Genomic DNA, 55103 nt, shown 5'->3' on the forward strand with positions numbered 1-55103 from the left:
ACCCTTTAGGGTTTGGTCAGTAACAAAGGCTTTCAGCCGCAGAGAAAACCACCCGTTAGCACGGGTGGTTATTATTTTTTCGTTCAAAAAAACTCCACATTTTTCAGATCGCCCGGCACGGCTAAACAGACTTGCTCTATATTTCACACAATTCAAATTTTTTATGTATAACCGGAACCTTTTATGATAGGATTGTTTTATATTTTTATACATGAACAGGGAGCGATTGTGATGATACGTACAACGAACTTTAACGCAGGACCGGCAGCACTGCCTTTAGAAGTACTGCAAAAGGCGAAAGACGAATTTCTTGATTTCAACGGTGCGGGGATGTCCGTGATGGAGCTGTCCCATCGCAGCAAAGAGTATGACGCCGTTCATCAAAAAGCGAAAGCTCTGTTAAAGGAACTGATGGACATACCTGATGATTATGAAATCATGTTTTTGCAAGGCGGAGCAAGCCTTCAGTTCTCAATGATTCCGATGAACTTCCTCTCCGAAGACAAAACGGCCCACTTCATGATGACAGGCGCCTGGTCTGAAAAAGCGCTGGCCGAAGCGAAGCTCTTCGGAAACACATCGATCATCGCGTCCAGTAAAGAAGATACGTACAGCTATATTCCCGAAGTACCGGAGATTCCGGCAGACGGGGCTTACCTCCACCTGACTTCCAACAACACGATCTTCGGAACGCAGTGGCAAAAGTTCCCTGACGCTCCGATTCCGGTTGTCGCTGATATGTCCAGCGATATTTTAAGCAGAAAAATCGATGTTTCCCAATTTGACATCATCTATGCCGGCGCGCAGAAAAACCTCGGACCGTCAGGGGTGACCGTTGTCATCATGAAAAAAGACTGGCTCGGCAAAGAAAACGAGCAAGTTGCCAAAATCCTGAAATACTCAACACATGCCAAAGCGGATTCTCTCTACAATACCCCGCCGACTTTTGCGATTTATATGCTCTCTCTCGTGCTGGAGTGGCTCAAGGAAAAAGGCGGCCTCGATGCCATTGAGAAACGCAATCGCGAAAAGGCCGGTATTTTATACAACGCGATCGACGAAAGCGGCGGATTCTACCGCGGCCATGCGAGAGAAGACAGCCGCTCAAACATGAACGTCACCTTTACGCTTAAAAATGATGAGCTGACAGCATCATTCATCGCAAAGGCAAAGGAAGAAAAAATGTCAGGGCTTGGCGGACACCGTTCGGTCGGAGGCTGCCGCGCTTCGATTTACAATGCCGTATCGGTTGAAGACTGCGAAAAGCTGGCGGCCTTTATGAAGAAATTCCGCGAAGAAAACTGATGGTTATCCTGATGATGGAAAATGGCGAAAAAGGCTTCCCCATTCCTTCGAAAGTTTGATATACTACTAGAAAGCTTTCGCAATAAATGACGAGCATATTATTGGAAAGCGTAAAAAGAGCCTAGATGAGGAGAGAATAGATATGAAAACAAAAGAATTAGTCGCTATGGCCCTGTTTGTCGCCATTGGAGCGGCGCTTCACGCTGTGATTCCGCCTTTTTTCTACGGAATGAAGCCGGATATGATGCTGATCATGATGTTTATGGGAATCCTTTTGTTCCCTAGATTGCAAAATGTTCTCGTCATCGGAATCGTGACAGGCGTCATTTCCGCGTTGACGACGGCTTTTCCGGGAGGACAGCTGCCCAACATCATCGACAAACCGCTAACAGCCTTGATGTTCTTCGGCGTATTTCTGCTTGTGAAAAAGCTGAACAGCAAAACGCTTGCCGCCGCCGGATTAACTGCTGCAGGAACGGTTCTTTCCGGAACCATTTTCCTTACGGCTGCGCTGTTCATCGTCGGCCTGCCTGGAAACCAGGGGTTCATCACTCTGTTTTCTGTTGTCGTTTTACCTGCTGCCTTGATCAATACGATCGCCATGGCGGTCATCTTCCCGATCGTGCAGTCGATCATGAAGCGCTCAAGGCTGATTGAACAAGTCAAATAAAACCAGAACCTCTTCTTGAAAAGGGATATCCTTTTTTTGAAGAGTTTTTTTTCGTTTTGATGGTCAAAAAAAGGGGAATCCGCCCGATATTTTATATAAGAAGCTGAATAAAAAAAAGGAGCAGGAGCGCCAATCCTGCACTTCCCGTGCAAAAAAGCGCTTTTTGTTTAAGAATGCGTTTCGGCGGGTAAGATGCAGAATATCCGAGAAGCCTTAAATAATAAAAGGAGCCGGCGGTAAATACAGCACTTAAAATTGTCAAAACAATGATAATGACAGACAACCCTCTCCCTCCTTTTTAAAAAAGTATGCTAAAATAAAGCAAGCTATGCAGAAGTTTCTAAGAAGAAAAACGGATGGCCGGCTCGGACGCCAATATCTAATCATGAGAAGACGGGCGCCTGCCAAGCCTGATCTTTAAAAATATAACCGGGGTGATGTACATGTCAAAAGGCCGATCTTTAGCAGCGGGACTGATTGTAGGCGGTGTTATCGGCGGTGTTGCAGCATTGCTGACCGCACCGACTTCAGGAAAAAACTTGAGAGGACAGCTTAAAGCCAACTGCGGTAAATGGGAAGACACCGTCAAAAGGCTGAAAAACGACGGAATCGCATTAAAAGAGCAATTCGTCAAAACCGCCATAGAAGGCGCGGAAATCATCAAAGACGTCGGCAGCGAACTGCAAACGTCCATTCAGGAATGGCGCGCGGAAATCAAACCTCATCAGCAGGACTTAAAAAAGGAAATCGCTGAGATTGAAGAAAAGATAAAACAGCTGGAGAAAACCTTACAAAACTAATATACTCAGCGAAAAAAATGAACCTTAAAAAAGGGGTGTGAATGGAAAATTTTCACGCTCTTTTTTTGGGTAAAATCCTGATTTCACACCGTAAAGCTGGATTTTTTAAAAATTTCGTAAATTTACATCTTTATTAATCTTTATTTTATTGGCATAATAGAAATTATAAGATAAAGAGAAGCAGGTGAAGTGAATGAATCGAGCGGAAGAGCCCTATACGGTGAAAGAAGCCCTTTTATTCAGTCAAAGAATGGCACAGCTTAGCAAGGCGCTTTGGAAGTCAATAGAAAAGGATTGGCAGCAGTGGATTAAACCTTATGATCTGAACATTAACGAGCATCATATTTTGTGGATCGCCTACCAGCTGAACGGTGCATCCATTTCGGAAATCGCCAAGTTCGGCGTCATGCACGTATCCACAGCGTTTAATTTTTCAAAAAAACTTGAGGAAAGAGGTTACCTGGAGTTTTCTAAAAAATTGAATGACAAACGAAACACTTACATTCAGCTGACTCCGAAAGGTGAAGACGTTTTCCTTAAAATCCTCGAGTCTTACGATCCGACCCGGAATGCCGTCTTAAAAGGCGCTCAGCCCCTTCATCAGCTGTACGGGAAGTTTCCAGAAATCGTCGAGATGATGTCGATCATCCGCCATATTTACGGCGATGATTTCATGGAAATTTTCGAAAAATCGTTTTCAAACATCGAAAGTGAATTTACGAGCGAAGAGGGCAAAATGAAGAAAAAACAAGAAGCAAAAGAAGCCGGGGAATCGATAGAGATGGACAAACCGCTTGAGCCTCTTAAAAACTAAGCCAGATCGTATTGCCTGATTATGCTGACGAATTCGCTCATCAGCGGTTTGTACAGACCTTGTCTGTGAAGGGCGAAAATCGTTTCGTGCACTTCAAGTTTTTCATTTAACTGTCCCGCAAAAAGCGTGAGGAGATGATCGAACATCACATATCCTTGCGCTTTTTGTGCTTCAAGCTCCTTTGAGAGCTCTTCGCACAGCTTTTCCGTTTCCTTTGCTTCTTCCTCTGATAAGCCCTTTTCGATCAACATTTTATAATACGGATACTCTTCCATATCCGAATTGTTCAATAACAGTTTGATGTAATATTCCAGCCGCTCAAGGCGTTGCTCGATAGAGTTCATATTTGTCCCTTCTCTCCCTTTCTCTTATTTTAGCCGATATTCCCTTTTGATGAAAGTTCAACACGGGAGATTTCTGTTCCTTTTACACCCTTCTAAATTCTTTGGAAAATGACGAAATTTTTTTCGGAAAAGGGATTGATTTTTCTCATCCAGAGGAGTAAATTATTCTGAGGATTTCATATAAAGTTTGTTGAAACGGAAGGATGTCATTTATGAGTTGCTGGAAAACCATCAATCTCGTTAAAGATTATGGAGGCATGCGCATCGTGCTCACTGCCGTCAGTTTAATGATTTTATTTTTTATTCCCGAATATTTAGCGATGCAGCTGATTCATCCGCAAACTGTTCAGAGAGGCGATCATGCCCTTTTGTTTGCAGGACTTTTGGTTGCGGCTATAATTGCCCATAAAATTCTTCATATCTTGCCGGTGATCAGCAAGAAAAAATTAGAAAAAAAGATTTATTGGTTGAAAATGAGAACATGGAGAGAAGTTCCAAAAAACACGATGCTTGTCTCTCTTCTCTGCCCTTTTTTCGTCATCACGCCTGCTTTATTTTACGCGGGGGCTGTGATGCCGAGCTTTGCTCATTATTTCTGCATCATTTCAAGCATTCATTTCGGCTATTGTCTGCCTGATTTTCTGTTCGCCTGGAAACTGATCAAAGCGCCTAAAAACTGTTATGTCGATCAGGAAGCCGACGATTTTGATATTTTAATACAAAAATAATCCAGCCGCTCGGCACTTGGAAAATCCTTTTTTTCAGTCTATTTTCTATCTTTTTTAATAAATATTTGGTAATGTAGTATGGAGCAGAAACAGAGAGGGGGATCTCCTATCATCCTTTTTTATTTCATCTTGTTTGCGGTTTTTACTGTCTTCAACATAAACAAGCTTACAAACTCTTTATGCCTTGTCAGAGAGATTCCTGAAGAACGGCAGGATAAGGTGTTTAGAATGATTAATGTGCTGATCTTAATTTTATTGATCTCATCATTCATTGAGATTTCCTTTACGGTGTAAAGAAAAAAAGGATAGCTGCCGATCGTATTGATCCGGCAGCTATCCTTTTGTTGATTAGCATATCCAAGAAGCACCAATAATAATTAATAAGATGAACAGTACCACAAGCAGCGCAAAGCCGCCAGCGAAACCTCCTGCATAACCGTCGCCCATATTGACACCTCCTCTGCCCCAGTCGTTACATTAGTGTATGCACGAATGTCATGAAACGCTTAGGCTATCGTCCAAAAGAAAAGAACCGCCTGAAAAAATAACGGTTCTTTTCTCATTTTCTAAGGTTTTAGTACAGATAAGCTGCACCAACGATGATTAATAAAATGAACAACACGACCAATAAAGCAAAACCGCTTGAGTATCCTCCGCTCATGTTATTGACCTCCTTTTCTTGATCAATATATTTGTATGAGCGGAAAGAAAATTTGACTAGACGGATGCCCCTCTGTTGAAAATCTTTTTACAGCATGTCAGAATATGATATGATACAATTCAAAGGAAAGTTTAAACTGTTATGATTAGGAGTGTTTGCATTTATGAAGAAGATTGCAATTGCGGCGATTACAGCGACAAGTGTGCTGGCTCTCAGCGCATGCAGCGGGGGAGACTCTGAGGTTGTTGCAGAAACAAAAGCTGGGAATATTACAAAAGAAGACCTTTATCAAACATTAAAAGACAATGCCGGAGCTGACGCACTGAACATGCTTGTTCAGCAAAAAGTACTCGACGATAAATACGATGTCTCCGACAAAGAAGTCGACAAAAAGCTGAACGAGTACAAAAAATCGATGGGAGACCAGCTCAACCAGCTCATTGACCAGAAAGGCGAAGACTTCGTCAAAGAACAGATCAAATACGAACTTCTCATGCAAAAAGCCGCAAAGGATAACATAAAAGTAACCGATGATGACGTAAAAGAATATTATGACGGCCTGAAAGGCAAAATCCACTTAAGCCACATTCTTGTGAAGGAAAAGAAAACGGCTGAAGAAGTTGAGAAAAAGCTGAAAAAAGGCGAAAAATTCGAAGACCTTGCAAAAGAGTATTCAACTGACGGAACAGCCGAAAAAGGCGGCGACCTCGGATGGGTCGGCAAGGACGATAACATGGACAAGGATTTCGTCAAAGCGGCATTTGCTTTGAAAACCGGCGAAATCAGCGGCCCTGTGAAATCGCAATTCGGCTATCACATCATTAAGAAAGACGAAGAGCGCGGCAAATATGAAGACATGAAAAAAGAGCTCAAAAAAGAGGTCCAAGAACAAAAGCAAAACGATCAAACTGAACTGCAATCTGTCATTGACAAACTTGTCAAAGATGCTGATTTAAAAGTAAAAGACAAAGAGTTGAAAAAACAAGTCGACCAGCGCCAAGCTCAGACAAGCAGCAGCAGCTGACGCCAAAAAAGCTGTCCTCCCCTCGCGGGGCCGGACAGCTTTTTTTATGCGATGGAATGACTGTCAGCCGATTTTTCATGCTGTTCTTGATCTTCATCCAATGAACGCTTCATGCGCTGTGCTTTTTCTTTTTCCATCCGTTCGATATAAATGCGGCCTTCTTTTTCGATAAAAGCCTGATCGATCTTTTCCTCTTCCTTTGCCGTCGTCATCAGCTTATAGGCGCTGAAAATAATGCCGACGATGCAAAGGTACACCCACCACGGAAACAGCAGCACGGCTTTTCCCCCTTTTTTGAATAAACTGTATATCAGACATTATGCAAAAGGGAGACAAGTTATGACGCTTATTTGTGAAAAACGGGTTTATAAAAGGAACGATTATCCAATGCAAAGACGCGTTCGGTATATTCTCCAGGCTTGACCCGTTCGAGCGCTCTGTCCATCATATTGATCTTCGCGTCAAGGTTGTCGATATAGTGAAGAATTTCCGCTTCCTTGACCATCGGCGGCTTCGGACTGCCCCATTCGGGTTTGCCGTGATGGCTTAAAATCAAATGCTGGAGAATCAGCACTTCTTCTGAATCAATTTGAAGCTCTTCGGCTGCTTTTGCAATTTCTGTCACCATAATCGAAATGTGCCCCAGCAGATTCCCTTCGACAGTATAGGTCGTGGACACCGGTCCGGATAGTTCTTTTACTTTTCCAAGGTCATGCAGAATAACGCCTGCGTACAATAGGTCGCGATCGAGCGACGGATACAGGTCTGCAACCGATTTGGCCAGGTTCAGCATGGAGACAACATGGTATGCGAGACCTGATACGAACTCGTGGTGATTTTTCGTCGCAGCCGGATAATCAATGAATTCCTTGCCGTATTTTTTGACGAGGTGCCTCGTGATTCGCTGAATACTCGGGTTTTTCATTTCAAAAATATATTGAGTGACCGCATCCATCATTTCGTTTTTGGGAATCGGTGCAGTCTCAAGAAAGTCATCGATTTTGACATTTTCATTCTCGCCCGCAGGTCTGATGTTTCTCAGCTTCAGCTGGTTCCGCCCGCGGTAATGATGAATGTCGCCGACCACTTTTACGATCGTCTGCGGGCCATAGGTCACTTCGTCCTGCTGTTTGGCGTCCCAAAGCTTCGCTTCTATATCTCCAGACTGATCCTGGAGCATCAGCGTTAAAAACGGTTTCCCGTTGCTCGCGATTCCTTTCGTTGACGATTTAATGAGCAAATACAAATCCACCTGCTCGCCAACTTCGTGCAGCATGATACCTTTTGCCATGATAAAGCTCCCTCCGTTTTCCTACATAAAATCATTATAGCACACACTTTTATTTGTTAGTTATACCCTTCACTTCCACCTTTTTCATGACGGAAGGCAGCAGAATCACATCTTCGTCGTGAAAAGCTTCTCTTACATGTTCATGACACGTAAAATACAAGATTTGCTGATCTTCGCCTGAAAGCTTTTTTAAGATGTTCAGCACTTGTTTAAACCTCTCCCGGTCAAAGTGGACAAAGCTGTCATCCAACTGGAACGGCAATTTGACTTCCTTTTGATGGGAGAGGGCCAGAGCGAATCGGATCGCTAAATAGAGCTGTTCACAAGTTGCCTGGGACAGTTCGTGGGCGTAAAAAACAGCCCCGTCTTTCCGCATGACCATCATGGAATCATCTGTTTCAGAAAAATAAATTTTTTCGTATTGCCCGGCAGTCAATGGGTTCAGTAATGATTCAGCCGTCTGTAACAGCTTCGGAAGCCGAACCTTCTTATGTTCATCGATCTTGTTTTTGACCGCCTGCCTGATCAGCTTGACGGCGGCCCACTTTTTGGCCAGTTCGGCGACCCGCTCTTTTTGCATTCCGGTCTGATAGGCGAGCTCGGATACCGCTCCCGATTCCTCAAGTCTGACCAGTTCCGCATGGACATTCGCCGCCTTTTGTCTTTCTTCTGCAAGCTTATTTTCTATACGGGCCCTTTTTTCCTGCGTCTCGGCCAGCTTTCCTTTCAGTTCTGCAAGAGAGTGTTCTGATGCGAGCATGACGGCCTTCTCGTCCTGCCTGCCGAGCTCTCTTTTAAGCTGCCCGAGCCTTGCTGTTAATTCTTTTTTGGCTTGGTCGCGCTTCGCCAGACCGATGAACATCTCACGGCCGTCCGCCCCTGCTTTTTGAAAGAGTTCGCCAATTTGGGATTGGAAGTATTCCGTCTCTTTTGTCAGCTCTTTGATTTGTTCGGCGGTATGCTTTAAAGACACGTCCGCTTCCTGTTTTTGCCGAAGTTTTTCTTTTTGGGAATCAAGCGCGCTTTTCAGCTGAAACACCTGCTCTTGGACGCTTTCGCCAGCGCGGCCGAGAGATGAGACAAGCTTTCTCAATTCCGCTTCAAAAGATGCTTTTTTAGACTGAAGGCGGCTCAGCTCTTTCTCGATATCCCGCTTTTTCAACATTTCCTCTCGGAGTTCCTTGATCAAAGCGTACGCATCGGCTAAAAATGACGGGTCGATTGACAGGTTCAACTCTTTCAAATAGCGTTCGGTCTTCTCCTGATACGGACGGATATCCTTTTCCCACGCTTCGAACTTCTGAATCGCTCTTTCATATTCCGCTTCTCTCTGTTTAAGCTCAGCTTGTTTTGCGATGAGGAGCTGCCGGGTTTGGTCGTCCTTCCACAGCTCTTCCCTCAAAGCGTTGTCACTCACTCCGCTTTTTGAACCGCTGCGTTCAATGTCGTCCAGCTGTTTTTGAATAAAAGCCGCTGCGGCGGAAGGCTCGGGCTTTTTTAGAACAACAGCGGCAACTATGAGCAAGATCGGCACGAGTAAAGCGCCCGGGAACCACTCCTTGAAAAAGAGCGCCGCACAAGCTGCTGCAAAAGCAGCACAAAGCGCTGCCGCAAAAGCGGTCTTTCTTCTTTTCATCCGAACCTTTTGTTCTTGCTTCAGATAGGACAGCTGAAGGAGCAGCTCTTCCCGCCTTCCGGCATGGCCGCCGGCGGACGCAAGGCGGCTGAGGGTTTCTTCCTTTTGCTTGCGGATATCTTCCGGCATCACTTCATTGCTGAGAGCGGCGTGGGCCTGTTCAGCTTCCTCCAGATCAGCCCTCGCCTGCTCAAACCGCTCGTCAAGCGACCGCTTCAGTTCACGCAGCTCGATGTATGCCTGAGCGGTTTCTTGCAGCTTCCACTCGTATTCATATGCGGTGTCCGCGTTGAGGATATCGCATTCCTCGATTTGCAGGCGCTCAAGTCCCGCTTGAACGCGTCCGTTTATCTGGTGAAGCTGATCAGTCAAAGACGCGATTTTTTCGGAATACGACTGGTAAAACGGATATGCTTTTAAAAGCTCTTCCGCTTCGTGCTCGAGAAAGTCTTCAGCCGGTGCAAGAGCGGCGGCGCGCTGTTCCAAACGGCGCTTTTTTTCTTCCAGCGCCTTCAGCTGAGCCGCTTTTGGATGCAGGTGGGATTCGAGCTTTTCGAGCTCAAAAAGTCCGCCTTCGGGGAAACGGCTTTCTCCTGAGCCGCCGAAAGAAGCGAGCTGCTCTTCCAGCTGGCGTTTTTCGGCGGCCGCCGGCAGAATCTCAATGGCCTGCTCGATTTGTGAGACGAGGTGCTCAAGATCTTTCAGCAGTTGCTCGCTTTCCTTTATTGACGCCTCAGCGCCTTTTTTTTCGTTTAACAGCCGGTGGTAGTCGCCTTCCCGCGCTTTCGCCTTTTTCAAATCTTCGGAAAGCCTTTTTAACCGGTCGAGCTCCTGATTCAGCTCAGGCTTCCGTCCGTTCGGTTTAAACAGCTCTTCCTGCTTTTTCACGAGGCTGGCATCCATCTTGGAAATCGCATCAGAGCCGAACAGACTCGAAAACAGCAGAAAACGGCCGATTTTGTCGCGGTTGAATTTATGAATTTCCTGAAGGCCGAACACGTCAAATGAGTAGATCGCTTTATACAGCTGTCTGTCGACGCCTGACAGCAGCTCATTTAAAAAACCTTCCGGCTTCGTGCTGCCGTCTTCCAGATAAACGGTGACCCGCTCAGGCTTTCCGGCCGTCCGTTCGATTCGGATCCGCCCCAAATCAGGGTGCCCGACCTCAAGCATCCCCCCGTAAATGACGCCCGTTTTCGGCTCGTACCGTTTCGTCTTCGGAAAACCGAACAGCACGCTTTCAATAAACGACATGAGCGTCGTTTTCCCTGCTTCATTGAGCCCGTAGACCAAATGCAGATTTGAAGGAGACAGGCGAAATGTCTGATTGGCAAATTTACCGTATCCGTATATATGTATCGCATGTATATTCACCCTGCATCCTCCTTTATCTTTTCAATGTCTTCAGTTCATGAAGCAGCAGTTTTTCCGCCTGCGCGCGAATGTCCCGAAAGTCTTCTTCATTAAACCGGTCTCCGTGCCTTCTAAAAACCGGATGCCGCTCCAAATCGTCAAAAATCAGGCTGAAATCCTGAAATTCCTGCATTTCTTGTAAAAGCTCCTGGAAAAAAGCGTCCCGTTCGATTCCAGACAAGGCGGCATCTGTTTGATCCTCGATCGCGGTAAGCCAGATGAACGCGTCTTCTTCCCGCTCTTCTTCATGGAAGATGTCAAGGATCTCGTCCGCAATGCCGGCCTGTCCTTCCGCCAAATAAGAGGGTGTTTCTCCTTTCAATACCATCTTGACGCATGCGGGCTTGCCTCTGTTTCTGAAAGATTGCAGGGCATCCCGCATCAGGCTGATCAGCTCTGTCATCTGCTTTGTCCCGGAGATATCGATGCTGGCCGTTTCCCACAGAACATCCGATAAGGCTTTAAATTCGAAAGACAGTTCTCCGCCGCAAACATTGACGAGATAGCAGCCTTTCTCCCCCGTTTCCTTCATGTGCCGTGATTGCGTGTTTCCCGGATAAATCACCGCCGGGTCGGAGGCTGAAATGACCTGTCTTTTATGTATATGGCCAAGCGCCCAGTAATCCATCCGGCCGTTTTTTAAATCTTGAAGGGAAAAAGGACAGTACGGATCATGGCCGCTCTCCCCGGAAAGCGTCCCGTGAATCATGCCGATATGCAAGGGCGCGTCGGTCGTTTTTTTGATTTCGGCAGCCTTATTGGCAAAAACAGAGCGCTCGGGATAGCTGTACCCGTAGATGCTTGCGGCGAGCCGGCCGTCTTTGTAAAACGATTTTTCTTCAATGTCTTCCGACGAGAAAATGTGGACGTTGTCCGGCCATTCAATCGGCGTCCAATCGCCGCCCAGATGATCGTGATTGCCAAAAATCACATAGACTTGGATGTTGTTCTCTTTCAGCTTTAAAAATTGCTTTCTCAAAAACATCTGTGCTTTTAAACTGCGGTTTGCTTCGTCGAAAAGATCGCCGGCAAGCAAAATGAAGTCGGCCTGTTCATCAATCGCAAGCTTAAACACATTTTCAGCGCTTTTAAATGTGCTGTTTTTGATCCGCCGGTAAACCTCTTCGGGTAGCCGGCTGATGCCGTGAAACGGACTGTCCAGGTGCAGATCGGCCGCATGAATGAAAGTGATGTTTGTCAATCTTCTGCTCCTTTTCATAGAATATTCTGCTCCCATTCTATCACGGGTTGAAAGCGAATGCACGTTCTACTCTTTGCGCGAAAAAAGCAGCTTTTCTTTCAAGCTGCTTTTCTCTTTCATTATCGATCTTTTGACAGACGAAGCGCCTGTTTAATATTTTTCAATCCGCCGCCGCTCGTGTACATGAGCACGCCGCCTTTATACACCCTCGCCCCGATGACGGCGAGAATCACAATAGTGAGTGCGGTAATGCCGATGCCGAGCGCCGCTTCCCAAAACGGAATATCAAGCACGCCGACTCTGAGGAACATGATCATCGGCGCAAAGAACGGAATGAATGAAGTGACGGTAATAAACGTCGAATCCGGAGCATTCAGTCCGAACATGGCAATCATGAATCCAGCGACGACCAACAGAATCATCGGCGAAATCATTTGCTGAACATCTTCAATCCGGCTGACGACGCTTCCGAGAAATGCCGCAAGAGTTGCGTAGAGGAAGTAGCCGAGCATCAAGAAAATGACCGCGTACACAAGCGTTGCAGTAGGTACGCCGGAAACGTCAAAAAATCCTTTAATCAGCTGAGCCGCATCCCCTCCGCTTTCCTGGCTGGACTGAAGCGACAGGTAGCCGGCAAGAAGGAGTGCGGCAAGCTGTGTCAGGCCCAACAGGGCGACGCCGAACAGTTTGGCGAACATTTGCTGGACAGGCGGCACGCTGGAAATTAAAATTTCCATTACGCGGGAAGACTTTTCCGTCGCAACTTCTGTCGCGATCATTGACGCGTACATCAAAACGGAAAAATAGATGACAAACAGCACAACATAGACAAGCCCTGTCGCCTTTTGAAGCTCTTCCTCGGTTTTCGCGCCTTCTTTCAAGGCGACACTGTTGACTTTTACCGGTGTAAACAGTTCACTCAGCTTTTCCTGAGGTACGTTCAATTCAGCCGTTCCAACGGCGATCTTTGCTTGTGAGAGCGCCTGTTCAATCGTGGATACAGCTGTGGAATCAGCGATATCGAGCGCTTTATATGTTCCCTTCAGCACGCCTTTTTTATCTCTGTCCAGGATTAAAATGCCTTCGAGCTTTTCGTCTCTGACGTCTTTTTCAAGCTCTTTTTCCGGCTTATCCGCTTTCTCGACTTCCAGCGCTTCATCAGTGTCGAGTGCTTTCACTTGCTGGGCAAACGTGTCGTACAGCTGATTTGAGCGGTCAATGACGGCGATTTTATCACCCTCTCCGCCGTCATCAAACATGGAAATAATCGATCCCAGATTTGTGACGAGCACGACAAGCGCAAGCGTGATCGCCGTTGAAATGATGAACGACTTCGTTTTCAGCTTGCTGAGATATGTATGGAAAAGAACAATCCAAAACTTATTCATAACGGGCACCTACCTTTTCGACGAAAATATCATGCAAAGAAGGCTCTTCAAGTTCAAACTTTCTGATAAACCCGCGTCCTTGAAGCATTGTAAACAGCTCTTGAGAGACTTCTTCATTCTCGACCTGCAGGCGGACTCCTTCGGAATGATCCCGCCATTTGACGATGCCGTCCGCCTCTTTCAAGAAACTCAAGTCGCCGTCTGCGTGAATCGTGACATTCTTTCTGCCAAAAGAACGTTTGATTTCTTTTAATTTCCCTTGAACGACAGGCGTCCCGCGCTGCAAGATGCAGACGTGTTCGCACAGCTCTTCGACATGCTCCATCCTGTGACTTGAAAATACAATCGAGGTGCCGCCGTCTTTCAAAGAAATGACCGCATCTTTTAAAAGCTCGACATTCACCGGATCGAGCCCGCTGAACGGCTCGTCAAGAATCAAAAGCTCCGGCTTGTGCAGCACGGCGGTGATGAATTGAATTTTTTGCTGGTTCCCTTTGGATAGCTCCTCAACCTTTTTGTCGGCGTATTCCGTAATGTGGAACCGTTCGAGCCACTTCTCCATTTCCTTGAGCGCATTTTGCTTTGTCATGCCTTTCAGGCGGCCGAGATATATGAGCTGATCTTTCACCTTCAGCTTCGGATACAGTCCGCGCTCTTCGGGCAAATAGCCGATGCTGTTTGTGACACCGTAGTTAATCGGCTGTCCTTTCCATGTGACAGTACCCTCTGTCGCATTCAAAAGGCCTAATATCATTCGGAATGTCGTCGTTTTCCCTGCTCCGTTGGCGCCGAGCAGACCGAACATTTGCTTGTCTGGTATCTCCAGCGTCAGATCGTTTACAGCTGTAAATGAACCGAATCTTTTCGTGACGTGATCGATTTTGAGCATAATAACTCCTCCTTCCAATTTACAATCATACGTTAGTCATACCATTTTAAAAAGGATTTTTTTGATTTTTATATAATTTTAAACAAATAGATCATATTTTGAGAAAGGGGAAGAGAAATGGAAAATTATTATGTAACCGTTTTCGACACTAGTGGAGAAACGCTTTTGAATGAGCGATTTGAAGCGGCCGATCATGAAGAAGCGAAAGAGAAAGGAAGAGGAATCCTGAAGGAAAAGCAATTTTTGGAGCATACACACCGGGTAGTCCATTCGTCCGGTAAAATCATTGTTTTCCGCAGCTGAATAAAATACGGGGTAAGGCGGCGCTGTTGGGGGAGGTCTCCCGCTGCCGCCTGCCCTTTAATCCGCCAAACACTAGTGGATCATCATAACAATGAGCAGTCCCACGTTGATGAAACAGAGTAAAAACGATAAGCAAGCGACGCCTTTATTTTTTCGCAGAAAATAAAGGCCATTGACCGCCAGCACACAGATGATGACGGCATCAAACAGTCGAAACAGCAGATCCTGCAAGCTGTAGGCCGGAGCGAAAAAAACAATCACAGAGACGATCAAGATGAAAAGGCAAGAAACTGTAATATACATCGTCCATTCTTTCACTGCGTCAGCCCGCTTATTCTCAGATGAAATCATGTCCTTGAACTCGAGCCTCCTTGTCAGTCGTAATCATTTTGTCCGCATACAAGGAAGGGGCTTTCCCCGCATCTGCCAAAAAGCTTGAAGACGTTAACACAACAGCCAGCGACACCATGGCGAACAACAGTTTAGCTTTCATACAACGCATCTCCCCTTTTGGTTTTTCGTCTTGCCTGAGCGCACTTCTCATAGTAAAAAATGGCATCTTCAAGCCGCTCCACTTGATTATAATACTGGGCTGCGTCTAAAGCCAGCTCTTCAACAGCGGCATATAATCCCGGTTAAAAATGTCGGAAGCGAGCATCGCATAGTTGATCGATAAATATCTCTGGCTGATATAATAGTAGATTTCCGCCAGCTTATCATAAAATTCCGCTTTTTCAACATCGTCTTCCAAGGCGCTGACTTTTTGTTCAGCCGTTTTATAGCAGCCGATTGCTTTGACAAACCGCTTTTGTTTGAACTTATACATCCCTTTAAAAAACCAGTAATAAAAGTTTGGGTAAACCTCATTTGGTCCTTTTTTTCTTCTAAGTCGCGGAGGTATTTTTTTCAATATCTTCGGTCTTTTGCGGTATCAAATAGCTGAGCATCAGCTTATGCCTGAATTCAAGCAGCGAATAGCAGAGCAGGACGTCCTGATTTTCCTTCCGCTTTCTATGATTCACTGGCGGCGATCTGATGTTTCCGAATGGCGTTGTACCAATCATTCAGCTTACTAGCAACTTATTCAGATGGAATCTTCTGTTTCAATTTCCCCGCCTTCCAAGACTTCGTACAGACCTGTGTCTTATGAATCATTTTATAGAAACTTATTTTTTTCAATTGCTTCTGCATATCATTTCCCAAGGTCAATTCCCTGCCGACTGCGCTTGTTATACTTGCTGACGGTTAAATTGCGGCTGGCGCTTTTCTAAAAATGCGCGGATCCCTTCCTGATGGTCGCTTGTCAGCCTCATTTTCATCTGGGCCGTTTTCTCGAGTTCAAGCGTTTTCTGCAGCCTGCCGCCATTCAGCGCCTGATAGATCTTTTTTGTCTCAATCATCGCTGCCAGCGGAGCGTGCAGAAGCTTTTCAAAATAGATGCGCGCAAAACGGCCGGAGTCCCCGCTGAATACGGCGTCTGCGATCCGAAGCTCGTGCGCTTCGGCCCCCGTCAATTTTTTCCCGCTCCAAATCAATTCTTTGGCCGCAGTTTCACCGATTCTCCGCTCTAAAAAGAAGTGTCCGCCTCCGTCGGGAACAAGCCCGATGCCGATAAAATTCATCGCCAGCTTCGCTTCTTTTTCGACCAGTACATGGTCGCAGCTGAGCGCGAGGCTCAATCCCAGACCCGCGGCCGCCCCGTGGACAGCCGCTGTCGTCATCTTCGGCATGCTGTAAAGCTTCACCGCAATTTCAGAAATTGTGTCAATGACGCGGGCCGAGCTGTCTTGATCTCCGGAAGACAGCATCATCTTAATGTCTCCGCCTGCCGAAAATCCTTTGCCGCTGCCTCTCACAAGAAGAAGCAGCGATTCGCTTTCCTCTGCAACACGCAAAGCTTCATTCAGTTCTTCAAGCATTTTTTCATTCAAGGCATTGTACGCCTCAGAGCGATTCAGCACAATTTCAAAAATCCCGTCTTCATCTTTCCATTTGATATACTCCATCTTGCACCTCCGTGAATACGTTTACAATTGATACTGTTTAAACTATTCCACCTTCGCCCTTCAAAACCTTTTTTTGTTGCCGATTCCGGCTTGATTCCGCAATAAAAAAACTGCCGGCGATACCGGCAGCAGCTTCTATTCTTGTTGAGAACCGCTTTTTGCCTCCTTCTGAAAAAGCTCAGACAAGTAGCGGATTTTTTCGTTTGTATAGTGTTCAAATCTGTCATTGTACGTTTTCGGGTCTTTCGGGTTGGAGAAATGCGTGATTTTTCCCGTTCCCGGATCGACGAATTTGCTCGCAGCTCCGCAGCCGATCCCGATAATCGTCTGTTTTTCCTCCATAATCATGATGTTATAGATGCTTTCCTGGCCGGGAAGGGAATAGCCGATATTCTCCAGGTTGCCGAGAATGTTTTTCTGCCTGTACAAATAGTAGGGATGGTAGCCGTGCTGTTTCGTCCACGAGACAGCGTCATCCATCATCGCGACAATTTCCTCGCGGTCAGCCACCTTATACTTATGTTTGTTTTTCGTCATTTCAGACGCGCGCTTAAATGACAGCGTGTGGACGGTCAATGATTCAGGCATTAATTTTTCGGTTTCGGAAAGAGAGTGTCTGAATTCTTTTACCCCTTCTCCCGGAAGGCCGATGATCAAATCCATATTGATGTTTGACATGCCGGCATTTCGCGACAGATGATACTTTTCGATCGTTTCTTCGACGGTATGGTGGCGTCCGATCGCTTTCAGCGTTTCATTCTCGTAAGACTGCGGATTAATGCTGATTCGGTCGATGTTCCATTTTTTTAAGACCGCGAGCTTTTCCTCTGTGATCGTATCGGGCCGTCCAGCCTCAACTGTGACCTCGCGGATTTTTTTCACATCGGGAAATGAACGGTACATTTCTTCATACAATAGATCCATTTCTTCAGCGGTAATGCTTGTCGGCGTTCCGCCGCCGAAATACACGGTCGTTATTCTGACATCGTTTTCCTTGAGCCATTCGCCGATTTTTTGCATTTCATAATGAAGCCCCCACAAAAATGAGCCGACCCGTCCGGCTTGTCCTCTGATCGCATACGCCGGAAACGTACAGTAAGCGCACTTCGTCGGGCAGAACGGGATGCCGATGTAAATGCTGACCTCTTGACTCAGCTCATACAAATCGGGTACCGCTTTCAGCTGACGGTCAATGATGTTTTGCATCAGTTCGATTTTTTCGTCGTGAATTAAATAATCCCGTTTCAGCTCGGCATGTGCCTCTTCCTTTGGCATGCCGCTCTCCAATTTTTTATGAAGCAGCTTTGTCGGGCGAACACCGGTGAGAATCCCCCACTTCTGAATGATTCCGGTATGCTCCTGAAGCATGCTCAAAAAAACGTAGGAAACGGTATTCTTCACCTGCTTAAACGCTTCCTTTTCCGTCAGTTTGGGGTCAATGTTTTTCGCATATTCCGCTCTAATGTCCGTATCTTTTATCATACCCGAAGCCTTGACGCCGTTCTCTTCCCGGTCGTAGCCGAGAACGATCGCAAGGTCTGCCGGCGCTTCTTCGCCAAAAGCGACTTCGCTTTCTTCAAAGAATAAGTTGGCTATATGCTCCAGCGGTCTCTGGAACCTTTCATCTTGGAGCCCTTCTATATAAATGCGCAATGTCATCACCTTTTTCGTTTCAAAACTTTCTTTAGTGTACAAAAATAAATGGGCAAAATCAATATTCCTACAGGACAGCGATGAATGAATAATCCCCGCATTCAAGTTGAAAGCGGGGATTCTATAAGAATCAGACTTTTTTAATATGGAATTTTTTAAGAAACCCTTTGCTTTGCTGCATTCTGAAGTATTCTTTAATCATATAAGCGACGCCCTGTTCATCATTGGAGCGCGTCACCCAATCCGCTTTTTGTTTGACCTCCTGAGGAGCATTGCCCATTGCGACTCCGAGTCCGGCAAGTTCGATCATCGGAAGGTCGTCGATTTCATGGCCGATCGCAACGACATCTTCCATTTTTAGACCGAGGTCGGCGGCGAGCATCGTCAAACCCGCTTCTTTCGAAATCCCATTATGGACAATCAGCATTTTTTCCCCCGCTTCAATGATGTCGACGAGAGGAAACGCATTTGTGATCGTCTGCCTGATTTCGTCGGACTGTCCTGTTGAGCAATAAACCTCGATCACCGGTGCGCTGACCGGTTCATCCATCAGCATGTCGCTCAGCGAATCGACAAACTGGACGGGATAAAAAATCGGGTCAGACGGGTGAATCATCGTTTTCCCCAACAGGTTTGAATTCGTTTTTTTCCGGTTTCCAATCGAATATTTTTCATGGAGGATTCTAATATTGCAATCATAGCTTTCCAGTATTTGAACAAGGTTAAATGTCTGTTCTTCGGAAATCCTTTTTTCTAATAAAGGATCGTCGATTTTGTCCGCTATAATCGCTCCGCTGTGCGTAATCAGCTTCGTATCCAGCTTTAAAGATTTGGCGATTTTTTGAGCGGAGCGGAAATGTCTGTTCGTCACAAGCGTCACATATACACCTTTCTTCTTTGCATATTCGATCGCTTCCTTCGTTGCGGGATGAAGCCGTCCGTTTGTCCGAAGCAGCGTTCCGTCTATATTCAGCGCAAGCATTTGTTTTGACACCAGGAGGTCCCCCTTCTTTGATGACTGAATCTGTTATAGAGGATATGTCCCGGTCCCTTTTTTTAGAACAGCCCTCTTGATGCACATACTAAAAAAAGCCTGTGTTCACAGACTTTTTACTTCGCATCTTGTGGATACGATCATGATTCTCCCTCATATTCAAAACAGTGAATTCAACGCCCCTTTCGTTCAATTCACCGTATATTGACAACCCCTTTATTTGACCAGCAGACGTGCTTTCAGTCTGTCAATTTCCTCTATACCCCTTATCATTTTGCCGCCAGTCCGTTTTTCATGATCGTATCCCGGCAAAAAATGAAAGCACTTACATTTAGTATTATCGCAACTATTTCACGAATTGACAAGTCTTTTTTTAAATCTTTATGAACGTTATTTGTTCACTTAGTGAAAAAATCCCCTCTTGCCTTGACAAGAGGGGATTTTTTATCAGCTCTCTGGATTTCCGTAAAGCTCTTCCAAAGGCTTCATGATGATTTTGTTTAATTCAGCAATCAGCATGCTCATCCGCTGTTCCGCTTCCATCAGCTGCGAGATTTTATCATGCTGCTGGACGAGCGCCACGGATTTTTGCGCTTGTTCGACCTCTTCCTGAGTGATGTCTTCGCCGTTCATCTGTTTTTGCTGAAGGTTCATTTGAATATCGCGAAAGTTATCAAACATCTTTTTAGCAGATGGGTCGCCATTCACCTCATCATAAAGATTTTTCAATCGGGAATATTCATCGCTTTGTCGCAAGGCTTGCCCCAAGTCATAAGCCGAGTCATGTAAATTGACCGTCATCCTGATCCGCTCCTTTCCTGCCTGTATTCTTCTTATGGAATCGGCACCACTCCACTATAACAAACTATGGAGCGTTTTTCACAGTTATACGATAATTCAGTTTGAACAGGCCGTCTTCAGCCTCAGATCAAAATCACAAAGATGGCTTGCACGGCTCCGATCATTCCGCCAAGCAGGCCGCCTAAATACGTGATCATTTTGAACTCCCGCCTGGAAATGGACAGCACCATTTCTTCAAGACGTTCAACGGGGAAGTTGTCCACCTGTTCCTTGACGATTTGCTCGAGCTCCAGCTGCTTGAGCACTTGATCCAGGCGGCGGCCCGCCTCTTCGAGAAGCCGGTCGGCGATCTGCGGCAGGCGCAAAGCGATATCCCGCTCAACACTGGAAATAGAGGAGCCGATCGTTTTTTCGAAAAACGGCTGAAGCGAGAATCGTTTCAAAAGCTTTTCCTTCAAATCAAAAATGAGAGGTTTGACATTCCATTTGTCATCCGCTTCCTTGAACGTATATTCTTTCAGCTTGTCCCATTCGTTTTCAAGAAGATCCGTTAAAAGCCGCGCGGTCTCGCCGTTCTTTAAAAACTTCACAATCTCCGGCTGAACGCGGTCAACCAGACTGCTGTTGCCTAAAAACATCTGCACCATGCTGCCGAGCATGCCCCGTTCTTTCAAAAAATCGTCAATCATATGTCCGAGGCGTTCCTTTCCTTCGCCGCTTTCAAAGTAGCTGACAGCCCGGCTTAAAATATAACCGGACACCATTGGAATTTTCTCTTTCAGCTTTTCCTGGGCCTCAAGAGGGATAAGCTCTTTCAGCGGTTCATTTTCATGCGCCTCTAACAATGCGGACAGCTTCTCATCCGTCCATCTGGATACCGCCCGATCCGCTTTTTGGGCGGGATTTGACATTCCGATGCTTTCCAATGCTTCTTCAACGGTGGCCGTTGATTGCGAGAGGTGCGCCAAGATCCGCTCCCCAACCTGCACCGCCTGGCTTTTAACCGCATCGGATGCAAGCCTTTTTTTGATCCCTTCTGTTGTCAGCAGATGGCCTGTGACCATCTGTCCCATCTGTCTCGCCAATTCATCGCGCCTTTTCGGAATTAATCCGGGTGTAAAAGGAACCCGCTTTCCAAATATGTAGATCGCTTTATATGGGCGAAAAAGCATTTTAATCGCAAAATGGTTCGTTACAGCGCCGATAAGTGCACCGACTGCAATCATAACGGCAAAAACCCCAAATACATACATGTTCTTTTCAACTGCCTTCCTTTTTACCTGACATCTTAGCTGCACAGCGTGGGCCTTACGGTCGATCATTACCGTCTTGCCTAACGTTATTATAGTAGCTGAATAAAAGACGGGCAAATAACGGAATGGAGCAAGCCGCTTCAAAATACAATGGGTCAGATGGCAATTGTATGAAGGGCGCTCTAAAATTTTTAATCATTTCCAATTTACAAAAGCCTATTTCTGCAATCTCAAGCGTATCATGAAACAGAAGTCTATATATTAAAGTTTGCCCGAAGTTTGACAGTCTCAGCCTGTTAAGCCTTGTTTTTCATGAAGGAGGTATAATCATGATGACGCTTGGATTTATGTCGCTGTCGCACGAACATGAAAAAGCCTATGCCGAAGAACTGGCCAAAATGGCTTCGGACTATGGAATCCGGTTTATCCGGTTCACACCCCTGGATATTTCCCCCGGTTCCATGCTTGTGAAAGGGCTCTCCTTTCATCCGAAGTCAGGACAGTGGAATGAAATTGAAAGAGAAATCCCGGAATTGATCTATGACCGCTGCTTTTACGGCAGAGATCAGCAATCGAAAAAAGCAAAACCGATTGTCGAATGGCTCAAAAAGTATCCTAAAACGACATTTTTAGGACTCGGACTTCCTGACAAATGGACGGTTTACAAAGCATTGAAAGCCGATCCCGTCATCAAGTCCTACCTTCCTGCCACAACGATTGCAGAAAACGCCCAGGATATCCTGCGCAAGCTTGCAAAAGAAAAAGCGTGCATTTTGAAGCCTGCATCCGGATCAGGAGGCCGCGGCATCATTCACCTCGAGCTTACGGGAAAAACGGTGAAGGCCGCCTACCAAACCGGAAAACACAAACAGCTGAAGTCATTTTCGAAACAGGCTTCATTTGAAACGTGGTGCCAAAAAGTTCTTCAGCACCGCTATTTGCTGCAATCGTTCCTCGATATTCAAGACAAAGACGGTTTTCCGTGCGATATCAGGCTGCTGCTTCAGAAAAACGGCAATGGAGAATGGGAAACAGCCGGTAAAACGGTAAGGCGGAGCTATCAGCACGGACTGCTGGCAAACCTGGCCGGGGGCTCTGAGGCGGTGAGCTTTGACAGCTGGCTGTTATCCGTGCCGAAAAAGCGCCAGGCCGTCCTTCTCGATGATTTAGAGACAATGGCGCAGGCCGTGCCCCTGGTGCTTGAATCAAATCACGGGCCATTATTCGAGCTCGGCCTCGATATCTGCCTGACGAAAGACGGAAAAGTCTGGCTTCTGGATGTCAATTCAAAGCCCGGAAAGCACGCTTTTATTAAGCACTCTCCTGAAAAAAGGGAGCTTTTGTATAAAGGTCCTTTGGAGTACTGCTCATTCTTAACGGCTTCAGCCGGCGCGAAAGGGGCTGAGAAAAGATGACCGGTCAACCGCTGACCGTCGGCATCCACCAGACGAGCGAAAATACAATGCTCCTGCCCGCTTCTTTCAAACAGGACGGTTTGTTATTCGCGGCTTTCGGTACAAGTGTTGAACGATGCCACGTCTCATTTGACAGCCATTTGAAGCGCACTGTTTTATTATCTGAAAATCTGTACAAAAACCTGCGGATTCCGTACCGCGGCAAAGCCTCCCTGATTTTTCGCGACAATACCGTCTATATCGGACCTTTAATCGGAATTTTCACGGCCGGTTTCATAAAATCGCAGCTGGATCCTGTCAGAGGGAGGTCTTTATTTTTTTCGAAGCTTTTGACGATGGATCTCCCGGCAGGAGGCTACAGCTATCTGTTCGGAGCGCACCAGATAAATTGGGAAGAAGGCACGGTGCAGGCTCTCATTTTCAGGGAAAACGGCTGGGAGGAGGCCACAGTCCCCCTTCCCAATGTCGTTTACGACAGACTGCCGAACCGCAAAGCCGAAGAATCCGCCGCTCTGCGGGAAACAAAAACCCGCCTTATGGATGAATATCGCATTCCCTGGTTCAATCCGGGCTTCTTTAACAAATGGGAGATCTATGAATGTCTGCAGCAAGATGAGAGGACAGCGGAATTGCTTCCATTTTCGGCATTGGAGCCCGATGCCGATAAAATCGAAGACATGATCGGTCAATACGGCTTCATTTATGTAAAGCCCGCCGGCGGCAGTCTGGGCAAAGGCATATTCCAGCTTTCAAAACGGGAAGAAAACGGCATTCTCGCCAGACATGCCGAAGGCGTCACATCTTATTCGTCTGCTGCTGAATGTTTAGATGAATGGCAGAGACTGCACAAACATACTTCTTATCTCGCCCAGCAGGGCATCGAACGGATCGAAGTGGATCATCACCCGGCAGACTTCAGGGTTCATACAAACAAAAACGGAAAAGGCCACTGGACCGTCACAGCCATCGCGGCCAAAATCGCTGGAAAGGACGGAATTACAACCCACGTGTCGAGCGGCGGCGTCATCAAAACGCTCGCAGAGATTTATGATGATCCTCAGGAAAGGCTTCACATTCTGCAAAAGCTGACAAAAGCGGCGCTCCTCCTCAGCCGGGTCCTTGACGAAAAGCTTGACGGTTTCATCGGGGAAATCGGCTTTGACCTCGGATTGGACCGTTCGGGAAAGGTGTGGCTGTTTGAAGCCAACTCCCGGCCCGGCAGGGGGATCTTCTCCCATCCCCGTCTGGCATCTGTCAGCCGCTTAACGAAGAAAAGAAGCTTCGAATATGCTTCTTATTTAACTGAACAGTCCATCCTTAATCCGGAGGACATGTGGCATGACCTCAAGCCGTGAAGAACCCGCTTCTTCACGGTATTTTTTTGAAAAGCTCCATTTGAAAAGAATCTATGATCTTTTCTGTGAATGAGATACAATGATAACAAATCAACGTGTAGTCAGCTCGCTGGATTTTGCCCACCTGAAATCAATGAAGGAGCGTGGCGTTTATGATTTCTCATTTTCAATGGAAGCCGCTGTTTAAAAAAGAAAGGCTTCCCGGCTGGAAAATATCGTTTTATCATAAAGGGATTCACTATGAAGGAATCTATCATAAATCAGGGGAAATCGAGTGGGGCAGCACCTATCCCCCGCACGATGACGAACCTTCCCTGAAAAGCGAAATTCACGAATTAATGCTCTTTCATATTTACGAATAAAGAAAAGGACGTTGTCGTATGCTGGAGAAATTAAAGACGCTTTACGGTGAACGAATGGTTGTATCGGAGGCTGTTTCAAAACACGATGCAATATGGTTTCAAACCGACGAAGGCGAAACCTTCGGCGTTTTGAAAAGCGCGGTCACCGACCGGGAAAAAGAGCTGCTCCATTGCCTGTTCCGGCCTTTTTCAGAACCGCATCCCGCACAGCAGCTGACAAAGCGGGAGACAGAATGGCATGAATATTTCTTTCGCGATGTCCCCCTTCAAAACCCGGGGAACATTCAGCTGATGCAAGGCCATTTTTTTAAAATGGAGCATGTCCCTGAAGAAAGACAGGCGATCAAAGAAGCGGTCAGCGGCTTTTTTAAAGACCCGCTTGTTGTGTGGTACGACCGGCATGAAGCCGTTATCGTCCACGAAAATCCCTCGCCGTTTCTCGCAAAAAAAGAGCTGTCCGAGCTTGCGCATGCACTGACAAGCGATTTCATGGCAAACCCCGTGTTTTTCAGCGGCCAGCTTCATCCAGTCAACGGATCGCTTCAAGGTAAAATCCGCTTTGAAAAACAAATGTTTCATTATATGCTGGAAGCGGGTGACATCGGAAACGTCGCCACGTTTTGCCAGTGCCTCCCGTCTTTTTTGACGGCAAAACCGGAGCGGGTTCATGCTTCTTCGTTTTCGGACGCCGTAAGAGAGGCGCTGTCTGATCCTGAGACATCCCTGACCATCAAAACGTATATGAGATGCAACCTGAATGCCTCTCTCACAGCGAAACGTTTGTTTATCCATCGAAACAGCCTGCAGTACAGAATTGATAAATTCATCGAACGGACGGCGATCGACATCAGACAGTTTGAAGAAGCAGCCGCTGTTTATTTGATGATGCATCTCCTTTAGCGGCTTTAGCAACTTGCACGAAAAGAAATTGTGCACCATGTCCATTTACACCGCCCTGCCGTTTTTTATAAACTAAAATCAGATAAAGCGTTTACATAAAAGAGGGGGAGAAAAAATGGCGGAACTCGTGCTCGATCAGATATACAAAGTGTATGACAATAAAGTCACGGCTGTGGACAATTTTAATCTTCATATCGATGATAAGGAATTTATCGTCTTTGTCGGACCTTCAGGCTGCGGCAAGTCGACAACGCTCAGAATGATCGCAGGCCTTGAGGAAATTACGGATGGCGAATTCACAATCGACGGCAAACGGATGAATGATGTCGCTCCCAAGGACCGCGACATTGCGATGGTATTCCAAAACTATGCCCTTTATCCGCACATGAATGTCTATGACAATATGGCTTTCGGCTTAAAGCTGAGGAAGTTTCCGAAGGATGAAATTAAACGGCGCGTCCATGAAGCGGCCAAAATTTTGGGCCTTGAACAATATTTGGACAGAAAGCCAAAAGCGCTTTCCGGCGGACAGCGCCAGCGCGTCGCCTTAGGCCGGGCAATCGTTCGGGACGCAAAGGTGTTTCTGATGGATGAGCCGTTATCAAACCTTGACGCCAAATTGCGCGTACAAATGCGCGCCGAAATCACAAAGCTTCATCAGCGCCTGCAGACGACGACCATCTATGTCACCCACGACCAGACTGAAGCGATGACGATGGCTACGCGGCTCGTCGTCATGAAAGACGGAATCATCCAGCAGGTCGGCGCGCCGAAGGAAGTCTATGAAAATCCGGAAAATGTCTTTGTCGGCGGCTTTATCGGGTCTCCTGCAATGAACTTTTTTACCGGCACTCTGAAAGAAGACATGTTTACATTTGACGGCATTTCGATTCGCGTGCCGGAAGGAAAAATGAAAGTTCTGCGCAACCAGGGCTATGCCGGCAAGGAAATCATCATGGGAATCAGGCCTGAGGATATCCATGACGAGCCTGTTTTCATTGATGCGTCAAAAGACTCAAAAATCGATGCGAAAATTGAGGTAGCCGAGCTGATGGGCGCGGAAACAATGCTTTATTCGCAGGCCGGCACTCAGCCGTTCATCGCCAGAGTCGATTCAAGGACCGACGTCCAGGCCGGCGATACACTTCCTCTTGCGCTTGACATGAATAAAGCCCACTTCTTTGATAAAGAAACGGAGCTTCGCATCCGCTCTGAAGAATAACCGGATTCAAACAATCTCCATGACCGAAGCATGCTACGACTATGCTTCGGTCGTTTCAATTTCGACGGTTTCTTCATAAGTACAATCCTGGCAAGTATATAAATGAACGCATACGGTTTGCGTTTGTTTAAATGAATCGAACTCCATATACGGACTGTACGGACCGAAAAAATCGGTAGCTCTCCCCGCGTCCGCCATTTCCCCGCCGCACTTCGGACAATGCCTTGGCTGGACGAGAATGCCATTGCACACTGGACACATCATCTGCTCCATCCTCCTGCTTTTTTCCTTAGCTTGCCCCATTCCCGGCCTTTTCGCCTTTCAACATTTACCAGATTGAAACATGCATTTATTTTATCGAATCCACCATAATACGTAGTACAAACCAACATTGGGCTTTAGCCGAGAAGGCAGCGGTTTTCTTTTGGTGAAAGCCGGCAGCTGGTGCAATTCCAGTCAGCCCAACCATACCATTTTTATAAAGGAGTTTGATACAAATGGCTAATCAAAATTCTTCGAATCAACTGGTTGTCCCAGGAGCAGCTCAAGCGATCGAACAAATGAAATTCGAAATCGCTTCTGAGTTCGGCGTAAACCTTGGCGCTGACACGACTTCCCGTGCAAACGGTTCTGTCGGCGGAGAAATTACAAAACGTTTAGTTTCCCAAGCTCAAGCATCTATGGGCGGTCAACAATTTTAAACAACTTCATATTCATGGATAACAGAAGGTGCATATCCTGCACCTTCTTTAACGTGTCATTCATTCTCGCGAATAAAATGATGAGCGGCTGCCCGCGCATGAAAGCCCGCACCCGCTTCTCCTTTTTTCATATGCTGATATAAAGGAGGAGTCGGCATGCAGCTGATGTTGAGCATCAATTGGGAATTGATTCAATTTGTCGGGATTTCTCTATTGAATGAGTATGTCTCAAATGTACGCCCTTATCATGGAACTTTTTGTTTTCGCGGGGCTTTTTCTTCCGGACGATCTGACGTATGATAGATCCGATGGGAGTGATCATGTTGAAAATTGCACTTTTTGGAGGTACAGGCCGTGTCGGACAGGCCTTTCTTAATTTTGTTGAAGAGGATGGGCGTCATTCCGTTTACGCACTTGTCCGGAGAACGGAAGGCGCCCGCATTCCGGATAAATGCTGCCAAGCACTTACAGGGAACGCCCGGAACCAGCATGACGTCGAGTCTTTAATAAAAAATTGCGATATCGTTGTCAGCTGTTTAAACACAGATGGAGACGATACATTGACCGTCTCCATCGAACATATGATAAACGCTATGAACGCACACCGGATTAAACGGCTGATTACCATCGGAACCGCCGGCATTTTAAACGCCAGGCAGAACCCGTCCCTTTACCGCTTTGAAACAAACGAGTCAAAACGGCGCTCGGCGCGCGCAGCGCAAGAACATGCCCGTGTGTACGAACGGCTCCGCGAGTCTGAATTGGATTGGACGATCGTCTGCCCGACATATCTCCCTGACGGGCCGGCATTGAAGACATACCGGTTTGAACAGGATGTTCTGCCGGCCGGCGGAAAAGAAATATCGACCGGCGACACCGCCCATTTTCTTTTCAAACAGCTTGAGTCTGACCAGTTTGTCAAGGCAAGGGTGGGGCTTGCTTATTAAAGCCGGGTGAAGATCCGGCTTACCCTGTCAGGGTTCCTTTTCCCTTTTGCAGTTCATACATTTGATAGTATTGGCCTTTTTGCTTCATCAGCTCTTTATGATTTCCCCTCTCGATAATCCGGCCTTTTTCAAGCACAAGAATCTGGTCGGCGTTTTTGATCGTTGACAGCCTGTGGGCGATGATAAAGGTCGTGCGACCTTGTTTAACGACATCAAGCGCTTTTTGAATGACCGCTTCTGTTTCAGTATCGATATGGGCCGTCGCCTCGTCTAAAATAAGAATAGCAGGATCATATGCCAGCGCACGCGCAAACGAGATCAGCTGTCTTTCCCCTGAAGAAAGGGTGCTTCCTTTTTCGATGACCGGCTCGTCAAGACCTTTCGGCAGGCGGGCGAGCATTTCAAGAGCCCCGACCTGTTTCAAGGCAGCTTCTATTTGCTCTCTGGTCAAATCAGCATTGTCAAGGCTGACATTTGAAGCAATCGTGCCGGAAAACAAGTAAGGATCTTGAAGAACGATGCCCATCTGCTTTCTGATTTCCTGCCTTGACATATCGTATATGCTTCTGCCGTCGATTTTGACATCGCCCTTTTCAATATCGTAAAAGCGGAAAAGCACATTCAAAATGGAGCTTTTCCCTGAGCCTGTATGGCCGACCAATGCAACGGTCTCCCCTTGCTTCGCTTCAAATGAGATGTTTTTCAGCACATCTTCACCGTCATGATAGCGAAAAGATACATCCTCAAATACGACTCGCCCAAGCGCTCTTTCGCTGCCCGGCTCTTTGACGTCGACGCCCGGCTCATCCAGCAGGCGGAAAACCCGCTCCGATGATACGCGCGCCAATTCAAGCTTGGCAAACTGGTTGACAATGCCCGTAATTGGCTGAAATAAACGATTTAAGTAATCAACGAATGCATAAAGGACGCCGATTGAAATCATTCCTTCCGCGTTCAGGGCAGCTCCCCCGAAATACCAGATTAAAGCGGTGAACATCACATTTCTGAGAATGTTGACCAAGTTGTGGGACATGAGCGAATTCAATTTCAGCATTTTATTTTGGTAATGAAAGTGGCTCTCGTTCAGCTGTTCAAATTCTTCTTTTGTGTCCCGTCCGCGCCGGAATGCCTGAATAATCGGCATGCCTTGAATCGATTCATTCATTTTGGCGTTGATCTCGCTGTTGATTGACCTGAGTTTATGATTGTAGCCGGAAGCGAATTTTCGATAAACGGCCGCCCAAATGACAATCAGAGGCAAAATCAAGAGACAGACGCCGGCCAGCCTGACATCAAGGAAAAACAGCGCGGCGAATATTCCGGCCATATAAATGATATTTGTGACAAACGTCGATAGAACGGTCACATACAGGTCGCGGATCGCTTCGGTATCATTCGTCACCCTTGCAACGATTTTTCCTGCCGGCAAATTATCAAAATAGCGGATAGGAAGCCTTTGAATGTTGGCGAATACATCCTGCCTCATCTTTTGAATGATGCGGTTTGCGCTCATCTGCAAGAGGTAGAATTGGCCGTAATGGAAAAAGATCGAGAAGACGAGAAGGCCGAAATAAATAGAAACGAGTGAAATCAGCCCTCCTATTTCAGGCTCGTAAAAAGCATACACTTCTGACAAAGACAGGCGATCGGCCTTGTAGGTTTCCGTTCGGTCTCCGCTCGTCATTCTCAGCTCTTCTCCGGAAACCGTCCGCTCTCCGTCAAAGGAAACCGGTTCCTCAACAAAGTAGTAGTTCATGCCGACTTGAAAGATGTGAACTTCCTGCAGCTTTTCAGCTGAAGAGTCTGTCCTGTCCTCCCTGATATATTCCTTTCCTTTATAGGAAACAGTATATTTCGTCTTCTCTGTCGTTTCATACCACGTTTTTTCAATTCCGAGAATATGATCGTCGATCATCTTTTTGGCGATCATCGGTCCCGTCAGCTCGGCTGTGACGGCAATCGTCAGCATGACGAGCGCCCAGATGAGAATTTTCTTGTAAAGAAGCGCATATTGGAAAAGCCTTTTTCCTGTTGTCATGCTACAGTCCCCCCTTCTTCTCCCGAAGGAAGCTGCTGTGCTTCGTATTGTTCAAAATACCAGCCTTTCCGGCCAATCAGTTCCTGATGCGTCCCTCTTTCAACGATCCTTCCATCCTCCATGACGAGAATGAAATCGGCGTGTTCGACGGCCGACATCCGATGTGATGTAATAAAGGTCGTTTTGCCTTTCCGCCTGCTGCGGATGTTTTCAATAATCGCCGCTTCCGTTTTCGCATCGACAGCGGACAGCGAATCATCCAAGATCAAAATATGGGGCTCCGCAATCATCGCTCTCGCAATTGAAATCCGCTGTTTCTGTCCCCCTGATAAAGCGACGCCCTTCTCTCCGACCATTGTCTCCAAGCCGTCTGAAAGCATCTCAATATCCTTTTTCAGATGTGCTGCAGAGATGACATCGTACAAATCGCGTTCCTCGGCGAGGCGTCCGCCGAACAAAATATTATCTTTCACCGATTTTGAAAACAACACGTGATCCTGAGGCACATATCCGATCCAGCTGCGAAGCTGATCAAGCGGCAGGCGCTCAATCGGCACGCCCGAAATGGTGATCGTTCCTCTTCCTTTCGGGTACTGCCTCAGCAGCTGCTTGACTAACGTCGTTTTGCCGCTTCCCGTCTTTCCGACGATTCCGACCGTTTGTCCTTCTAATACGGTAAATGAAATATCGGCCAGGTTTTCAGACGCAGAACTTGGGTACGTAAAAGTGAGCCCGTCAAATACAATATCGCCCGGCTCCGCCGCTTCCGGTTCAGCGGGTTCTCTCACATCAGGCTCATATGCCAATGTTTCATTTACCCTGTCAAGCGATGCATTTCCCCTCTGCATGACATTGATCAGCTCGCCGATCGCAAACATCGGCCAAATCAGCATGCCGAGGTATACGTTGAAAGAGACGAGCTCTCCCAATGTCAGCTGGCTGCGGAAAACAAGATAGGCGCCGTAGCCAAGACCGATTAAATAGCTGATCCCGACCAAAAGCTTCACCGTCGGTTCGAACAGCGAATCGATCAAAGCGACTTTCATATTTTTCTTGTACACATCAGCCGTCATGCTGTTGAACCGGCTGACATCGTTTTTCTCCTGCACATAGGCCCGGATCACCCTTACCCCTGACACGGACTCGAGCACTCGATCATTTAAATCGCCAAACGCATCCTGCGCTTCCGTGAAACGCTCATGAATTTTTTTCCCGTAGATGCTGATGGCAGCCGCCATCAGCGGAAGCGGAATGATCGAAGCAAGCGTCAGCTTCCAGCTGATCAAAAAACCCATCGTCAACAGAATCGTCAGCATATACAGCGTCGAATCGACCAGGGTCAAAATGCCGAAGCCCGCCGTCATGGAAATCGCTTTTAAATCATTTGTCGCCCTCGCCATCAAATCCCCTGTGCGGTTTTTCTCGTAAAATGACGGGGTCATTTTCAGCAAATGGCCCATCAGCTTGGATCTGAGAATTTTTTCGACCAGGTTCGCTCCCCCAAACAGCTGATACATCCAATAATAAGACAAGATATAAACAACTGCGCCAAGCGCGAGAAATAAACCGATATAGCCGAGCATGCCGGCCTTTGAAAAAGTGCCCGCCTGCATGTCGTCAATCGCGTTGCCAAGCAGCTTCGGCGGAAACATTTCAAATACGTTTACAATAATCAACAGGACGACCGCTATCGTATAGCGCCGCCAAGAGGCTTTAAAAAACCAGCCCAGCTTCCATAAAACAGAAAACATCTAATATCCTCTCCTTTTTTAGCCGCCTTCAAGTTTTTCCTTACAATCTTTGATTTCGTTTTTTCTGATACTCGGCATAAAAAATTCCTCCTTATGTGCGGTTGATTTATTAGAAAAACATGCTGCTCCGCGTCGGGAACAGAATGTTTTTTCTCAGAAAAAAAAAGGCACACTGTGTACCAGCATGCCTTTTTCCATATAAAAAGGCACATGTACGCTTGTTCACGCGACATGCGCCTTCCTTCTGAAAATGGTTAGAGTGAAACGGATCCCTGAGCGTAAGGAAGGTATAAAAATGTCACGTTAAGGTGCTTTTGTTGTTGAACTGATGCTTTGATATTTCTAAACATGACGATACCCTCCAATCTTATTAATATTTTCCATCTTATAGTACGGCCCTTTAATTGTCAATTTGTTTTTTTGGCGAATGGCGGGCTTTTGATTCATATTCTCATATTTCGTTAGATTTGTTGGGAAAACGGGTAATATAAAAGTAAATCCATTCTGAAAGGAATGATCAATTTGTTTAAAGCTGACCGGATCATTGTCGCGTTTGACGGAAAAGAGGAAAGCAAAAAAGCGCTGAAAAAAGCGATCGACCTTTCGAAAAGGCTAGGCTCACAATTGACCGTCGCCCATGTCCATGAACCGAGGCAAGTGAGAACAGAGGCTGCGGACGAAAGACCCGCTGCCGGCGCGCCGTACCTTTACAGTGGCTTCCCGGCCGCACCCCGGGTCCCCCACGATTCAGACTTGGCCGGTGAACCCATGATCTATGAGGACAGCGCGGAAGAAGCGATTGCGGCAGCGAAAATCATGTTGAGCGAAAACCAGTACGACGCGGAAATAGAGGTGTTGGATGGAGACCCGGCCAACGCAGTTCTGCAACATGCTGAAAACATCGGAGCTGACCTCGTCATCACGGGTACGCGCGACCAGAACCGCCTGAAAAAACTCCTGTTTGGCAGCGTCAGCGACAAGATATCGACAAAATCGGAGATCCCGGTGCTGATTGTAAAATAACGATTTTAAAAGAGGCCGGTCAAATGTCCGGCCTCTCATCATGTTATGATCTTCTCCTGTTCATAATATAAATCATGCCCCACACAATGGATAGGAAGACTCCTAATACTATGACCGCATTTATTATGATCAAAGCAATCTCTCCTTCTCTATGAAAACATACTTGTAGAAAGAACCTGTTTTTGCAGTCATACATAAGCATTTGCATCAGTATAAAACTGCAAGGGCACTGTTCCCGCGAATGATCCTCCACTGCTATATACAACGCCAATTGATTTTTCCTGCTAAGCCGAATGGTTACCTTTATCCTCTAGGCTTTCTTCACTTTAGACGTTTCCCTTGAAATTTGACTTTCACTCCACATGACTTACAATTGATTTCTTTCTCCGCCTTGCCCCGCATTCTTGGTTTTACTTAGTGTCCCCCCTCTCTTCAGTCCCAACGATCTTTATATCAATAAACTGCCGCAAAATAAAAGCCCCTCTCCAGCGAAATCCAATAACAGGAAAAATAGGCGTTCAATTTAGTAACAACCACCTAACAGACCTCATAATTTGATCTTGTGAGTACCCGGGGTATTTGACTTAATCTGACTTTGCTTATGTTTCATTCTTCTTTTATTGTGTTTTGGTCAAAAAATTTTACCGATGAAGGGGGATATTAAAATGCAACCATTCCATGATGAACTGCAGTCGTTGGAGATGGATCAATTCCAGGCAGACGATATGACGCTTTGGGATGCGGGCCGCCATCACGCCAATGTTAAACACTGCGCAAGCTGCTGGAGCTGTGGAAGCTGTGCCAGCTGTTGGAGCTGCATGGGTCACAGCTGTTGGAGCTGCATGGGTCACAGCTGTTGGAGCTGTGCGGGCCACAGCTGTTGGAGCTGCATGGGCCACAGCTGCTGGAGCTGCATGGGTCACAGTTGTTGGAGCTGCGCGGGCCATTGCTGTGGGAGCTGTTGGCGCGGAGGCATGTAGTTTTTTTTATAAAAAAGAAGACTTCCCCTGCCTCTTTTGCCGCAGGGGTCTTCTATTGCATAAAGGACAAATGAAATTACATATAATGGTATGTCTTGTTTTTACAACATGGAAGGAGGAAGAGCATGACACACCTGACTGCTTCCGCTCGCCTGAAAGTAAACAAGGATACATGGTTTCTTCCTGATCCGAACGGCGGCGTATATTTTAGAAATAACTCCGGGTCGTTTCGCATAAAAGGATCTTCGATTGCTCAATGGATCGAAAAACTTCTGCCGATGTTCAACGGGGAACATTCGCTTGAAGACTTGACAAAAGGGCTGCAGGCTCCGTACCGAAAAAGAGTATATGAAATCGGAGAAATGCTTTATAAAAACGGGTTCGTTCGCGACGTAACCCGGGATCACCCGCACAAACTGGAAAGCTCAGTGCTTCAAACGTTTGAAGCCCAAATCGAATTTATTGAAAGCTTTGCCGATTCCGGCGCTTACCGCTTTCAGCTGTCGCGTCAAACCAAAATATCGGCTATAGGGACCGGCTCCTTTCTCACAAAATTGGTCCGGTCGCTGATCGATTCCGGTTTTTCAAGAATCCGTGCGATCGTGACGGATGCATCCGGGCATGCTTTAGACGAACTGGCAGAAATATCAGGGCAAACAGAAAGCGGACTGGAGATTGGCTGTGCCGAAACGCAACATTGGCGGGAAGAAGTGCGATCTGCCGATTGGGTTTTATATGCCTCTGACCTCGGCTTCACAGATGAGCTCCGCGCTCTTCAAACGTTTTGCTTCGAAGAGAACAAAGGCTTCATACCCTGCATCTGCCTGAAACAAATCGGACTGGCAGGCCCTGTCTTTCATCAACAAGGAGACGGATGCCTGGAGGATGCCTGGAGGCGCCTCCATCGGTCTGCGCTCCATGAAGAGCGGGCTCTTCGAACTTTTCCTTCGGCAGGGAAAGACATGCTGGCAAACGTTATTGTGTTCGAATTGATGAAAGCAACTGCTGAGATTGCACCATTATCTAAGAAGAATCAAGTGTATCTGATTGATTTGGCAACGCTCGAAGGCGGCTGGCATATGTTTCTTCCGCATCCGGACTTCGCTTGCGGCAAGGATTCGCCTGAACTCATCTGCGACCTTGAAGCGAAACTTTCGGAGCGCCCCGGAAGAGAAGCAGAAAGCAGGTTATTTCAATGTTTCAGTGAACTGACCTCACCCGTAACAGGCATTTTTCATCTGTGGGAAGAAAAACATTTGCGGCAGCTTCCTTTAGCACAATGCTTTGTTCAGACAGCAGACCCGCTCTCTTCCGGACCTGCGGAGCTTTTGCCCAAGACGGTGTCGGTCGGTTTGACCCATCAAGAGGCGCGGCGGGAAGCCGGGCTGACGGGTATTGAAATGTATGCATCAAGGTTGAACCGTTCTTATCCGAATAACGGGGGGTTGTTCGCGATCGCCGCCGGGGAAACGCTGGCTGAAGGCGTATTAAGGGGATTGGAGAAATGCTTGGAGCACCGGTTGCTAGAACGGATAAAGAGCGGAAAAGAAACAATTTCCCTCATTCAGCTGGGCGGGATGGAAGACCGGCACTCCTCATTTTATTTAGAAGCACTGACAGTCTTGTACGGCAAACCGGAAATCGGTTTAGGAAAAAACATAGAAGGCTTCCCTGTCGCATGGGCGGGAATTCGCGGCCGCTGGTACGGAAGTTCGGGACTCAACATCACGTTGGCTCTCAGAAAAGCGCTCGAACGGGCGCTGACAGACAAAGATCCTTTGACAAACGCGGATGTTCTGCTGGAACCTAGTGACCTGAAGCTCGCGATCCCCGTTTCCGCTGCTTTGCAACAAACACTGCTTTCCGCCTTGAAAAACAACTGCGGCTTGCAGCTTTATGTCTATGAGCTGCCTGCTGAACCATTTTCAAAAGAAAAACTAGCAGGTATTTACTGCGTGCAGTTGCGAAAGGAGGAACCTTGATGAACCGCTGCATTTTGGTCGTTGGTGAAGGATTGTTGGCAGAAGGCGCATCACAACAATTATCTGCTGAATATAACGTGATCCGAAGGTCTGATTTTGAGAACAGCATACCGGAGGAGACTGCGTTCGCTCTTGTGCTGCACGATGCTTGGCGGCCTTTATTATATCGCGAGGCCGAAAAGGTGCTAAGGGCGGCAGGGATTCCGTGGCTTCGCGGGTTTGCATCTTTTGGCGAAGGGGTCATCGGGCCGCTCGTTAATCCGTCAGCGTCAGGATGTTCCCAATGCGCCGATATGAGGCGGTATATCTCCGGCCCCGACAGCAGAGAGACGCTTGAACTGGAACAAAAAAGCAATGGTATAAGCCGCGATCCGTGGGTTTCAAAGACCGGCTGCCGCCAGATGGTCAGCCTGATCTGCACAGAAGTCGACAACATCATGAACGGCGGGCGCGGCCGATTGAAAAAAAACCTTTACTTCGTCAATTTGAAAACGTTAGAAAGTTCGCTCCACGCTTTCATCCCGGAACCGACATGCCCTATATGCGGCAGTCTGCCAGAAGACGGAGCGGAATCCGCGCGAATATCGCTTCGGCCCAGCCTGAAAACGAACCCGGACAACTTTCGCGTGCGAAACACGGACGATTTAAAACAAACGCTCGCAAAAGACTATCTGGATCATAGAACGGGGATATTCAACGCCAAAATTTATGACGCGATTCTGCCGTTCGCCGATATGATCGTCAATATGCCTTTATGGACGGGAAATGAAGGTGTCGGAGGACGGAGTCATTCGTATGAAGACAGCGAATTAACCGCCATTTTAGAAGGTTTGGAACGCTATTCCGGAATTGAACCGCGCGGCAAACGGACGGTCGTACATGACACCTACGAAAATGTAAAGGATCGTGCGCTCGATCCGGCAAAAGTCGGGCTCCATCAAGCCGAACAATACATGCATCCCGATTTTCCTTTCCAGCCATTTCACCCGGCCCGCCCGCTCCGTTGGGTATGGGGCTATTCATTTATGCAGAAACGGCCGCTTCTCGTTCCGGAATCGCTCGCCTATTACAGCCTGGGGCGCGAAGACAGCTTCGTCTATGAAACATCGAACGGCTGTGCACTCGGAGGGAGTTTGGAGGAAGCGATTTTCCACGGCATATTAGAAGCGGCTGAGCGCGATTCATTTTTGCTTGCCTGGTACACCAGGCTTCCACTTCGGCAGCTGGATCTCGACTCTTCAGGAGATCCGGAATTACGCCTCATGACAGAGAGGGTGCGAAGTGTGGCGGGATATGATCTGCATGTCTTTAATTCAACGATGGAGTACGGTATTCCAAGCATTTGGGCGATCGCCAAAAACAGAAAACGGGAAGGATTGAATCTGCTTTGTTCCGCAGGCGCCCACCCCGATCCCGTAAAAGCGGTGAAAAGCGCCCTTCATGAGCTGGCAGGCATGATGTTGAAGCACGACCGCAAATTTGAATCTGAAAGGAGCAAATATCAGCAGATGCTCCGCAATCCTGCTTTAGTGCAGGAAATGGAGGATCACAGCTTCATGTACGGACTGCCCGAAGCTGAAGAGCGCCTCCGTTTTTTGCTGAATCAAAGCCGGCCTCTGCAAACATTCGACGATGCCTTTAAAAAAAGAAAGAAACACCTTGATTTAACCGAAGATCTCTGCGACCTGCTTGAAGCTTTCCGAAGTCTCGACCTTGAAGTGATCGTCGTTGACCAGACTTCACCTGTTATCAAACGGAACGGACTATACTGTGTGAAAGTGCTTATCCCGGGCCTGATTCCGATGACATTCGGACAGCGCTTCATCCGCCTGGAAGGACTTGAGAGAATGTTCACGGTGCCGAAGGAGCTCGGCTTTGCGGAAGAGCCGTTAACACCAGAACAGTTGAACCTGCACCCGCACCCGTTCCCTTAAAATTTAAGGGAGTGGCTTTTTTTTCCGATTGTTCTGCTTTATGATCATAAAGCAGAACTTTTTAGGCGGTGGTTCATATGAAACAGGAATACAAGCGGCCTCTTCTTTTCATTGCTTCCCTTTTCACGGCCTTTTGCGCCGTTTATTTCGGCGGCAGACTGATCGGTTTCTATATGACGGAATACCCGAAATGGAACGGACAAAGCGCCGATGAAAATTGGGAGGCCGTGATCAAAAAGATAGAAGGCCGCGCGTATTTGGCGGAGACCTCTACTGGACAGGCGACCGCGCGGAGCTGGACGATATATATTTGGAAAAGTTGGTCGTAAAGTTTGGTGATGAAATCGTTTTGAACGCCCAAGTCGAGACGCCGATGAAAGATTACGCGGGAGGCGAATTCCCCGGCGGAGGGTCAAAAGAACAATCCGTTTCTTTTTTGGAAGGGCTTGAAGAAGCCGAATTCGCCGGCCGCAAGATAACGGTTCAATTGGATTGGAGAAAGGGCAAACAAGCCTCCCATACAGCATTTACGCTTGATAAAAGCTCATGGTAAAAGGCGGAATATCGATTATATTCCGCCCACCTCAATTTTGCTTCGCATCGTCAGCTCTTCCTGCGGCCCCAAATCCCGAAATCCGGTCACATTCTTCGGCAGGTTGAGGTTCGGTGCATTCGTCATCCAAGTATATGGCTCTATACAAAGCAGGTCATCCTGATCAGATTTACCGTTAAACACGACCCAGTGCTTAAAATGACCGTCGCATTGGTAGCGGACGCGAATGCCGGCGAGGCTGTCCGCAATGACGGCAGCGCTGTTTCCTTCTTGGTCTTGTTCAGCTGCCAATATATCGTCAAGCCTTTCTCCCGCTGCCATTTTTCCCGCTTTGAACTCCTCTGTCACCCGATACTCGCCTGTCGGCAGCATGCAGTCTGTCAGCGTCCATCGCTTTGAGGCAGGAAGAGTAAACAGGCACCTTTCTTTATCTCCTGCTTCGTTTAAAGGATAGCGGAAAGATGTGTGATACCCCAATCCGATCGGCATCGGGTCTTGACCGCGGTTGACAGCCGATGCATCGATTTTCAGATGCTGTCCTTCTAACGTGTAGGTGATGGTGATGGAAAACGAGTGCGGAAAGATCGCTTTAATATCGGGATGATCATCAGAGTCCAGCTTCGTCTGCACGATGATCCGCTCTTCTGTTGCCTCCACTTTTTCCACCGTCCATTTTTTATCGTAAAGAAATCCGTGCAGGTGGTTTTCGAGCGGCTTTTCACTGATCGGCAGCTCGTACGTTCTTCCCGCATATGTAAATCTTCCGTGATCAATCCGGTTGGGAGGAAAAAGAACAGGAATTCCGAATAAAAACGGATTCGCGTCATATTCTTCCTTTGTTTCAGGCGCTTTCAACAATTTCAAACCGCCCGGCTTCCACTTCAGTGAAATCAAATTGCTTCCCCACCCGGGCACAAGTACAGCCTCTAAATCATCATTTTCCAACCATATCGCTTCCTCATCTAAAAACCGGCTTTTGAGAACAGTGTAAGACATTCGCATTTCCCCCTATTTTGTGAAACGTGTACCAAGTACATGCCTATCTCCAATCTATTATATCTTAAAAAAGTCAGCGCTTTCAAAATAGAATGGGCGAACCTTTGAAAAATGTTTGAAATATTTTAATTTAAGTATATAATCTATTTTTCTGTTATAATACGTTTATGCACAAAAGCATCAAAGTATTAAAGAGAGATATTTCTTCTAATGAGGTGTGTGATTTGTCAAACGAAAAACGTCTATCGTTTTCCATATCGGCTCTATTGTTTTTAGCCATATTGTTCATTATTTTCACCTGCTTATTCATATTTAAAGCAGAAGCGCACATACCGCTGTTGATTTGCGTTGGTTTTTTAGCTGCGGTCGGCGCGGCGAAAGGCCATTCCTGGAAAGACCTTGAAAGCGGCATTGTCTCAGGCATCCGGAATGGCGTTCAGCCGATTATCGTCCTTTGTTTAATCGGCATCTTAATCGGAGTCTGGGAGTACAGCGGCGCGATTCCGACGGTAACGGTTTACGCGTTGAATCTGATTGAACCGCAGCACCTGCTGCTCACCGCACTTTTCAGCTGTCTTGTGATCAGTTCATTGGTCGGCTCCAGCTTTACGACGGTCAGCACGATCGGCGTCGCCCTCATCGGCGTGGCCGCGGCGGCCGGCGTTCCACTGACATGGGCGGCGGGAGCTGTGATTTGCGGCGCCTGTTTCGGCGACAAAATGTCTCCGATGTCTGACACGACCAATTTTGCCGCAGGGGTCGGAGAGCTTCCCATTTTCAAGCATATTAGACATATGGCGGGAACGACGATCCCCGCTCTTTTGATCACGATTTTGCTTTTCTTTTTCATGGGCCGTTCTTTAACAGCGGCACCGGCTTCAACCGAAAACATTCAAGCGATCATAAACGGAATAGAAGGCACAGTCAACATCAGCGTCTGGGCGCTTCTGTCGCCTCTTCTTGTGATTGTACTTGCTGTCAGACGAACGCCCGTCATTCCGTCGCTTGCAGCGGGGGTCGTTTCCGCCGGAATTCTTGCCGCGTTGATACAGCCTGACGCCAGCATTTCATCGTTTTTGTCAGCGATGCAGAATGGTCCTGTTTTCTCAGCCGACACTGAAGCCGTTGAGAAGATTTTAAACCGCGGCGGCCTTCAATCGATGATGGGCTCTGTTTCCCTGATTATCATCGCATTCGCGCTCGGCGGTCTCATGGAAAAAATCGGCCTGATTACAAGCCTGCTTGAAGGTGTAATCAAGGGCATTCATACGAAAGGCCGGCTTGTGTTCTCAACCGTTTCATCAAGCATCGGCATGAACCTGGCGACAGGCGAACAGTATTTATCGATCTTGATTCCCGGACAGTCCTTTAAAAAGCTGTATGACAAGCTCGGCATCGACCGGAAGCATTTGTCGAGATCGCTTGAAGACGGAGGGACATTAATCAATCCGATGATCCCTTGGGGAGTCAGCGGCGCGTTCATGTCCAGCGCGCTCGGCGTTCCCGTCATTGAATATTTGCCGTTTGTGTTTTTCCTATATTTATCGCCGCTCTTTTCAATTTTGTTCGGTTTCCGCAAGTAAAAAAAACGCCGTTTCCCCATGGAAGCGGCGTTTTTTTTGTTAAACCGGTTTGGCTGTCTCTGACAAAATGCTGTTTTGCAAAGCGGTCTGCACATTTTTGGTGAGCGGTCCGGGCGCTCCGGAGCCGATGGTTTGCCCGTCAATCGATGTGACCGGAATGACTTCGGCCGTCGTTGACGTGATGAACACCTCATCTGCATTCAGTAATTCATCCTTTGTCACCGCTTTTTCTTCATAATTCAAGCCGTGTTGCTCACACAGCTGAAGCACTTTCATCCGCGTGATGCCGTTTAAGATGAGCGTTGTCACAGGATGGGTGTAGATAACGTTTTGCTTGACGACGTAAACATTTGAGGACGTCCCTTCCGTCACCAATCCGTCGCGAATTAAGATCGCTTCGAATGAAGAAGCTTCATGCGCTTTTTGCTTGATCATTACATTGTACAACAGATTTAAGCTTTTAATGTCGCATCTCAGCCAGCGCATGTCGTCCGCAGTAATAGCCGAAACGCCGTTTTGCTGTTCTTTTTCAGGCTTTTGAATAGGAAATGTATAAGCCGTCACCTGAGGCGTAAGCCCTGCTCCGTATTGGTGCTTTCTCGGGGCTTTTCCCCTTGTCACTTGAAGATACAGCCCGCCGTCCCGCATCTGATTGATGTCGACGAGCTCTTTCAGCTGGCTTTTCAGCTCGGCTTCTGAAAAAGACAAGCCGATTCCGATTTCGGCTGCGCTTTTGTATAAGCGGGCAATGTGTTCATCAAGCGTGAACAAGATTCCATTGTAAATGCGGATGACTTCATAGACGCCGTCTCCAAATTGGTAGCCTCTGTCCTCAATATCAACCGCACACTCGCTCCGTTCCATCAGCCGGCCGTTAAAAAGAACTTTCATTTCTCCATCCCCTTGTTTTTTGTTGACTTCTGAATTTTCTCCATTCCATTCTAACACGACCCTGCCCTTCAAAATAGTGCAATATTTCCAAAAACTTTTCTCCGCCTTCATGATCAAAAAAACAGCATTCCTCATCGTTCAGCATTTTCTCTTAAAATTTGATATATTTTTCCCTTCATCCTGTATTCATCTTCTTTCCAATCCTGTATACTTAAACATTGTGATCCATTATTTTATGAGACTAGCATTCTATAATGGCATTGGAACGAGAAAAATGATACGGAGAGAGTGACATGCGCCAAGTATCAAAAAAAACTGCCCCATCTGTAACTTATCTGTTGACGAAAGCAGCGTGCTTTTTTGTTTTGTGTCTGATTCTCCTGTACGTGTGGGACCTTTCACAGTCCTCTGCCGCCACTGAGAAAAAAGAGCTTACGGTGTCGGAAAACAGCCAAATGAGGCATGAAGGAGACAGCGTTCCGCTCAAAAAAGCAACGCAAGGCGAGCTTCTCGATCACTTGAGCACAAAACAGCAGATCGAAAAGCGCAAGCAAGAAAAAGAGAAGCAAAAAGCTGCTGCGGAAAAAAAGCAAGAAAAATTGAAGGAAAAAACGGTTTATTTGACGTTTGACGATGGGCCTTCAGCCGTAAGCCCAAGGCTGCTGCAAATTTTATCCGAACACGATGCTAAAGCGACGTTCTTCATGCTCGAACCGAACATGAAGATTCACAAAGAAGCCGTTCTCAATATGAAGCAGCAGGGCCATGCACTTGGACTTCACGGGGTGACCCATGACCAAAAGCAATTTTATAAAGGCGCCAATTCTCCTCATCTGGAAATGAAGCAGGCTCAAAAAACGCTGAAGTCTATCACCGGGGTTGAAACCCATTTAATCAGAACGCCGTACGGGAGCAAACCTTCGCTGACCGAAGCGCAGAAAAAAGTGCTGAAAAAGAACGGATTTGTTTATTGGGACTGGAATATTGACAGCATGGACTGGAAATACAGAAGCCAAAAATTCGTTCCGGAAGTCATGAACCAGCTGAATACGCTGGAAAAGCGGCAGACAAAACAGCCGATCGTAATCCTGATGCATGATATTCCTTCAACGGTTCAATCGTTGCCGTTATTGCTGACAAATTTAAAAAACATGGGGTATTCATTTGCAACGCTTGATGAATCGATGACACCCGTTCATGAATAACATCCCATGTCTGATCCCCTGCTGAAGGGGATTTTTTTATTTCCTCCCGCAAGTGTGATCATCTGACACACTTGTTGCCAAAAAAACAGCTTTCTGATTATGATGCAGTTATCTTTAAATCATGGGGTGGATAAATGAAAATTGAAGAGTTGCATTCACCCGCGGAATATGCCAATCAATTGGCCGAGCTTCTCATCCGCGTCGTCGATGACGGAGCATCGGTCGGCTTTCTGCCTCCGCTTGAAAAGCGGCGGGCGAAGGCTTATTGGACAACAGCCGTTACACCGGATTCGGTTTTATGGATTGCCAAACAAAACGGCCGGATCGCGGGAAGTGTTCAATTGCACTTATGCACAAAACAAAACGGCCGCCACAGGGCGGAAATCTGCAAGTTAATGACAGATCCCGCCTTCAGGCGGCAGGGCATCGCCAGATCGTTAATGGAAAAAGCGATCGACAGGGCGAAACAGGAAGGCAGATCACTTCTCGTGCTGGATACAAGGGAAAAAGACCCGTCCAACCTTCTTTACGCTTCGCTCGGCTTTGCCGAAGCCGGCCGCATTCCCGCATACGCGGAATCTGCAGACGGCGGCTTCGATGCATCCGTTTTTTATTATAAAAAATTGTGATGAAGCTCAGAAAAAGGCGCTCCGGTCTGGAGCGCCTCAGATTGTTGACAAAATCCCAAAACGGCTCTTAGTTTTGGGATTTTGTCATCCTTTCAGCGTGACCCGCAACCCTTGCAGTCTAGGAAGGCCGAGCATCGGAGCGGAGCGAATGTTGGAATTCGTGAGCACCGACGCGCAGGCCTGACAACGAATGCGAGGGTTTGTCGACACGCTGAGGCGCTCCGGTCTGGAGCGCCTTCTTTTTTTAACGGTTAAGCTTCCGAACAAACTCGGCGATTTTTTGATGGATGACAATATCGAATAAATGATCGTAAGGTGTCTCATCGAGATTGATCATCGCTTTCTTCAAGCCGGGGATCAGGTGCGCTTCTTCAGGAACAAACCTGACAGGCGCCACTTCAAGTGAAGTGCCGATCACCAAAAGCAGGTCGGATTCGTTGAGGGCTTCAAAAAGCGTGTCGAAATGCTGAACGGCATCGCCGAACAGCACGACATCCGTTTTTAATATGAATCCGCATTCTCTCCCCTTGCCATTGACGCTATGGCATCTTGGCACTTCTTCTTGAAGAATGTGGTCAAGACCATAGCGCGCCTCGCATTTTGGGCATGCGGCGGTTTGGATCGACCCGTGCAGTTCATATACATGGCGGCTTCCCGCCTTGAGATGCAGTCCGTCGATATTTTGCGTGAACACCTTGACATCCTTACCGCTTTTCTCGAGATCGGCTAAATAAAGATGCCCGTCATTCGGCTGATAAGTTCCGGTCATTTTCATTTGAAAAAGCTCTTTAAACTTCGGCCAAAACAATTTTGGATATCGTTCGTAATAATCACGGCTCATCGCTTCCATTCTTGACAGATCTTCCGTCCATATGCCGCCGGCTGAACGAAAATCAGGAATACCTGATTCAGTACTCATACCGGCGCCTGTCAAAACGGTAATGCGCTCGGCATTTTCGATCATCTCCGCAAATCTCAGGGCTTTTTCCTCCATTTGGCTTGTCTCCCTTCCAAAACCGTTACCTAAGCATTTCCTTGCTGATCTTTCATTTTCTTTAACTCAAAGAGGCTGTGCCCCGGAGAAACAAAATCAACCTGCTCCTCTTTCATAATATCAAGAATGCGGTAGTTGACATCCTGTCTGACGTCCAAGTTTTCGGCCCAGACCGTCGTATTGGTATAGTAGTTGAAGAAGATGCTTAAATGTGTATCCTTCAGGACATCGAAATTGACCATAATGACATCCGGGTTGACCCCTTCGTGCGACTTGAGCATTTCTTTGAAACGCTCCACACATCGTTCGACTTTCTCGCGCGGGGTGGACGGATCGATTTCGAGTGTAAAGGTGACCTGACGCTTTCGCATTTTCGTCCAGTTCATGATTGCTTCGTTAGCCAGCACCGAGTTGGGGACGGTCACGAGAGCTTCTCCGGCCGTGCGGACTTTCGTGCTTCTGAACGATATATCTTCAACAGATCCGGTGACAATATTCGTTTCAATCCAATCGCCGATTGTAAAGGGCTTCTCCATAATAATGACAATTCCGCCGAAAAAGTTGCCGACAGTGTCTTTTGCCGCAAGAGCAAAAGCGAAGCCGCCGAGCCCGAGCCCGGCAACAAATCCGTTGACATCATAATTGAACTCTCCGGCGATGACACTGATTCCGAGCGCTACAATGATGAAGCGGAGAATCTTGGACAAAAACGGCGCAAGAATATCATCCATATCAAGCTCAAGACGCTTATTGATTTTATCGAATAAAACCGACGAAGCCGCCGTTAAGTTGTATAGGCCGCTTACAATGACCAAAATCACTGACACTCTGTACAGTTTATGAACGATCGCCATATGCCCATCAAAAAACGGGGAATAAATGATGGCCAGATAAATACCGAGTATCGCAAAAAACCACCGGGCCGGCTTTTCAAAGGCCAACGCCACCTGATTGAAAAAGTCTGTTTTCGTCTTATTCGTCAATTTCAGTATTAAGTTGAACAAGTACTTCGTAAATATTTTTCGGAACGCGAAAAATAAAAGAAGGATACCGATGCTGATTCCGATATCGACAGCGAAATCCATTGTCATATACTTTTCGAACATTGCTTTCTCTCCCTTATTTCACTCATCAAGCTTTTATTATACTAAAACGAGAAAAAAATTTCTCACTTTATTGTGCGCCAAAAATATCCGTCGACACGCATAAAAGGCCGCCGAACACTTCGGCAGCCTGAAGATCATCATATTTTATTGTTCCAGAGACAACGTGATTCGGGCCAACACCGCTATTTCTTCTTCTGAGACTGTGTTTGATCAAGGAGAGTCGCTTTAAACATTTCAGCATCGGTTTCGATCTTAATCCGTTCTTCCACTTTAATTCTCCCTTTACCCATCATCTCGCCTCCTTTTGTCCATTATGAAATATCAGAATTTTTAGTCAATGATCCTTTTTTACCATTTTGCCGAAATTTGTCGCACATCTCTTCTCCCTGCTTTTGTCCGCTTCAGTCTAATGATTTACTTGCATCGCCAAAATCGGGTATCCTTGTGATGGAAAGATTTTATCAAGAGGAGCTGACATGTTTGCATATTATCGCACATCGCGGAGCCTCGGCTTACGCCCCTGAAAATACGTTTGCCGCTTTTGAAAAAGCGGTGAAGCTCGGGGCTGATTTTATCGAACTCGACGTACAGCTGACAAAAGACGGCAGACTTGCCGTCATCCACGATGACAAAGTTGACAGAACGACAAACGGTACCGGTTTCGTTCGCGAGTATACGATGAATGAGCTCGAAAAGCTTGATGCGGGAAGCTGGTTCGGCCTGGATTTTCAAGGCGAAAAAATCCCTTCACTTGAAGCTGTTCTGGGGAAGTATCACAACAAGACGGGCCTACTCATCGAAATCAAGTCGTCCAAAACCCAGCCCGGAATCGAAAAAGCGTCGGGACAACTGATCAGCCGGTTCGGCCATTCGATGAACACGATTGTCCAGTCGTTTGACGCAAACGCCATGAGGGCGCTTCATCACATGTATCCTTCGATTCCGACCGCCGTTTTGATCAGGCCGCGATTCGGAATGCTGCCGCGCGGCCGGCTGCGGCAAATCGCGGAGTTTGCCCGGTACGTCAGCCTCAAAGCTACGATGGTCAGCCCTTTTCTGATCAAATCGATTCACAGCTGTGATTTGAAGGCGCTGGCCTGGACGGTCAACGGGCAGAAAACGGGACGCCGCCTCAAAAGCTGGAAAATCGATGGGATCATTACCGACTACCCGGATTATTTTTGAGAAAGAAGGAAAAGTATGAAATCATCTGTTGCCGTTTTTATCGGGGGAACCCTCGGCTCGCTGCTGCGCTACTTCGTCAATCTGCATGGCGGCACCGCCGGTTTTCCTTGGCCGACTTTTATTGAAAATGCGTCTGGAAGCCTTCTGCTCGGCCTTTTGACAGGTTTTTTTGCGGCTCGGGCAAAAAAGCCGCTCGTCCAGCTATGTTTAGGAACGGGGTTTTGCGGAGGGTATACGACAATGTCCGCTTTTTCTAAAGAGACCGTATTGTTGCTGCAATCGGCCGTTCCGCACATCGGAGTTCTGTACTTGATGGTGTCGCTCGCCTGCGGGGTGTGCTTCGCATTTTTGGGTATCATGATCGGCAAAAGGATCAGCGGAGCGTCAGGGAAAGAAAAGGAGCGGTATCAATCATGATGGCAGTTGGATTTATGATCGCGGGAGGAATCGGCTCCGTTTTAAGATTTTGGCTCGGCAATATGCTCATGGCGATGTTTCCGCGCCCCCGCATTCCTGTCAGCGTGATGGTGGTCAATATTGTCGGCTCATTCGCCCTCGGCATATTCGTCAGCCTCGGCATTGACAATCAAACGGTCTCTATTGTGGTCGGAACTGGATTTTTCGGAGGCTTCACAACATTTTCCACATTCAGCGTCGAAGCGGTTCAGCTTTTGGCTGCAAAGCGTGTAAAGGATTCAGCGGTTTACATGCTGCTTACAATGGCATGCTCACTCGGGGGATTCTGGGCCGGCTGCATGCTGATTTTGTGAAAAGATGGTGTTATGATGAAACAATGATGCTCGTTCGGCTATGAACAGGCGCCCGTTTTTTCTTGCGCCCGCCGTCACAAAAGCGGTGCCCCGCTACGTTTGATTTTAAGGAACACCACGGACACATTAAAGAATCCATTTTGAAGCATTCAAAATGGATTCTTCCCTTTTCACCCTTTTTCAATGGCCGCTGTTTGAAAGCTGTCCCAATTCGCAGAAATCACGTTCAAAACATCGTCTTTTTCTTGGTAAGCTCCAATTTGTCCCCCGTCCATCGTCACTTTATACAGGGGGAACTCATTGTGTGTCAGACCGAGGCAGAGCGCGATGCCGGCTGCATGTCCCCGCGCCGTCTGTTCGATCCAGGCGGCGCTTTTCATTTTTGCCGAATCTTCGGGATGATCGATAAAGCCGTTCTCCGTCAATATGGCGTGCATCGCTGTTTCCCGAAGAACATGAAAGTTCGCCTTCTTCATTCCCCTGTCCCTCAGTCCGTTCTGTTTAATCACTTCGCCGTGAATGATCCGTTGATAAAGAGCGGTAACAGATTCATCGGTCAAGCCGCTGTAGATATAATCTTCATACCCGTACGCCGTACCGTCAAAAGCGTTTGTATGAATGGAGACAAACAAATCGGCCCCCCACGAATTGGCATCGTCTGTGCGCTCCTGAAGCGTGACCGTTTTGTCTGTTGTTCTGCTCAGCCTTGTCTCTGCGTTATCATACTCTTTTAATAGAATCTCATTCATTTTGAGAGCAATGGCAAGCGTCACGTCCTTTTCCTGCAAACCGTTTCCCGATGCTCCCGGATCACTTCCGCCGTGTCCCGGATCCAAATAAATCTTCATGTTCAATCTCCTCCTTTGATAATGGTTTCAAGACGTTTTTTGAACCGGAGTAAAATCCAACCGATGACAATCCAAGCCAAGTTCCGATCATCATATCTTCCTTCCAGTCCCCTGCGGTAAACAAGAGAGAAATCGAGATGCCGAAGACAATTGCACAGATGGGGAGAAATCGTTTCTGAATGCCGACAAGCTTTACCGTATGCACCAATCCCGTAATCAGCGGAACGAGCGCAATTTCAGAAAAATCCATGTTCTTCCTCTCCTTTCCTGAAGCGTTTGTCTCAAACAATGACCGGCATTTGTTTCATCACATGTGTCAAACCTCCCCGCTGTTTAAAGCTTGTCTTTATCATAAAAGAAAAGCTGCTCTCTCCCGTGTCATCATCGCGTCAAGAACCTGAAAAAAAACTGAAGCGGCGCAGAAAAGAAGGGCTTGTTTGAGACAAGTCCTTCCCGCATCCGTTAAATATTCGTGATCGCCGCCAAGCTGACAAGCAGCTTGTCCAGCAGCGATTTCTTCATTAAAAACAGCGTTTTTTCGCTGTAGCCGATTTCCATCGCGCATTTTCCCATGCTCCAATTGTGAATATACCGGCATTCCACCAGCTTCCGCTCGAGCTCATCCAATTCGGAGACAGCGGTTTCCATTGAATCAAGCAAAAATTGATAGAGCCTTTTTTCCGCGTCGATCTGATATTCAGCGTTTCTTTCTTTGACGGCGAGCCCGTTCTTTTGCTCCTTCTCCATCCTCCTTTCTAAATTGAGCACGGCGGCTTTGTAATTTTTCCAATTCCGCAAATGAAATTCGATCCGCTTAATATACGTTTTCCTCTCTTCCTCCGAAATGATTTCGTACCACAGCAAATCAATCACTCCTCAAACAGAACATTTGTTCCCATTATATACGAACGAATGTTCCTGTTCAAATGACTTTTTTCTTAAAATCAAAAATCACCTTGAGCTATTTTTCGCTCAAGGTGACTTCGTTAACGACGACCGGATTTGCCGGTGCCAGCTCTACATGTTCTGTTGTTTGTTCCCGCTTCACTTCGACGTGCTTAATCAGACGCCCTTCCATTTCGAGAACCGTTATCGTGTAAGAGCCGATATGCACCGCCTGGCCTTCCGCGATATCTATGTTTTCTTTCAACACAAGTCCGCCGACTGTTTCGACTTCCTCTTCCTCGAGATCGTCTTCAAACAGTTCATTGACCTGATCGATTCTCACTTTGCCATCCATGATGTATTCATGATCGGAGACTTTTTCGATGAGCGGTTTTTCGTCTTCATCGAATTCGTCCCTGATTTCTCCGACGATTTCTTCAAGAATATCCTCGGCCGTCACAAGACCCGATGTTCCCCCGTACTCATCCGTTAAGATCGCCATGTGAATCCGCTCCCGCTGCATTTTGATCAGCAGCTTTTGAACAGGCACGGTTTCAATGACTTCAATAACCGGACGGACATAGGCTTCAAGGGACAATCGCTTTTTCTCAGCCTCTGACATCATGAGCATATCCGTAAACAGCTGTTTCGTATTGATCATGCCGATGACATGATCCTTATCGCCTTTATAGACAGGCCAGCGCGTATACTTTTCCTGCAGCATGACCGAAATGGCCTCATCGATCGGCATATCCAGCGGGACAGAGGCGATTTCCGTACGCGGCACCATAATTTCTTTGGCGATCCGATTGTCGAATTCAAAGATTTTATTAACGTATCTATATTCAGACGGATTGATTTCTCCGCTTTTGTAGCTTTCTGATAACAGGATTCGCAACTCTTCCTCCGAATGGGATTCATCCTTTTCCGAAGCAGGCTTCAAACCGAATAACCCGGTCAGCACTCTGGCTGAGGCATTCAGCGTCCAAATGAACGGGAACATCACAACATTGAAAAAGTGCAGAGGTCCCGCCAGCCACAGTGTCATCTGTTCGGCTTTTTGAATCGCGATGGTTTTTGGGGCAAGTTCTCCAACCACGACGTTCAGGAATGTAATCACTAAAAATGCAATGGCAACTGAAAGAGCGTGCGATACAGCGCCAGAAACATGCAAGCTTTCAAAGACCGGATGCAGCACCTTTTTAACCGTCGGCTCCCCCATCCAGCCGAGTCCAAGTGCTGTAATCGTAATGCCGAGCTGGCAAGCTGAAAGGTATTCATCCAAATCCGATACCACTTGTTTTGCGCGAACCGCCTTTTTGTTTCCTTCAGCAATCAGCTGATCAATGCGGGAGCTTCTGACTCTGACAATCGCAAATTCCGATGCCACGAAAAAAGCGGTTAATGCAATCAGAATCCCGATGATTATCAGACTAACAATATCGTCCATTTAACCTTATCCTTCACAAAGGACAAGGAGTCACCTCCTGATGAATTCAAATTCCCTTAATAAGGCTGATGTGCGTTCTGTAAAAATGACTATGCAGAGGGCCCCATCTAACCACCTCCAAGCCAAATATATACTATTATCTTACTTTATTAAAAAAGAGTCAGTCAAATGTCTAAACTTTAAATCTAACAATATTTTCTCGAATATTTAGATAAATAAAGGTTTTCGCATCAATTTTACGCCTTTTTTTGATCAATTAACTTGTATAAACAGCTTCTAATATATTAAAATGTTTTATAACTATAACGTGATGGTTGAGGAGGGATGCAGATGGGGCAGAGAAATATCGCATTGGCGAATTAGCAGCTGCTGCAGGCGTAACAAAACGGACTGTCGATTATTATACGAATCTCGGGCTGTTAACGCCTGACAGATCATGTTCAAACTACCGTTATTACGATGAAGCCGCTCTCAAACGGCTGAAGTTTATTATGGACTGCAAGCAGCAGAGATTGGCCCTGTCCGACATTAAAGTAAGGCTGGAAAACCAGTTTCCCTCTTCAACTGTGAATGATGATGAAATTGGAAGCCTGACAACGGAAATTGATCATGTCAATGACAATATTTCCGTGATCATAAACAGATTGAAACGGCTGAATCCCGATGAACGGAAGATTCTGAAAAGCCGGCTTTCTCCTGAAAAAATGACGGTCATCCAGTCCTTTTTACTGCTGCTTTAGTTAATCTTTTACTAAACAGGAGGTGTTACCTTCATTCTCACGCTAGAGTGAAGGTCCTAATTGGAAATAGTTAATTTGGTTTTTGTTGCTGTATTAATTGCTTTAACAGCATTTTTCGTAGCGTCTGAGTTTGCGATTATCAGAATCAGAAGCTCGCGGGTTGATCAGTTGATTGCTGAAGGAAACAAAACAGCGGTTTCGGTGAAAAAAGTCATTACACATTTAGACGAATATTTATCGGCCTGCCAGCTCGGCATCACTTTGACGGCTCTCGGTCTCGGTTGGCTCGGGGAGCCGACGGTCGCCCGGCTGCTTGAACCGCTATTTGTGAAGTGGAACATTCCGAGCTCTGTATCACACATCGTTTCAGTCGTGATCGCCTTCAGTTTGATTACGTTTTTGCATGTGGTTGTCGGCGAGCTCGCTCCGAAGACGCTTGCGATCCAAAAAGCGGAAGCCGTTTCCTTCCTTTTTGCAAAACCGTTGATCTGGTTCTACCGCATCATGTTCCCATTCATCTGGGCGCTGAACGGATCAGCAAGGCTGTTAACGAAAGCGTTTGGCCTTGAAGCAGTTTCTGAAAATGAAATGGCGCACTCAGAGGAAGAGCTGCGAATTATTCTGTCAGAAAGCTATAAAAGCGGCGAAATCAATCAATCTGAGTTCAAATATGTCAACAAAATTTTTGAATTCGATGACCGTCTTGCCAAGGAAATCATGATCCCGAGAACAGAAGTCGTCAGCTTTCCAAATGATATGAAAATCGCCGAGATGATCGACATCACGAAGGTCGAAGGCTATACCCGCTATCCCGTCGAAGACGGAGATAAGGACAACATCGTCGGCGTCATCAATGTTAAGGAGATACTGACGGCCTGCATCAGCGGAGAATGCTCCAAAGAAGACACGATTGAACAGTTTATCAATCCGATCATTCATGTGATCGAGACCGTTCCGATCCACGATCTGCTTCTGAAAATGCAGAAAGAACGCGTTCATATGGCGATCCTTTCTGATGAATACGGCGGAACGGCCGGACTCGTGACGGTCGAAGACATCATTGAAGAAATCGTCGGCGAAATCCGTGACGAATTCGATATTGATGAAATTAATGAAATCCGCAAAATTGGCGAAAACCACTACATTCTCGACGGTAAAGTGCTCGTCAACCAAGTCAATGATCTGCTCGGCATTCAGCTCGACAATGAGGAAATTGACACGATCGGCGGATGGTTCCTGACGCAAAAATATGACGTCCAAAAAGGCGACATGATCACCGATCAGGGATTTGAATTCACGATCAACGAAATCGACGGCCACCACGTTTCATACGTTGAGGTGAAAAAAGCTGCGGAAACGCTGCTTGAAGAAGCTGAATAACATTGTGAACAAACCGGAGGATACAATGCATTTGTATCCTCTTTTTTTATCCTCTTAAAAAATGGAGTACAAGGTGAATTTAAAAAAAATAAAAAACAGCTTCTGTGCGTGAGAAGCTGTTTTTCCTTGCGTATGTTTGAATTATAGCTGCTCCAGCTTTTTCTCTAAAGCTTTAATACTGTCATTCAAAGCTTCCGTCATTTTGACCAGCTTTTCTTTTGACGAATATTGAGCGAAATCTTCCTGTTTGAGCGGTTCGCCGATGACCAGTTTCATTTTGCCTCTTTTGAAAAGCTCTTTTTCGTTGGAAGGACCGCTGTATGCGGCGGGCACAAGCGGCGCTTTTCCCATCTGGGCGATCGTGACAGCCCCTCTTTTCAATGGAACGTCTTCAGATGACCGCGTTCCGCTTGGAAAAATGCCGACGATTTTTCCTTCTTTCAACAGCTTGATCGGGGTTTTGATGCTGCTTGGCCCGGGATTTTCCCTGTCGACGGGAAATGCGTTGATGCTTGATAGAAAAGAACCGCTTAATTTATTTTCAAAAAGCTCTTTTTTCGCCATGTAATGAATTTCCATAGGCAAAATGCCGACACCCAGTGCGACGACATCCACCCATCCTGCATGTGTGCACGCAATAACGAAACCTGTGTCTTTAGGAAGATTTTCTTTATTGTATACTTTAATTCCGCCGCGCAAAGAAAGAATCGCTTTTGCAGCATAACCAGTAAATTTATACATATGGCACTTCCTTTATTGATGTAGTCGTATGAGGTTTCCCTTTATTATTATAACAATTTTTTTTATTACCTGGTACTAAAAAATGATTTTTCATAAAAAAACCGGGGAATTTCCTCCCCGGTACTTTCAGACTTTTTCTTTTGTCGGCGGAGCCATGAATTCAGGCCCGATCTGTTCTGAAATCGTATTGTCCAATATGTCGTCAATTGCTTTTTGATCACTTTCTGTTAAGCTCCAGCCGGTGATTTTGCTGACGGGACGGATTTGATCAGGGCGTCTCGCTCCCCATAAAGCAATGCTTGCGCCGGGCTGATCAAGCACCCACCTTGCTGCCAGATGAAGAACGGATTTGCCGAAGCGCTCGTTTGCAAACTCATCAAGTTTCCTGACGGCCTCCAGATATTCTTTAAATCGCGGCTTTTGAAACTTAGGGTCCCGCTTTCGAAGGTCGTCTCCTTTGAACGTGTAGTCTTCATTCATTTTTCCCGACAGAAGCCCCCTGCACAAGCTACCGTATAATAACGTCGTCAACCCTTGATCTTGCGCATACGGAAGAATGTCTTGCTCGATTTCCCTTTCAAACATGTTGTACGGCGGCTGTACGGTATGAAGCGGGGCCGCGGCTCTGAATGTGTCCATCTGCTCCGGGGAAAAATTGCTGACGCCGACCGCTCTGATTTTCCCCGCATCATACAAGTCTTTCATCGCTTCCGCTGTTTCTTCGATCAGGACGAGCGGATCGGGCCAATGCACTTGATACAGGTCGATGTAATCCGTTTTGAGCCTTTTCAGCGAATCTTCAACTTCCTTGATGATCCGCTCCCTCGATCCGTCGCGGTACAGCTGTTCCTGCTTCCAATCAAGCCTCGATTTTGTCGCGAGAATGACTCGGTCGCGTTCTCCGTACTGCTGTACGGCCTTGCCGACGATTTCTTCCGACTGTCCGAAACCGTATGCCGGAGCGGTATCAATCAGGTTGATTCCTTGATCAAGCGCAGCATGAATCGTTTGAATCGCTTCTTTTTCATCGCTTCCGCCCCACATGAAACCTCCGATGGCCCATGTTCCGAGACCGATGCGCGACGATTAAATCGATGTACCGGATATGTTGGTGTATTCCATGCTCCTCTCCCTCCTGTTGTGAGTCTGATATCATGTTTTCCCGGAAGCTTTTTTTAAAAAACGTGTTTTGACTAAAAACCAACTTTAAGCGGGACACTTCATATGCCTATTGCATACGATGATCCTAATAAAGCTAATGAAGGGACCTAAAACATATGCATCCAAATCAATACCCATATTATATTCCTTTTTCTTATAACCCGGTTCGGTTTCACGAATCAGACTATGCAGGCGCTTTTCG

General features: G+C 46.9%; 64 protein-coding genes and 1 tRNA gene (1 of these 65 running past the window's edge). 32 read left to right on the top strand and 33 right to left on the bottom strand.

Annotation, left to right across the window (positions count from 1 at the left end):
* Positions 1-231 precede the first annotated feature (231 nt).
* Positions 232-1305, top strand: a complete 1074-nt coding sequence (serC, locus tag QMZ64_RS19005) for a 3-phosphoserine/phosphohydroxythreonine transaminase (RefSeq protein WP_301441519.1) — start codon at positions 232-234, stop codon at positions 1303-1305.
* A 142-nt stretch (positions 1306-1447) separates the two neighbouring features.
* Positions 1448-1975, top strand: coding sequence for a tryptophan transporter (locus QMZ64_RS19010; RefSeq protein ID WP_020450799.1), 528 nt, complete (start codon positions 1448-1450; stop codon positions 1973-1975).
* 91 nt (positions 1976-2066) lie between these two features.
* On the opposite strand, the gene yhzF is transcribed toward QMZ64_RS19010, so the two are convergent.
* Positions 2067-2258 carry a membrane protein YhzF gene (yhzF, locus tag QMZ64_RS19015; RefSeq protein ID WP_020450798.1) on the bottom strand — a complete coding sequence of 64 codons (192 nt, stop codon included), beginning with the start codon at positions 2256-2258 and terminating at the stop codon, positions 2067-2069.
* Positions 2259-2418: 160 nt separating this feature from the next.
* Here yhzF and QMZ64_RS19020 point away from each other — a divergent pair, with 160 nt between their 5' ends.
* Together QMZ64_RS19020 and QMZ64_RS19025 are read left to right on the top strand one after the other, a co-directional pair.
* On the top strand, positions 2419-2775 hold the full coding sequence (locus QMZ64_RS19020) for a YtxH domain-containing protein (RefSeq protein ID WP_265627447.1): 357 nt from the start codon (positions 2419-2421) through the stop codon (positions 2773-2775).
* 193 nt (positions 2776-2968) lie between these two features.
* The gene (locus tag QMZ64_RS19025; protein WP_020450797.1) at positions 2969-3589 is read left to right on the top strand and encodes an HTH-type transcriptional regulator Hpr; all 621 of its coding nucleotides are present in this window, start codon (positions 2969-2971) and stop codon (positions 3587-3589) included.
* Here QMZ64_RS19025 and QMZ64_RS19030 read toward each other — a convergent pair.
* Complete coding sequence (locus QMZ64_RS19030; RefSeq protein ID WP_265627448.1) at positions 3586-3933, bottom strand: YhaI family protein; 348 nt, start codon at positions 3931-3933, stop codon at positions 3586-3588. The two genes, QMZ64_RS19025 and QMZ64_RS19030, sit on opposite strands and share 4 nt — an antisense overlap.
* 212 nt (positions 3934-4145) lie before the next feature.
* Here QMZ64_RS19030 and QMZ64_RS19035 point away from each other — a divergent pair, with 212 nt between their 5' ends.
* Together QMZ64_RS19035 and QMZ64_RS19040 are read left to right on the top strand one after the other, a co-directional pair.
* Positions 4146-4661, top strand: coding sequence for a DUF3267 domain-containing protein (locus QMZ64_RS19035; RefSeq protein WP_075754797.1), 516 nt, complete (start codon positions 4146-4148; stop codon positions 4659-4661).
* Between the two features lie 78 nt (positions 4662-4739).
* Positions 4740-4955, top strand: coding sequence for a hypothetical protein (locus QMZ64_RS19040; protein WP_003180249.1), 216 nt, complete (start codon positions 4740-4742; stop codon positions 4953-4955).
* Between the two features lie 54 nt (positions 4956-5009).
* On the opposite strand, the gene QMZ64_RS19045 is transcribed toward QMZ64_RS19040, so the two are convergent.
* Entirely contained in the window at positions 5010-5108 is a 99-nt protein-coding gene (locus tag QMZ64_RS19045) for a YjcZ family sporulation protein (protein WP_003180247.1), read from the bottom strand.
* Positions 5109-5235: 127 nt separating this feature from the next.
* The gene (locus QMZ64_RS19050) at positions 5236-5322 is read right to left on the bottom strand and encodes a YjcZ family sporulation protein (protein WP_003180245.1); all 87 of its coding nucleotides are present in this window, start codon (positions 5320-5322) and stop codon (positions 5236-5238) included.
* Between the two features lie 163 nt (positions 5323-5485).
* Here QMZ64_RS19050 and QMZ64_RS19055 point away from each other — a divergent pair, with 163 nt between their 5' ends.
* On the top strand, positions 5486-6346 hold the full coding sequence (locus QMZ64_RS19055; protein ID WP_265627449.1) for a peptidylprolyl isomerase: 861 nt from the start codon (positions 5486-5488) through the stop codon (positions 6344-6346).
* A 44-nt stretch (positions 6347-6390) separates the two neighbouring features.
* On the opposite strand, the gene QMZ64_RS19060 is transcribed toward QMZ64_RS19055, so the two are convergent.
* From QMZ64_RS19060 to QMZ64_RS19085, 6 genes are all read right to left on the bottom strand, one after another.
* On the bottom strand, positions 6391-6624 hold the full coding sequence (locus QMZ64_RS19060) for a sporulation YhaL family protein (RefSeq protein WP_020450792.1): 234 nt from the start codon (positions 6622-6624) through the stop codon (positions 6391-6393).
* Between the two features lie 68 nt (positions 6625-6692).
* Complete coding sequence (gene yhaM / locus QMZ64_RS19065) at positions 6693-7637, bottom strand: 3'-5' exoribonuclease YhaM (protein WP_043927095.1); 945 nt, start codon at positions 7635-7637, stop codon at positions 6693-6695.
* Between the two features lie 49 nt (positions 7638-7686).
* Positions 7687-10647, bottom strand: a complete 2961-nt coding sequence (locus tag QMZ64_RS19070; RefSeq protein WP_265627450.1) for an AAA family ATPase — start codon at positions 10645-10647, stop codon at positions 7687-7689.
* Positions 10648-10660: 13 nt separating this feature from the next.
* On the bottom strand, positions 10661-11887 hold the full coding sequence (locus tag QMZ64_RS19075; RefSeq protein WP_265627451.1) for a metallophosphoesterase family protein: 1227 nt from the start codon (positions 11885-11887) through the stop codon (positions 10661-10663).
* Positions 11888-12006: 119 nt separating this feature from the next.
* On the bottom strand, positions 12007-13275 hold the full coding sequence (locus QMZ64_RS19080; RefSeq protein ID WP_243939399.1) for an ABC transporter permease: 1269 nt from the start codon (positions 13273-13275) through the stop codon (positions 12007-12009).
* Positions 13268-14164, bottom strand: coding sequence for an ABC transporter ATP-binding protein (locus QMZ64_RS19085; protein ID WP_265627452.1), 897 nt, complete (start codon positions 14162-14164; stop codon positions 13268-13270). The genes QMZ64_RS19080 and QMZ64_RS19085 overlap by 8 nt, the downstream gene beginning before the upstream one ends.
* A 117-nt stretch (positions 14165-14281) precedes the next feature.
* Between QMZ64_RS19085 and QMZ64_RS19090 the strand changes: the two genes are divergently transcribed.
* On the top strand, positions 14282-14467 hold the full coding sequence (locus QMZ64_RS19090; RefSeq protein ID WP_265627453.1) for a YhzD family protein: 186 nt from the start codon (positions 14282-14284) through the stop codon (positions 14465-14467).
* A gap of 72 nt (positions 14468-14539) precedes the next feature.
* Here the strand turns inward: QMZ64_RS19090 and QMZ64_RS19095 are convergent, their stop codons facing one another.
* The 9 genes from QMZ64_RS19095 to QMZ64_RS19130 all read right to left on the bottom strand — a co-directional run bounded on the left by QMZ64_RS19095 (position 14540) and on the right by QMZ64_RS19130 (position 21174).
* Positions 14540-14785 (bottom strand): hypothetical protein, encoded by a 246-nt coding sequence (locus QMZ64_RS19095; protein ID WP_265627454.1) that lies wholly within the window; start codon positions 14783-14785, stop codon positions 14540-14542.
* 19 nt (positions 14786-14804) lie between these two features.
* Positions 14805-14960: a hypothetical protein gene (locus tag QMZ64_RS19100; RefSeq protein ID WP_265627455.1), complete on the bottom strand. Its 156-nt coding sequence runs from the start codon at positions 14958-14960 to the stop codon at positions 14805-14807.
* 105 nt (positions 14961-15065) lie between these two features.
* Positions 15066-15293, bottom strand: coding sequence for a hypothetical protein (locus QMZ64_RS19105; protein ID WP_265627456.1), 228 nt, complete (start codon positions 15291-15293; stop codon positions 15066-15068).
* A 58-nt stretch (positions 15294-15351) separates the two neighbouring features.
* A complete protein-coding gene (locus QMZ64_RS23195; protein WP_326132142.1) occupies positions 15352-15531 on the bottom strand; it encodes a response regulator aspartate phosphatase in 180 nt (59 codons plus the stop codon).
* Positions 15532-15696: 165 nt separating this feature from the next.
* Complete coding sequence (locus QMZ64_RS19110; protein WP_265627457.1) at positions 15697-16473, bottom strand: enoyl-CoA hydratase; 777 nt, start codon at positions 16471-16473, stop codon at positions 15697-15699.
* 135 nt (positions 16474-16608) lie between these two features.
* Complete coding sequence (locus tag QMZ64_RS19115; protein WP_265627458.1) at positions 16609-18126, bottom strand: coproporphyrinogen III oxidase; 1518 nt, start codon at positions 18124-18126, stop codon at positions 16609-16611.
* A gap of 130 nt (positions 18127-18256) precedes the next feature.
* A complete protein-coding gene (locus QMZ64_RS19120) occupies positions 18257-19120 on the bottom strand; it encodes a Cof-type HAD-IIB family hydrolase (RefSeq protein WP_265627459.1) in 864 nt (287 codons plus the stop codon).
* A 447-nt stretch (positions 19121-19567) separates the two neighbouring features.
* Entirely contained in the window at positions 19568-19921 is a 354-nt protein-coding gene (locus QMZ64_RS19125; RefSeq protein WP_016886435.1) for a YlbF/YmcA family competence regulator, read from the bottom strand.
* Between the two features lie 122 nt (positions 19922-20043).
* Positions 20044-21174 (bottom strand): DUF445 domain-containing protein, encoded by a 1131-nt coding sequence (locus QMZ64_RS19130; RefSeq protein WP_065643323.1) that lies wholly within the window; start codon positions 21172-21174, stop codon positions 20044-20046.
* 329 nt (positions 21175-21503) lie between these two features.
* Here QMZ64_RS19130 and QMZ64_RS19135 point away from each other — a divergent pair, with 329 nt between their 5' ends.
* The 5 genes from QMZ64_RS19135 to QMZ64_RS19155 all read left to right on the top strand — a co-directional run bounded on the left by QMZ64_RS19135 (position 21504) and on the right by QMZ64_RS19155 (position 26428).
* Positions 21504-22589, top strand: a complete 1086-nt coding sequence (locus QMZ64_RS19135) for a YheC/YheD family endospore coat-associated protein (protein WP_065643322.1) — start codon at positions 21504-21506, stop codon at positions 22587-22589.
* On the top strand, positions 22586-23944 hold the full coding sequence (locus QMZ64_RS19140; protein ID WP_065643321.1) for a YheC/YheD family endospore coat-associated protein: 1359 nt from the start codon (positions 22586-22588) through the stop codon (positions 23942-23944). The genes QMZ64_RS19135 and QMZ64_RS19140 overlap by 4 nt, the downstream gene beginning before the upstream one ends.
* 143 nt (positions 23945-24087) lie before the next feature.
* Positions 24088-24306: a YheE family protein gene (locus tag QMZ64_RS19145; RefSeq protein WP_171866274.1), complete on the top strand. Its 219-nt coding sequence runs from the start codon at positions 24088-24090 to the stop codon at positions 24304-24306.
* A gap of 18 nt (positions 24307-24324) precedes the next feature.
* Complete coding sequence (locus tag QMZ64_RS19150) at positions 24325-25206, top strand: helix-turn-helix domain-containing protein (RefSeq protein ID WP_065643320.1); 882 nt, start codon at positions 24325-24327, stop codon at positions 25204-25206.
* Between the two features lie 115 nt (positions 25207-25321).
* Positions 25322-26428 carry an ABC transporter ATP-binding protein gene (locus QMZ64_RS19155; protein WP_265627460.1) on the top strand — a complete coding sequence of 369 codons (1107 nt, stop codon included), beginning with the start codon at positions 25322-25324 and terminating at the stop codon, positions 26426-26428.
* A gap of 39 nt (positions 26429-26467) precedes the next feature.
* On the opposite strand, the gene QMZ64_RS19160 is transcribed toward QMZ64_RS19155, so the two are convergent.
* Positions 26468-26692, bottom strand: coding sequence for a hypothetical protein (locus QMZ64_RS19160; RefSeq protein ID WP_065643319.1), 225 nt, complete (start codon positions 26690-26692; stop codon positions 26468-26470).
* Positions 26693-26820: 128 nt separating this feature from the next.
* Here QMZ64_RS19160 and QMZ64_RS19165 point away from each other — a divergent pair.
* The 4 genes from QMZ64_RS19165 to QMZ64_RS19180 all read left to right on the top strand — a co-directional run bounded on the left by QMZ64_RS19165 (position 26821) and on the right by QMZ64_RS19180 (position 28076).
* Positions 26821-26896: transfer RNA gene (locus QMZ64_RS19165), tRNA-OTHER, on the top strand.
* A gap of 29 nt (positions 26897-26925) precedes the next feature.
* Positions 26926-27129, top strand: coding sequence for an alpha/beta-type small acid-soluble spore protein (locus tag QMZ64_RS19170; protein WP_020450770.1), 204 nt, complete (start codon positions 26926-26928; stop codon positions 27127-27129).
* 156 nt (positions 27130-27285) lie between these two features.
* The gene (locus QMZ64_RS19175; RefSeq protein WP_020450769.1) at positions 27286-27429 is read left to right on the top strand and encodes a hypothetical protein; all 144 of its coding nucleotides are present in this window, start codon (positions 27286-27288) and stop codon (positions 27427-27429) included.
* A gap of 20 nt (positions 27430-27449) precedes the next feature.
* Positions 27450-28076, top strand: a complete 627-nt coding sequence (locus QMZ64_RS19180) for an NAD(P)-dependent oxidoreductase (protein ID WP_236808543.1) — start codon at positions 27450-27452, stop codon at positions 28074-28076.
* Between the two features lie 19 nt (positions 28077-28095).
* Here the strand turns inward: QMZ64_RS19180 and bmrD are convergent, their stop codons facing one another.
* Both bmrD and bmrC read right to left on the bottom strand, forming a co-directional pair.
* Entirely contained in the window at positions 28096-30114 is a 2019-nt protein-coding gene (gene bmrD / locus QMZ64_RS19185) for a multidrug resistance ABC transporter ATP-binding protein/permease BmrD (protein ID WP_265627461.1), read from the bottom strand.
* On the bottom strand, positions 30111-31865 hold the full coding sequence (gene bmrC, locus QMZ64_RS19190; RefSeq protein WP_243939380.1) for a multidrug ABC transporter ATP-binding protein BmrC: 1755 nt from the start codon (positions 31863-31865) through the stop codon (positions 30111-30113). Before bmrC ends, bmrD begins: the two co-directional genes overlap by 4 nt.
* Positions 31866-32387: 522 nt before the next feature.
* Between bmrC and QMZ64_RS19195 the strand changes: the two genes are divergently transcribed.
* The 6 genes from QMZ64_RS19195 (at position 32388) to QMZ64_RS19215 (ending at position 38337) form a co-directional block, all read left to right on the top strand.
* Positions 32388-32888: a universal stress protein gene (locus QMZ64_RS19195; protein WP_243939378.1), complete on the top strand. Its 501-nt coding sequence runs from the start codon at positions 32388-32390 to the stop codon at positions 32886-32888.
* A gap of 665 nt (positions 32889-33553) precedes the next feature.
* On the top strand, positions 33554-33868 hold the full coding sequence (locus QMZ64_RS23200) for a heterocycloanthracin/sonorensin family bacteriocin (RefSeq protein WP_367618642.1): 315 nt from the start codon (positions 33554-33556) through the stop codon (positions 33866-33868).
* Positions 33869-33993: 125 nt separating this feature from the next.
* Complete coding sequence (locus QMZ64_RS19200) at positions 33994-35850, top strand: putative thiazole-containing bacteriocin maturation protein (RefSeq protein ID WP_265627462.1); 1857 nt, start codon at positions 33994-33996, stop codon at positions 35848-35850.
* Entirely contained in the window at positions 35850-37784 is a 1935-nt protein-coding gene (locus tag QMZ64_RS19205; RefSeq protein WP_265627463.1) for a TOMM precursor leader peptide-binding protein, read from the top strand. The genes QMZ64_RS19200 and QMZ64_RS19205 overlap by 1 nt, the downstream gene beginning before the upstream one ends.
* Positions 37785-37861: 77 nt before the next feature.
* A complete protein-coding gene (locus QMZ64_RS19210; RefSeq protein ID WP_265627932.1) occupies positions 37862-38113 on the top strand; it encodes a DUF4944 domain-containing protein in 252 nt (83 codons plus the stop codon).
* A complete protein-coding gene (locus QMZ64_RS19215; RefSeq protein ID WP_265627464.1) occupies positions 38002-38337 on the top strand; it encodes a DUF4944 domain-containing protein in 336 nt (111 codons plus the stop codon). The genes QMZ64_RS19210 and QMZ64_RS19215 overlap by 112 nt, the downstream gene beginning before the upstream one ends.
* A 15-nt stretch (positions 38338-38352) precedes the next feature.
* On the opposite strand, the gene QMZ64_RS19220 is transcribed toward QMZ64_RS19215, so the two are convergent.
* Positions 38353-39333, bottom strand: a complete 981-nt coding sequence (locus tag QMZ64_RS19220) for an aldose 1-epimerase (protein ID WP_265627465.1) — start codon at positions 39331-39333, stop codon at positions 38353-38355.
* Between the two features lie 224 nt (positions 39334-39557).
* On the opposite strand from QMZ64_RS19220, the gene nhaC reads away from it, so the two are divergent.
* Entirely contained in the window at positions 39558-40916 is a 1359-nt protein-coding gene (gene nhaC / locus QMZ64_RS19225) for a Na+/H+ antiporter NhaC (protein WP_301441520.1), read from the top strand.
* A gap of 39 nt (positions 40917-40955) precedes the next feature.
* Here nhaC and dat read toward each other — a convergent pair whose 3' ends face one another.
* Positions 40956-41807 (bottom strand): D-amino-acid transaminase, encoded by an 852-nt coding sequence (gene dat / locus QMZ64_RS19230; protein WP_243939367.1) that lies wholly within the window; start codon positions 41805-41807, stop codon positions 40956-40958.
* 293 nt (positions 41808-42100) lie between these two features.
* On the opposite strand from dat, the gene QMZ64_RS19235 reads away from it, so the two are divergent.
* A complete protein-coding gene (locus QMZ64_RS19235) occupies positions 42101-43012 on the top strand; it encodes a polysaccharide deacetylase family protein (RefSeq protein ID WP_265627467.1) in 912 nt (303 codons plus the stop codon).
* 134 nt (positions 43013-43146) lie between these two features.
* Complete coding sequence (locus tag QMZ64_RS19240) at positions 43147-43641, top strand: GNAT family N-acetyltransferase (protein ID WP_265627468.1); 495 nt, start codon at positions 43147-43149, stop codon at positions 43639-43641.
* A 244-nt stretch (positions 43642-43885) separates the two neighbouring features.
* On the opposite strand, the gene QMZ64_RS19245 is transcribed toward QMZ64_RS19240, so the two are convergent.
* The 3 genes from QMZ64_RS19245 to QMZ64_RS19255 all read right to left on the bottom strand — a co-directional run bounded on the left by QMZ64_RS19245 (position 43886) and on the right by QMZ64_RS19255 (position 46031).
* Complete coding sequence (locus QMZ64_RS19245) at positions 43886-44635, bottom strand: NAD-dependent protein deacylase (protein WP_265627469.1); 750 nt, start codon at positions 44633-44635, stop codon at positions 43886-43888.
* Between the two features lie 29 nt (positions 44636-44664).
* Positions 44665-45741 (bottom strand): mechanosensitive ion channel family protein, encoded by a 1077-nt coding sequence (locus QMZ64_RS19250; RefSeq protein WP_265627470.1) that lies wholly within the window; start codon positions 45739-45741, stop codon positions 44665-44667.
* 182 nt (positions 45742-45923) lie between these two features.
* A complete protein-coding gene (locus tag QMZ64_RS19255; RefSeq protein WP_003180159.1) occupies positions 45924-46031 on the bottom strand; it encodes a YhdX family protein in 108 nt (35 codons plus the stop codon).
* A gap of 157 nt (positions 46032-46188) precedes the next feature.
* Here QMZ64_RS19255 and QMZ64_RS19260 point away from each other — a divergent pair, with 157 nt between their 5' ends.
* Genes QMZ64_RS19260 through crcB form a run of 3 tightly spaced genes read left to right on the top strand, consistent with a single transcriptional unit; the run spans position 46189 to position 47696 of the window.
* Positions 46189-46926, top strand: coding sequence for a glycerophosphodiester phosphodiesterase (locus QMZ64_RS19260; RefSeq protein ID WP_301441521.1), 738 nt, complete (start codon positions 46189-46191; stop codon positions 46924-46926).
* Positions 46927-46941: 15 nt separating this feature from the next.
* The gene (locus tag QMZ64_RS19265; protein WP_265627472.1) at positions 46942-47343 is read left to right on the top strand and encodes a fluoride efflux transporter FluC; all 402 of its coding nucleotides are present in this window, start codon (positions 46942-46944) and stop codon (positions 47341-47343) included.
* The gene (gene crcB / locus QMZ64_RS19270) at positions 47340-47696 is read left to right on the top strand and encodes a fluoride efflux transporter CrcB (RefSeq protein WP_146875162.1); all 357 of its coding nucleotides are present in this window, start codon (positions 47340-47342) and stop codon (positions 47694-47696) included. Before QMZ64_RS19265 ends, crcB begins: the two co-directional genes overlap by 4 nt.
* A 170-nt stretch (positions 47697-47866) precedes the next feature.
* Here crcB and QMZ64_RS19275 read toward each other — a convergent pair whose 3' ends face one another.
* The 4 genes from QMZ64_RS19275 to QMZ64_RS19290 all read right to left on the bottom strand — a co-directional run bounded on the left by QMZ64_RS19275 (position 47867) and on the right by QMZ64_RS19290 (position 50879).
* Positions 47867-48544 (bottom strand): N-acetylmuramoyl-L-alanine amidase family protein, encoded by a 678-nt coding sequence (locus QMZ64_RS19275; protein ID WP_265627473.1) that lies wholly within the window; start codon positions 48542-48544, stop codon positions 47867-47869.
* Positions 48507-48794, bottom strand: a complete 288-nt coding sequence (locus QMZ64_RS19280; RefSeq protein WP_003180149.1) for a hypothetical protein — start codon at positions 48792-48794, stop codon at positions 48507-48509. The genes QMZ64_RS19275 and QMZ64_RS19280 overlap by 38 nt, the downstream gene beginning before the upstream one ends.
* A 212-nt stretch (positions 48795-49006) precedes the next feature.
* The gene (locus QMZ64_RS19285; protein WP_020450746.1) at positions 49007-49408 is read right to left on the bottom strand and encodes a hypothetical protein; all 402 of its coding nucleotides are present in this window, start codon (positions 49406-49408) and stop codon (positions 49007-49009) included.
* Positions 49409-49505: 97 nt separating this feature from the next.
* The gene (locus tag QMZ64_RS19290) at positions 49506-50879 is read right to left on the bottom strand and encodes a hemolysin family protein (RefSeq protein ID WP_059232075.1); all 1374 of its coding nucleotides are present in this window, start codon (positions 50877-50879) and stop codon (positions 49506-49508) included.
* Positions 50880-51193: 314 nt separating this feature from the next.
* Here QMZ64_RS19290 and QMZ64_RS19295 point away from each other — a divergent pair, with 314 nt between their 5' ends.
* Positions 51194-51619, top strand: coding sequence for a Cu(I)-responsive transcriptional regulator (locus tag QMZ64_RS19295; protein ID WP_043925061.1), 426 nt, complete (start codon positions 51194-51196; stop codon positions 51617-51619).
* A 60-nt stretch (positions 51620-51679) separates the two neighbouring features.
* Positions 51680-52999 carry a hemolysin family protein gene (locus QMZ64_RS19300; RefSeq protein ID WP_085059313.1) on the top strand — a complete coding sequence of 440 codons (1320 nt, stop codon included), beginning with the start codon at positions 51680-51682 and terminating at the stop codon, positions 52997-52999.
* Positions 53000-53140: 141 nt separating this feature from the next.
* Here QMZ64_RS19300 and QMZ64_RS19305 read toward each other — a convergent pair whose 3' ends face one another.
* Positions 53141-53740 carry a lysophospholipid acyltransferase family protein gene (locus tag QMZ64_RS19305; RefSeq protein ID WP_059232064.1) on the bottom strand — a complete coding sequence of 200 codons (600 nt, stop codon included), beginning with the start codon at positions 53738-53740 and terminating at the stop codon, positions 53141-53143.
* Positions 53741-53866: 126 nt separating this feature from the next.
* Positions 53867-54817 (bottom strand): aldo/keto reductase, encoded by a 951-nt coding sequence (locus tag QMZ64_RS19310; RefSeq protein WP_265627842.1) that lies wholly within the window; start codon positions 54815-54817, stop codon positions 53867-53869.
* A 200-nt stretch (positions 54818-55017) separates the two neighbouring features.
* Here QMZ64_RS19310 and QMZ64_RS19315 point away from each other — a divergent pair, with 200 nt between their 5' ends.
* Positions 55018-55103: the 5' portion of a cupin domain-containing protein gene (locus QMZ64_RS19315; protein ID WP_265627474.1), read on the top strand. The gene runs 457 nt beyond the window's last position; only the first 86 of its 543 coding nucleotides appear in the window; it begins with the start codon at positions 55018-55020; its stop codon lies off the right edge, out of view.

The organism is Bacillus sp. LB7, assembly GCF_030449715.1.
GTDB classification, from domain to species: Bacteria; Bacillota; Bacilli; order Bacillales; family Bacillaceae; genus Bacillus; species Bacillus paralicheniformis.

Excerpts from the sequence above, each read along its gene's own strand:
- QMZ64_RS19160 (WP_065643319.1), bottom strand. The coding sequence starts at position 26,692 with ATGATGTGTCCAGTGTGCAATGGCATTCTCGTCCAGCCAAGGCATTGT.
- QMZ64_RS19135 (WP_065643322.1), top strand. The coding sequence starts at position 21,504 with ATGATGACGCTTGGATTTATGTCGCTGTCGCACGAACATGAAAAAGCC.
- QMZ64_RS19020 (WP_265627447.1), top strand. The coding sequence starts at position 2,419 with ATGTCAAAAGGCCGATCTTTAGCAGCGGGACTGATTGTAGGCGGTGTT.
- QMZ64_RS23200 (WP_367618642.1), top strand. The coding sequence starts at position 33,554 with ATGCAACCATTCCATGATGAACTGCAGTCGTTGGAGATGGATCAATTC.
- yhaM (WP_043927095.1), bottom strand. The coding sequence starts at position 7,637 with ATGGCAAAAGGTATCATGCTGCACGAAGTTGGCGAGCAGGTGGATTTG.
- QMZ64_RS19045 (WP_003180247.1), bottom strand. The coding sequence starts at position 5,108 with ATGGGCGACGGTTATGCAGGAGGTTTCGCTGGCGGCTTTGCGCTGCTT.
- QMZ64_RS19030 (WP_265627448.1), bottom strand. The coding sequence starts at position 3,933 with ATGAACTCTATCGAGCAACGCCTTGAGCGGCTGGAATATTACATCAAA.
- QMZ64_RS23195 (WP_326132142.1), bottom strand. The coding sequence starts at position 15,531 with ATGATTGGTACAACGCCATTCGGAAACATCAGATCGCCGCCAGTGAAT.
- QMZ64_RS19245 (WP_265627469.1), bottom strand. The coding sequence starts at position 44,635 with ATGGAGGAAAAAGCCCTGAGATTTGCGGAGATGATCGAAAATGCCGAG.
- QMZ64_RS19265 (WP_265627472.1), top strand. The coding sequence starts at position 46,942 with ATGAAATCATCTGTTGCCGTTTTTATCGGGGGAACCCTCGGCTCGCTG.
- QMZ64_RS19050 (WP_003180245.1), bottom strand. The coding sequence starts at position 5,322 with ATGAGCGGAGGATACTCAAGCGGTTTTGCTTTATTGGTCGTGTTGTTC.
- dat (WP_243939367.1), bottom strand. The coding sequence starts at position 41,807 with ATGAAAGTTCTTTTTAACGGCCGGCTGATGGAACGGAGCGAGTGTGCG.
- QMZ64_RS19010 (WP_020450799.1), top strand. The coding sequence starts at position 1,448 with ATGAAAACAAAAGAATTAGTCGCTATGGCCCTGTTTGTCGCCATTGGA.
- bmrC (WP_243939380.1), bottom strand. The coding sequence starts at position 31,865 with ATGTTTTCTGTTTTATGGAAGCTGGGCTGGTTTTTTAAAGCCTCTTGG.
- QMZ64_RS19125 (WP_016886435.1), bottom strand. The coding sequence starts at position 19,921 with ATGACGGTCAATTTACATGACTCGGCTTATGACTTGGGGCAAGCCTTG.
- serC (WP_301441519.1), top strand. The coding sequence starts at position 232 with ATGATACGTACAACGAACTTTAACGCAGGACCGGCAGCACTGCCTTTA.
- QMZ64_RS19275 (WP_265627473.1), bottom strand. The coding sequence starts at position 48,544 with ATGAAGATTTATTTGGATCCGGGACACGGCGGAAGTGATCCGGGAGCA.
- QMZ64_RS19280 (WP_003180149.1), bottom strand. The coding sequence starts at position 48,794 with ATGGATTTTTCTGAAATTGCGCTCGTTCCGCTGATTACGGGATTGGTG.
- QMZ64_RS19100 (WP_265627455.1), bottom strand. The coding sequence starts at position 14,960 with ATGAAAGCTAAACTGTTGTTCGCCATGGTGTCGCTGGCTGTTGTGTTA.
- QMZ64_RS19055 (WP_265627449.1), top strand. The coding sequence starts at position 5,486 with ATGAAGAAGATTGCAATTGCGGCGATTACAGCGACAAGTGTGCTGGCT.
- QMZ64_RS19090 (WP_265627453.1), top strand. The coding sequence starts at position 14,282 with ATGGAAAATTATTATGTAACCGTTTTCGACACTAGTGGAGAAACGCTT.
- QMZ64_RS19140 (WP_065643321.1), top strand. The coding sequence starts at position 22,586 with ATGACCGGTCAACCGCTGACCGTCGGCATCCACCAGACGAGCGAAAAT.
- QMZ64_RS19205 (WP_265627463.1), top strand. The coding sequence starts at position 35,850 with ATGAACCGCTGCATTTTGGTCGTTGGTGAAGGATTGTTGGCAGAAGGC.
- QMZ64_RS19105 (WP_265627456.1), bottom strand. The coding sequence starts at position 15,293 with ATGTATAAGTTCAAACAAAAGCGGTTTGTCAAAGCAATCGGCTGCTAT.
- QMZ64_RS19175 (WP_020450769.1), top strand. The coding sequence starts at position 27,286 with ATGCAGCTGATGTTGAGCATCAATTGGGAATTGATTCAATTTGTCGGG.
- QMZ64_RS19085 (WP_265627452.1), bottom strand. The coding sequence starts at position 14,164 with ATGCTCAAAATCGATCACGTCACGAAAAGATTCGGTTCATTTACAGCT.
- QMZ64_RS19025 (WP_020450797.1), top strand. The coding sequence starts at position 2,969 with ATGAATCGAGCGGAAGAGCCCTATACGGTGAAAGAAGCCCTTTTATTC.
- QMZ64_RS19080 (WP_243939399.1), bottom strand. The coding sequence starts at position 13,275 with ATGAATAAGTTTTGGATTGTTCTTTTCCATACATATCTCAGCAAGCTG.
- crcB (WP_146875162.1), top strand. The coding sequence starts at position 47,340 with ATGATGGCAGTTGGATTTATGATCGCGGGAGGAATCGGCTCCGTTTTA.
- QMZ64_RS19150 (WP_065643320.1), top strand. The coding sequence starts at position 24,325 with ATGCTGGAGAAATTAAAGACGCTTTACGGTGAACGAATGGTTGTATCG.
- QMZ64_RS19035 (WP_075754797.1), top strand. The coding sequence starts at position 4,146 with ATGAGTTGCTGGAAAACCATCAATCTCGTTAAAGATTATGGAGGCATG.
- QMZ64_RS19220 (WP_265627465.1), bottom strand. The coding sequence starts at position 39,333 with ATGTCTTACACTGTTCTCAAAAGCCGGTTTTTAGATGAGGAAGCGATA.
- QMZ64_RS19210 (WP_265627932.1), top strand. The coding sequence starts at position 37,862 with ATGAAACAGGAATACAAGCGGCCTCTTCTTTTCATTGCTTCCCTTTTC.
- QMZ64_RS19240 (WP_265627468.1), top strand. The coding sequence starts at position 43,147 with ATGAAAATTGAAGAGTTGCATTCACCCGCGGAATATGCCAATCAATTG.
- QMZ64_RS19250 (WP_265627470.1), bottom strand. The coding sequence starts at position 45,741 with ATGTTCGAAAAGTATATGACAATGGATTTCGCTGTCGATATCGGAATC.
- bmrD (WP_265627461.1), bottom strand. The coding sequence starts at position 30,114 with ATGACAACAGGAAAAAGGCTTTTCCAATATGCGCTTCTTTACAAGAAA.
- QMZ64_RS19040 (WP_003180249.1), top strand. The coding sequence starts at position 4,740 with ATGGAGCAGAAACAGAGAGGGGGATCTCCTATCATCCTTTTTTATTTC.
- QMZ64_RS19260 (WP_301441521.1), top strand. The coding sequence starts at position 46,189 with ATGGAAAGATTTTATCAAGAGGAGCTGACATGTTTGCATATTATCGCA.
- QMZ64_RS19255 (WP_003180159.1), bottom strand. The coding sequence starts at position 46,031 with ATGGGTAAAGGGAGAATTAAAGTGGAAGAACGGATTAAGATCGAAACC.
- QMZ64_RS19130 (WP_065643323.1), bottom strand. The coding sequence starts at position 21,174 with ATGTATGTATTTGGGGTTTTTGCCGTTATGATTGCAGTCGGTGCACTT.
- QMZ64_RS19170 (WP_020450770.1), top strand. The coding sequence starts at position 26,926 with ATGGCTAATCAAAATTCTTCGAATCAACTGGTTGTCCCAGGAGCAGCT.
- QMZ64_RS19155 (WP_265627460.1), top strand. The coding sequence starts at position 25,322 with ATGGCGGAACTCGTGCTCGATCAGATATACAAAGTGTATGACAATAAA.
- QMZ64_RS19180 (WP_236808543.1), top strand. The coding sequence starts at position 27,450 with ATGTTGAAAATTGCACTTTTTGGAGGTACAGGCCGTGTCGGACAGGCC.
- QMZ64_RS19235 (WP_265627467.1), top strand. The coding sequence starts at position 42,101 with ATGCGCCAAGTATCAAAAAAAACTGCCCCATCTGTAACTTATCTGTTG.
- QMZ64_RS19110 (WP_265627457.1), bottom strand. The coding sequence starts at position 16,473 with ATGGAGTATATCAAATGGAAAGATGAAGACGGGATTTTTGAAATTGTG.
- QMZ64_RS19200 (WP_265627462.1), top strand. The coding sequence starts at position 33,994 with ATGACACACCTGACTGCTTCCGCTCGCCTGAAAGTAAACAAGGATACA.
- QMZ64_RS19305 (WP_059232064.1), bottom strand. The coding sequence starts at position 53,740 with ATGTATAAATTTACTGGTTATGCTGCAAAAGCGATTCTTTCTTTGCGC.
- QMZ64_RS19290 (WP_059232075.1), bottom strand. The coding sequence starts at position 50,879 with ATGGACGATATTGTTAGTCTGATAATCATCGGGATTCTGATTGCATTA.